The sequence below is a fragment of the Marinobacter denitrificans genome (assembly GCF_008795955.1).
GTDB lineage: Bacteria > Pseudomonadota > Gammaproteobacteria > Pseudomonadales > Oleiphilaceae > Marinobacter > Marinobacter denitrificans.
Window position 1 is genome coordinate 56,407 of the sequence record NZ_VMHN01000011.1, and the last position, 56,847, is coordinate 113,253.

Genomic DNA, 56,847 nt, shown 5'->3' on the forward strand with positions numbered 1-56,847 from the left:
GAAGGTTTCCATTACACGGTCGTAGTCCCAGCCGATCTGGCCGTCGCTGCCCGGGCGGGCGGCCATCTGCAGGTGCTCCTTCACGGTCAGGTTGTGGAACATCCCCCGGCCCTCGGGTACATAGGCTATGTCTCGGCGCATGCGCTTCCAGGTGGGTAACCTGCCGATGTCTTCGCCGTCAAAATACACGTGGCCGCTGCGAGGCGGAACGATGCCGAGAATGGACTTCAAGGTGGTGGTCTTGCCCATGCCGTTACGGCCCATCAGGCTCATGGACTGCCCCTTTTCGAGCCGGAACGACAGGTCGTGCAGGATGTGGCTGCGCCCGTACAGGGTGTTGATGTTTTTGAGTGCCAGCAGTGCCGTGCTCATGCCGCTTGCTCCTCGTCCACGCCCAGATAAGCTTCTTTCACTCGTGGATCGGCCCGTACCTCATCCACTGTGCCGGTAATCAGGTGGCTGCCGTTATCCAGTACCGTTAGTTGGTCCGAGAGCTCGAAAATGGCATCCATGTCGTGCTCCACCAGTACGATGCAGTAGGTTTTCTTTAGCTCCTTGAGCAACTTGATTATGCGCTGGGACTCCTCGTGACCCATGCCGGCCATGGGTTCGTCCAGCAACAGGATGCAGGGGTTGGTGGCCAGCACCATGGCGATTTCCAGCTGCCGCTGCTCGCCGTAGGAAATCTCGACCGCAAGGGTGTAGGTCCGGTCCTCGAGACCTACCTGCGCGAGGGCCTGTTCAGCAGCCTTCCGCACTAGCTTGTTGCTGTGGCGGGACGCGATCAGGTTGAAGTTGCCACCAAAACGGCGCTGGGCCGAGATCGCGCAGTTCTCCAGGCAGGTCACTTCCGGATAGATGTTGGTCTTCTGGAAGCTGCGGCCAATGCCGCGCCGGACAAACCTCCAGGGCTTAAGAGTGTCGATGCGCTGGCCCTTGTGGAAGATACAGCCGGAGGTGGGCTTAAGGGTGCCGCAGAGCATATTCAGCAAGGTGCTTTTACCAGCGCCGTTGGGGCCCACCACGCCGTGCAGCTGCCGGTCCCGGAACTGCATGCTGATGTCGTTGAGGGCCTTGATGCCGCCCCAGTGCTTGCTGAGGGCTTCCGTTTCCAGAACGATGTCGTTAGCCATGGTTATTTCTCCAGAAGCTTTTCCAGGTAGCCGGCAATACCTTTGCGCAGCAGGATGACCATCATGATGATGGCCGTGCCCATGAATAGCAGCCATTCCTTGGTCAGGTGCTCGAAAAAGTACTGCAGGCCCTCATAGGTGAAGGTGCCAAGGATGGCGCCGTAGATGGTGCCGAGACCGCCCAAGATGGACATGACCAGCGCCGTGCCGGACAGCTCCCAGGACAGGAAGGTCGGATTAACGAAGCTATACTGCAGGGCAAACAAGAAACCGGCATAGGCGCCCAGAGTGCTACCGATCACATAGCAGGTCAGGCGGAAAGCAAAGATATTGTAGCCCAGGGCCTCGGTACGATCCGGGTTCTGCTTGGTGGCCTCGACGATGCGGCCGAAGCGGGAGCGCAGCACCACCTTGAAGAACACCAGGGTGTTGAACAGGGAGAACAGCGCCAGATAGTAAAAGTGCTGCGGGTCATCCAGATTCAGGAAACTCAAGCCGAAGATACTCGTCTCAGGCGTCATGTAAATAAAGAGGCCATCGTCACCGCCATATTTGAGCGAATCAAAGAAATAGTAGAACGCCATCTGGGAGATCGCGAGAGTGATCATGATGAAGTAAATGCCGGTAGTACGGAGTACCACCACACCTATCACCAATGCGATCAGGGCCGAAATAATACATATATAGAAAGTGTAGACCCAGAAGTTTACGACTTCGTATTCCGGCGACAAAATGACGAAAAGGTACCCTCCGAGACCGTAAAAAAGCGCGTGTCCCAAGGTGATCAAGCCAACTCGCCCAACCAGAAAATCGAGGGACATAACAAAAATGGACATGATGATGATGGTCGATACTTTACCAACAAAAAAAGAATTGGCGTCCAAAAAAAGTGGCACAAATAGAGCCACCATAAAGAATATCGGAACGATGATACGCTCGGTTCGTTTCTCGAAAATCATGATCGGCTCCCACTTACTTGGCGAACAGGCCCTGAGGCTTAATTAACAACACCAGGATCATAAAAATATAGATAATCATATTTGCCATGCTGGGCATGAGTATCGAGAAGAAGGTGCTTATCAGTCCCACTAATAGGGCAGCAATAAAAGCTCCTTTAATTGAACCCATTCCGCCAATCACTACGACCACAAAACAGGTAATCAGAACGCTCTCGCCCATGCCAGGCACAATAGAGCTGACGGGTGAGGCGATGATGCCGGCGATAGCGGCGAGCATGACTCCAAATGCGAACACAATGGTGTAGAGACTTTTGATGTTAACGCCTAAAGCTTCTACCATCTCGCGATTTGATTCTCCGGCGCGGATCATCATGCCTAAGCGGGTACGCCCGATCACAAAGTAAAGGAGCCCGGCAATACCGACGCAGATTACTGCTACAAAAATGCGGTAAACAGGATAGGTGGAGTTATTCGTTAAGGGAATGCCACCGTCCAGGGCATCAGGCACCGAAACACCGTAAGGATCGTTACCGAACAGGATACTTTGCAGTGAATTGAAAACAAAAATCATCCCAATGGTGAGTAGTACTTGGTCAAGATGGTTGCGATTATAAAACCGTTGTATCAGAACGCGTTCAATCAGGATGCCGAGAGAAAGGACAATGGTAACCGAAAGCGCCGCCGAAACGGTGAAACTGCCGGTAACCGTGACGAAGTACCACATCAGGTAAGCGCCTACCATATACATTGAGCCATGGGCTAAATTAAGGATTCCCATGACGCCAAGTACCAGCGTCAGCCCCGAGGCAATCAGAAACAGTAACAAGCCATACTGGATGCCGTTAAGAACTTGCACAATAAAGAGTTCTGTTGTCATAAAATATCCCAATGACACTACACTACAATGAGGAATGAAGAGGCTAGGAAGTATGCCCCCCCTGGTCGCCTGCGAATCGCCCAGAGGAGGGAGAGAGCGTGAGAGGGAGCAAGATTATAATTTGCAGCCTCGGGCCGGATCCTCCAGAGCCTCAGCCGCGATGCCCGTCACTACATTGGCGCCATCTATCACTTCCCGCAGATAAATATTTTGTACGGGGTTATGAGCCCGCGAGAAGGTGAAAGCTCCACGGGGGCTGTCAATGGTCAGCTTTTCCATGACATCAATCACCGCCCGTTTGTCGCTTACATCTCCCTTAAGCTCATTGAGGGTAATGATAATAGCCTGACCGGCGTCATATCCTTGAACTGCGTAGATGTCTGGGTAATGGCCATACTCATTGTGGAAGGCTTCTCGGAATTCAAGGTTTTTTTGCACTTCCAACTGCTCGGCATAGTGCAGGGTTGTAATCACACCTTCGGCAGCTTCACCCTGAGCTTCCAGCGTGCCCTCGGTGAGAAACCCGGAACCTAACAGTGGAATATTGCCACGCAAACCCGAGGCGTCGTAGTCCTTAACAAACTTGGTGGCACCCCCGCCAGCGAAGAAAACGAACACAGCGTCTGGATCCTGGGCGGCGATGTCACTGATATGCGGCTGAAAATTGGTGGACGGGAACGGCAACAGTACCTTTTTCACGACATTACCGCCCCCAGCCTTAAAGGATTCCTCGAAAGCTTCGAGACTTTCCCGACCCATGCCGTAGTTCCAACTAATCAGGTAGACATCCCTGTAGCCCTTCTGCAGAGCGACTTTGCCCATGGGGTAAGAGGGCTGCCAGGAGGAGAAAGAAGTGCGGAAAATGTTAGGCGAACACAGCGGGCCGGTTGCCGCTGCAGCGCCGGCGTTCGGAATGATCATCACGGTATCCTTTTCACGCAGCACGTTGATCATCCCCATTGCTACACCCGAGTGAGCTGGCCCAACAACAAAATCTACCTTGTTCTGCTCCAGTAAGGAGGTTGCTAATTCGGGTGCTCGTGCAGGCTTAGCTTCCGTATCGAGTATGATCAAATCAATTTCATTTTGATGAGCATTGGTTTCATATTCTTTCAGCGCGAGCAATAATCCGTTAAGTCCAGACTGCCCCGGCCCGGCATATACGCCAGTCAATGGTTGCATTACTCCAATTTTTATGACTGACGATGCGAATGCAATACTAGAGGACAAGCTCAGAAAAAATCCCAAGGCTAATGCCGCGAAATAGGTTGCACACTTGCTCATTATTTTTAGCTCCAATTCTTGTTTTTCGGAGCTTTCATTTAAAAGCTTTTTTGTCAGATGTTGATATCCTTTTTATGCAGTTAGTATCCTCATATTGCAGTTCAACAAAATGAAACGGAAAAAACCCTCATGATCACACGGGATAAACGTCAGGCAACCACTGCTAGTGTCCCGTCCGGTTAATCCGTTTATTTATTCCTGAATCAGTGACTTCAATCGGCTAAAACTGGGCTTAAAGCCTGCAATAACAGAGCTTTAAGCGATATAATGGCACCTGACATCCATTCACCCAGTCAGTGCATTTGGCTCATGCGTACTTTCACTCTCCAGCAATCCCGAACCGAAGTCTATACACCCCATGGCGGACTGGCCTTGATAGGCCATTGTCTGAACCGGCACACGTCGCTGATCAAAACCGCTCGCACGGTCGTCAAGCGCCATGGCATTCCAAACATCGAGCTGATCCGCACCTACCTTGGCCTGATCACGCTGGGCAAGAGTGACTTCGAGGCGGTCGAGCCGGTACGCACGGATCCATTCTTCAAAACCGCCATGGGCATCAGGCAGTCGCCATCCTCCGGAGTCTGTCAACGTAGATGTCGCGTTTAAGTCATCAGCTCTTTAACAATTGACCGCCTTTTCCGGATTCAGGGTCACTGATTCCGGCAAGCTGAAGTTTCGGAGATCCCCAGACCAACGACGCGGGTTCTCGGCCTTGGCAGCCTCGATCACCTGTTTGCGCTGGGCTAGGATCTGGTCAGCCTCGCCATCATGGCGTTGCTGGGGTGTCACGTAATTCAGGGCACTGTGCCGGTGCTCGGTGTTGTACCAGCGCACGAACGCCAGCACCCAGTCCCGCGCCTCCTCGATCGTCCTGAAGCCGTTGACCGGGAACCCAGGGCGGAACTTCAGGGTTTTGAATAACGATTCCGAGTAGGCATTGTCGTTGCTCACCCGGGGGCGGCTTTTTGAGGGCGTAATGCCCAGATCGTACAGCTTTTCCAGGAAGGTCGCCGCTTTCATTGGGCTGCCGTTATCAGAGTGCAGCACCAGAGGCTTTTGCCTGGAAGCCAGGTGTTCACGCCAGTAGGCCTTCTCAATGAACTCGCTGGCCAGTTCACCGGTTTCACTGTCATAGACCTCGTGACCAACAATCTTGCGACTGTAAACGTCCAGCATCAGGTACAGATAGAACCAGGTGCCCCGTGCTGGGCCCGGTAACCAGGAAATATCCCAAGACCACAGCCGGTTGGCCTCAGAAGCCTTGTGTGTCGTGGCCTGGCGTTTGCGCTCAGGCGCTTTCTGGCGCCCTCTGGGATGGACCTGGTCGTAGTCTCGCAGAACTCGATAGAAAGTCGACTCCGAAGCCAGGTAACGGCCCTCATCCAGTTGATCGGCAACAATAAAGGCCGGTGGACAGCTTCGGTATTGGGGCTGATTGCACAGAGATACCACGGCCTGGCGCTCCTCATCCGAGAGTTTGTTGGCCGGTGTCGGCCTGGACACCATAGGTCTTTGGTCCGCCTTAACGGCCTTCTCGGCCGTCCAGCGCTGATAGGTACGCACACTCAGGTGTAGCAAGGCACAGGCCTTGACCAGCCGGGCTCCGCTGCTCTGGGCTTGTTGGACCAGAGCGACGGCCTGCTGGCGATCCGGGAGGCTGGTCATTCGTCCTCGTCTTTGGGGCCCCAGATCGCCTCGGCTTTTTTTGACAACGTCAGCAACGCCGCCGTTTCCGCCAAGGCTTTTTCCTTGCGACGCAACTCGGATTCGAGTTTTTTGACCCGTTTCTTCTCAGCCTTGGCGGCTTGCCGGTTGCGTTTGGCCTGCTCGTCAGACCGGGCATTGGCCCCCACACAGGCGGCTTTCCAGGCTTCAATCTGCTCTGGATAGAGACCATGCTTGCGGCAATATTCACTGAGCTCCGCCTCCGTCATCGGGGCGGTCTCAAGCACAATGCGAAATTTCTCCTCGCTACTCCACTTCTCGGGCGTGGCTGAGTTCGATGGCAAAACGGCACCTCGTTCTCTGGCGGCTTTGCGCCAATTGTACAAGGTTGCAGTACTGATGCCTTCCTGGCTGGCCAACTCGGCCACAGTCAGGAGTTGAGGTGGTGCCATCTTCTGGAGGATGGCTTCCTTACGTTCAGGTGAGTAATGGGGCATCGTTGTCCTCTGAAATTATCAGGCGACAACTACCTTGACGCATAGGGCCTCAGCCCGCCTGCGGCAACGGTTTGATGAAGATGCCCGAGCCCTGACGCCGCTTTTGGATGATGCCAGCGTTGAGTTTCTTCAGTCCATCGAAGCCCCGGTATCACCTCTGGCGATGGGTCACGTTGCCCTGGATATGGACGTCTTTCCCATGGACAACAGCCAGACCCGCAAAGAAGGCGTCAGCTACACCTACAAGGGCTACGATGGCTACGCACCGATAGCGGCCTACCTGGGACAGGAAGGCTGGTGCCTGGGCTGCGAACTGCGCCCTGGCAGCCAGCACGCCAATAACGGGTTTCTCGACACCCTCAACCGAGTTTTACCCCGGGCCCGGGCATTGACGGACAAGCCCATCCTGTTACGCCTGGACAGCGCACACGATGCCCGTGACAATCGCGACTTCCTGCGCGAGCAGAAGCAGGTCGACTTCCTGATCAAGTGGAATCCCCGCAGGCAGGATCCCCTGGCCTGGGCGGAGAAAGCCCAGGCTCAGAAAGCCTGGACGCTGGACCGCGACGGCAAGATGGAGGCGGTTTTATCGGAAAACCTGCCGGACGAACCCGGGTTGCGCCAGATCGTTAAAGTCACGGTGCGCACCAGCGATGCCGGTGGCCAGCTGTACCTGGAGCCGGAGGTCAGTCTTGAAGGCTGGATTACCTCTTTGCCAACTGAGGTGGCGGATGAACAACACATCATGGCGCTTTACAGCGATCACGCCACCAGCGAACAGTTTCACAGCGAGTTCAAGACCGACCTGGATCTGGAGCGCCTGCCGTCCGGCAAGTTCGACACCAACAATCTGGTTATGGCCTTCGCAACGATGGGTTACAACGTGTTGCGCTGGATGGGCCTGAGGCTGACCGCCCCGGATGCGCCGGTGCGCCACCCGGCCAAACGTCGTCGCCTGAGAACGGTGATGCAGGAGCTGATGACCATGGCCTGTCGCCTGATGCACAGTGGCCGGCAGTGGATCCTGCGCTTTGGTCGGCACTGTCCGGGCTTTGCCGTGTACCGCGACCTCTACGAAGGAATCGCCGCCTCCGGATAGGCCCGTTCGGCAGTGACCGCATCATCTTAAAGCCACCCGGGAACCATACCGGGGCAATACGCTATTGCCTGACGACCATGGTTTGATCAAAAAGCAGCCAGATCCTGGTCTCTGGTCGACTTCAGGCTGCGCGTTCCGGGCAGTCCCAACCCATTTTTAGACAATTGATGGCTTCCGTTAGCGCCGGTGACGATTTCCGGGGTATATTCGTCTGCAAAGTCACTGATTCAGGTTATTATCAATAATGCTCAGTTTTGCTCGTGCCACTGAAGTCATAATCGATTCTGCACTTTTGTGCCACCGGAACGGCTTCGCCAGTTTCTCGTTATGGGTCTTTATATACCGGCGAATCGCCGTCTTGAGTTCGCCCACACTGGTAAAGATCCCACGGTACAAAGCGCGGCGTTCCAGCTGACCAAACCAGCCTTCCACGGCATTCAGCCAGGAGGCGCTGGTTGGTGTGAAGTGGAGCTTGAACCGGGGATGTTTCTCCAGCCAGGCTTTCACCTCTGGTGTTTTATGAGTCGAGCTGTTGTCCAGAATCAGATGAAGATCCTGCTCTTTCGGTGTTTCTCGATCAATTTGTCGCAGAAAGTCGAGAAATTCTTTGGCGCGGTGGCGTTGTGTGATGCGCCCAATCACCTCGCCGTTTAGGATATTCAGGGCCGCGTATAAGCTGGTCGTACCGTGCCTCTTGTAATCGTGGGGCGGCGCTCGATCTGGCCCGGTTTCAGTTGGAGCTTAGGCTGCGTACGGTCCAGTGCCTGGATCTGCGTTTTCTCATCAACAGACAGTACCAGGGCGTTATCTGGCGGATTCAAGTACAGGCCAACGACATCGAAAACCTTTTCAGCAAAGTCCGGATCATTGCTTATTTTGAAGGTTTTCAGCCGGTGCGGTTTCAGGTCGGCGGCTTTCCAGATCTGGTACACTTGCCAGCGACTGACGCCGGCATATTCGGCCATTAGCCGCACGCTCCAGTGGTTGGATTCCTTGGGCAGCTTTTTTACCGTGTCATCGAGAATTGCTTTAACCTTCTTCTGGTCCAGCTTTCTGGGTTGCCCAGGTCTTGGAGCGTCCTGAAGGCCGCTCAGGCCCTGTTCGATGTAACGATTACGCCACTTGAATACCGTAGCCGTACTGGTTTCCAGTCGCTCAGCAACGTCTTTGGGTGATTCACCGGCATCCAGGGCCAAAACGATTCGTGCTCGCTGAACGAGATTCTGGCTCAGCGTGCTTGTTCGCAACCAGCTTTCCAGCTCCAGTTGATCGTTTACCGTAAGACTAAAGGGTGCTGGTTTCCGGGCCAAAACAGAGTCTCCAAACTCGTGAATAACAGCTCGAATTATACCACATATTCGCTTAGGAATTACCCGGACGGAACACTAGACATGATGTTTTGAATAAGTTGTTACCTCCGCAGAACCGAAGTGTTGTGTCGGTGGCGGCAGAGGAAGGCATATCCGATGTGACTCTGTATAGTTGGTTGAAACAGTGTCGACAACAAGGAATGCCCGTGCCAGGTAATCGTACCACCGGGGAAGATTGGTCCCCCGAAGCCAAACTGGCCGTTGTAGTAGAAACGGCCTCTATGTCTGAAGCCGAACTGAGTGCCTATTGCCGCGAGAAAGGCTTGTATCCAGAGCAAGTGCAGCGCTGGAAGGAAGCCTGCCTTCAGGGTGCCGGCATGCAGAATGAGCGTCAGAAAGCGGCTCAGAAGCAACAGCGTGAAGCCCGCAAAACCATTAAAAAGCTGCAGTCGGAAGTTCGCCGTAAAGACAGGGCGTTGGCCGAGACCACCTCGCTTCTGGTGCTGTCAAAAAAGCTCGAAGCCTTGTACGGCGAGAACCCGGACAGCAGCGAGGACGACTGACGCCGCTGGACGAACGTGCAAGGCTCCTGGAGCTATTTGATGAAGCCGTTGCCAGCGGTGCCGCCCGATACAAGGCCGCAGAGTTAGTGGACATCAGCGAGCGTACATTGAAGCGCTGGCGAGACCCTGGCGGCCAGGTTGCTGAAGATCAGCGCCCTGAGGCAGAGCGAGCCGAACAGCCCCACAAACTGACACAGGCCGAGGAGCTGGCCATTCTGAGCGCATGCAATCAACCTGAATACCGGAGTTCGCCACCGTCGCAGATCGTGCCTTCACTCGCTGACAAAGGCCTTTATCTGGCCTCGGAATCGTCGTTCTACAGAGTGTTGAAGAAGCACCAGCAACAGAACCACAGAGGGCGCATGAAACCGCCTCGCAAGGTGCCGGAGCCGACCAGCTTCACCGCGACAGGCCTGAACCAGGTGTGGAGCTGGGACAGTGTGCCGCAGAGGCACCAGAGAGTGGAAGCAAGGATGCAGACACTTTACTGAGCCATAAGCTCAGCAAGAGATGGTGGGGGGCCACCGGAGTCGGCTGTCGGAAGCAGGCTTCAAACCAGCCCAAGCTGCATGCATTAAGAGTGCTTGTGGTAAGCATTGGGTCAAAAGGCTGCACAGTGATGCAGTCAGGTGTGATATTGAGAGGCGAGCCAGAGCGAACCCATGGTGACGTGCCGAAAACCATACGTGACATCAAAACCGGGGGCGCGTCCCATCCCCGGGATGAGCTTGCGGGTGTATTCCGAATGCTGCGCAAGCGGTGTCCGGCATAAAGTGGGCGCGACTCAATAACAGGCTTTTGCTGGGAACTGCGGGAACCAGTCATCGTGATGTTCAAGGGAGAAGGCACAAGTGGCGATCACCACAAGGCCGAGAGTACCGAGGCACGATACTGGGACGGAGCTGTTCGTAGTAGTGACGAAGCCTCTGTAATGGAGGTGGAGCGAAGGGACAGCGTCAAGCAGTCTGAATCCCGGCCTCAACTGCGAAAGCAGGAGGAGGTTCGGTGTCAGGCAAAACCATTCAACATTGAGAAGTGGTTAATTGTTGAAGCCTATAATCGGGTCAAAGCCAACTCAGGGACTGCAGGTGTAGACCGGCAGTCCCTGGAAGATTTTGACCGTGGTCGCAGGAACAATCTGTATAAACTCTGGAACCGAATGTCCTCGGGTAGCTACATGCCGCCTCCGGTTCGTGCCGTCTCAATCCCAAAGAAATCAGGGGGTGAGCGGATACTGGGCATTCCGACCGTAACGGATAGAATTGCCCAAATGGTGGTCAAACTTCAGTTCGAACCTGAGGTAGAGCCGCACTTCCTTCCAGACTCTTATGGGTATCGACCGGGAAAATCGGCTATACAGGCAGTTGGAGTCACTCGAAAGCGGTGCTGGCGCTATCCATGGTTGCTGGAGTTTGATATCCGTGGTCTATTCGACAACATCCCGCATGAACTCCTGTTAAAGGCGATTGATCGGCACACCGCGAATCCATGGGTGAAGTTATACATCCGACGATGGCTAACCGCATCTTTGGTGCACGCGGACGGCCGAACGGTTGAGCGCGACAAGGGAACACCGCAGGGCGGAGTTAATACTCCGCTTACGATCTTGCATAATTGACTTCCCCGTTGTTGTATCGGTCGAGCCTTCACCCTTGTTGAACCCGGGATCGGGATCAACCCGAAAAACGATCACGACCTCTTCTTTATGAATTTCGATGCGTTTGACCAAGGCACGGATGATCTCACGCTTCGAAGTGAAATCAATCATAGTCAATCGGTCATTGACGGAGGCAGCGAATTCATCGAGGCGGCGGATCACCAAAAACAACTCGAATTGCCCCGCCTGATGACGCCTGGACTCTTCGATCTGACGCTCGATCTGCTGTAACCGGGTTTTTAACTGCCCGATCTATGGGTCGAAATCCGACTTCTCGATAACGCCCTCGGCGTAGCTGTCGATGAGCCTGGACTTGCCCTTCTCAAGATGGCGTTTCTGCTTCTCCAGGGCCGCCGTATCGGCGTTAACCTCTTCGTCCTGTTCGAGCATGTCCAGGCGGCGCTCATATTCTTGCTTCAATCGTCCGGGTTCCGACAACAGGTCGACAATCTGCTGCCATACCAGTTCATCGAGTCGATGCGTTCTCACTTGCTTGTTGTCGCATACCCGCTCGCCGCCAAAGCGGTAGGCATCCGTTCCGATGCAGCGATAATAAGCATAGTGTTGGCGGCCTTTGCCCGCCGCCTTGCTGACCGTCTTTCCGTAATAGGCGTAATGGCAATGACCGCAGACGGTCAACCCCTGGAGTAAATAGGCGGCGCTGCCGCGCATGTTTGCGGTTCTCGTCCAGTTGTTCCTGAACGGCAAGAAACAGCGCCTCGCTGACGATGGCTGGCACCGGGATTTCGATCCACTCGCTGCGTTCAGTGCGCACCGCCGAATAGCTTTTCTTGGGCGTATCGGCGCTGTGACGCGACGCACGGACGCGAGGCAAGGGTTCTCGCGCCTGCGTCTTGCCAAAGGCCGCACGGCCCATGTAAGCCGGGTTCTGCAACATCCCCCATACCACGCTGCGATCCCAGTGCGCCTTACCCGTGTGGGTTTCGATACCCGCCTGGTTAAGACGCCGCACCACCTCGCCAATGCTAAGACGCTCAACCCCGATCCAGTGGAAGATATTCCTTATCGTCGCCGCCTGCCCCAGATCAACGACGTACTGGGCCGGTGTCCCATCCTGCTTGCGGATGTAGCGGTAGCCATAGGGCGCGTTGGAGAGTACGTTGATACTGCCGCGCTTCGCCCCATGGAGCTTGCCACGACGATTGCGTTCCATAATCTTGGCTCGCTGGTACTCGGAGATCATGCCCTGCATCTGCAACAACAGCTCTTCCTCCGGGGACGTCCCGATGGCATGGTTGAGGAATACCACCTCGACTCCACACGCCGACAACTCTTCCATCAGCAGGACTTGGTGGGCATATTTGCGCGATAGGCGGTCCGGTGACAAGACGTAGAGACGGTCCATCAAACCCAGCGCCGCGCGGTCTCTCAGCCGTTCCAGTTGCGGTCGAATCAGGGTGGCGCCACTGGCCCCGGCATCGACAAAGAGCATCTCCACGGCAATCCGTTCGCCATCGGCGGTAACGCGCTCCTTCAGTGCGGCAATTTGACTCCCTATCGTGCCACTCTTCGCTTGTTGATCCGAGGAGACGCGGGCATAAACGGCCACCAGACGGGTATCGTTCATTGTCCACCTCCCTTCGCGGATGAACGCTTGCTACTGGCAGACTTGGATGACGACCGTGTAGGTGCTGGGCGCGACTCTATCGGCTTGAGTCGCTCATAGACCTTAACCAATTGCTCGGAGGCGAACCGGTTCGGCTCGAAGGCCAGGCGTACGCGCCTGCGGTGGCGTTCTGTCATGGCTGGGGCTCCACATCGATCGAGGTGGCGACATCGATGACGAGGGTAATCTCGACAGCCGGACATCCCGCAAACCCGGGCGCCAAACACCCCCGGGCGATGCGCAAGCCCCATTGTACCCGAGAGTTTGCTCTATTGTTGTTGGAGTTATCAGCCCTGTTCTGGCCAATCCCTTTTTGCATTACACCTTCGATCGATGGATCAGGGGTCGGCACTTTCCGGCTATAGAATGGTGTCGGTATGCTGACGATGGTCTGCTTCATTGCAGTACTCGGAGGCAGGCTCGATTCCTGCTGCACAGCCTGCGTGAACGGTTCAGGGAGTGCGGGCTTGAGCTGCACCCAGAGAAAACCCGGATTGTTTACTGCCAGGATCACCGTAGAATCGGAACCCATGCGCACACATCTTTTGATTCTCTCGGCTACACGTTCAAAAAGCGTGTGGTGAAGGGCTGATCCGGCGATCTCTTCATGGGATTTTGTCCGGGTATCAGTTGCCCTTCAATCAGGGAAATCATCCAGAAAGTGCGATCATGGCGAATAGGGAAGGGAAGCGAACCGATCTATCCATCATGGATATCGCTGACTTTATCAATCCATACCTGCACGGTTGGTGGAACTACTATGGGCAGTATTACCGGTCTTTGATGTACCGGGTATCGCGCTACGTAAATCAACGACTGGTCAGGTGGGCTATGCGAAAGTTCAAGCATCTTCGAGGACGGAAGGTCAAAACAATTGCCACACTTGAGCGATTAGTGAAAGCGCGACCGACTCTGTTCGCGCACTGGTCGCAAGGAATGTCGGGTGCGTTTGCTTGATGGGAGCGGTGTGAGCCGAGAGGTTCACGCACCGTTCTGCGAGAGGCTGAGGGTGAAATTCCCTTGGTCTACTCACCTTAGTTTCTGTCCGTCAGCGGTGCGTGGCCAGCATTGGTATCTGTACCTGATCATGGACATCTACAGTCGCAAGATCGTTGCCTGGGAAGTCCATGAGGCGGAGTCTGGCGAGCTGGCCCGGAAACTGGTTGAACGTGCCCTGTTACGAGAGGGTTGCTGGCATAATCCGCCGGTCCTGCACTCTGACAACGGAGCGCCGATGACCTCTTATATGCTCAAAGCCCGGCTGGCTGAGCTGGCCATGTTAATGTCTCACAGCCGACCGAGAGTCAGCAACGATAATCCTTACTCGGAATCGTTGTTCCGGACCGTCAAATACTGCCCGGAGTGGCCGTCAAAGGGCTTTGAATCGCTCACGGCGGTGCGTGAATGGATGCTGGCGTTCGAGTACGCTTACAACGAACAGCACCTGCACAGCGGCATCCGGTTCGTGACACCGGAGGACCGCCACCGTGGCGTTGACCACGAGCGCCTGGAGCATCGGAAACTGGTTTATGAAAGAGCAAAACGCCAGAATCCACGGCGCTGGTCTGGCAATACCCGGAACTGGGAAGTCACCGGGCCGGTCTCGCTCAACCCTGGCAAATTGCAGGAAGTTGAGCGCAATAAATTGGCCGCTTAACCACGGTCATTTGGACAACTGGGTTGAAAACCGCCGGATCCCTTCATTGCCACTTAGATTGCTCGATATTTAGTCAGTTTCTGAAGTCCAGACACACCTACCCCTTACCCCCATCGAGTCGGGCCGGGGGAGCCCGGGCATCTACCCCGGAACCAGGCGCACCAGGTCAGAGAGTTCGTCTTTGTAAGGATAGGCGTCACTCATCAGCACTCTCATGCGCCGAGTGTTGCCACGCTTTACAATACCGGCACCAGCGTCTCCGAACTGATCGGAATGCGGCTAGTTTGCCATCATTACCCTACGCAGGCTGTCACGCTCGAGTAGCCAGGACGCTATGAAGGCGAACACGAGACCCCAAAACGGAGCGCCAATATTCAGCATAGGTACACCGGCCACCGACACCACAAAGGCGACCAGAGCACCAAGTGAACACTCGCCACAAAAGGCGCCTTGGAAGGCGCCCTGCAGCGCCCGGATCATGGCAAGTCCGCCGATTAGCCCAACCAAGGCAAGCGGCAGCGCCAACGCGACGGCTGTTGCAACCGGTGCAAACAGGCCAAAAATAATCATTAGGATCGCGAAGACCATGCCGCCGACCCATTGCCGATGCTGCGCGCCGCTGGAGACGAGAATCGCGTTGGTCGGCCCGGTAAGACAGGCGGGCACCGAACCGACCACCGCGAACAGCATTGAACCCAGCCCGGATCCCACCGTAACAGCCTTCACGGGCGGTGGATGATCGACCTGCTGCAATACCGCAAAGCCCTGCGCGTTCTGAATACCCAGGACAGTGATCATGAGCGGGATGACCAACTCTACTAGGGCCTGCAGCGAGAACTCCGGCATGTACACAATAGGACGCGCCATCAGCGTCGGCACCACTCCCAATGGCGCGATGCCGCCCGTAGTCCATGCTACCGTGCCACCTGCGAGCAACGCGGCCAGCACTGGAGGCAGTCGCCTCCCTAGCGCTGGCAAGGCCGCGAAGAGCAGAAAGACCCCGAGGCTTACGGTGGAGAGCAGTGCATTACCGGTAAACGCGGTGACCACTTTGACTCCCAGCGGCAGGAAAACGCCGGCGACCATCCCCATGACGATGGACATGGGAATGCGGCGCATCAACCAGTTAATGAGCCCGCTCCAGCCAAGCAAGGTGATGAGTAAAGCAGTTACCCAATAGGCCCCAATGACTTCCGCAAAGCTCAGGTGGCCGAGGGCCGATGGCAGCAGCAGCGCGCCCGGGATCGTCCAAGCCATCCCAAGCGGCTGCCGGTATCGCCAGCAAAAGTACAGGGTCAGCACCCCACTGAGACCGTAGGCACCGAAGATCCAGGAGGCAAGATCCAAATCGCTCAGGCCGCCATCACGACCCACCGTGATCAGGATAGCCAAGGGCCCCGTCACTCCGAAAAGAAAGGCAGTGATGCCGTTGCTAAGCAAGTGACTATCGAGGCGCTTCGACATTTCTCTTCTCCATTAAGGCCGGATATTCATGAGGGGTGCTGAAAGCGAAGATAGAAAATGGTAATCTCCAAGGAAATCAAACGGTTCCAGCAGCCTGTCGGACTTGCATCTGACAGGCGTTATTTAAAGTTGTCTCGTTCGCTTGGCTTCCCAAGTTTGACTGTTAGTGGTCATCAGAGAGTCCAGGTTGGCCTCTATGGCACTTTGAGGTGCGCCCGATAAAGCCTTGGGCGGGTAAAAAGGCCCTCACTGCGCCTATTTTCAACACGTTCATCCGCTTCACATTCCACGCCAGCGTGGCTAACGTCCACTCGCCCGCCACCTTCTCCAGTCCCCCCATCGAGAACTGTCTCAAGCCCATCACCTGTTTGGTAATTCCGAACACGGGCTCCACCGTCTGTTTCCGCAGTGCATACAGTGCTCGGCCAGTTTGGGTTGTTAACTGGTATTTCATTTGTATCACCGGGTCGTCCGTGAAAGGCGACGGATCATCGGGTGCGGACCGATCAAACACGGATAAGTAGTGTCGATCGCGCGCCACCACCAGTGACGGCTGGGTGTTCTTCTCCCTGCACGCCTGGACATTGGCTTTGCTGAAGTACTCTGTATCGGCCAGCAGATTAGTAACGGTGCCGAGGTCCAATGCCACATCGTTCACGACAACGCCCTTCGGTACCAGACGGCGCAGACTGGATTGGGCTTTGGCGCCGCCCAACGCTTTGGTCTCGCACGACAGATACAGTACTGGCAATCTGTTCACCATTTCCCCCGGCAATCCACATTGACCCTAGGGCCTGACTTTACTGGCAGGTTCACCGGCTATTCCGAAGTGGTTTTTTGGCATTTCGGTGATGATGACCCGCACACGCTCAATCGGTGAATCGATGGTGCGGGACATGGCCTCCGACACCTCCCAGATAAGGTTCTCCTTCTGTTCATCGGTACGCCCTTCAAGAATGTACAGCTGTGCAATTGGCATGGTGTTTCCTCAAGTAAGATCAAACAGAAAATTCCTGACCCGTTCCGGGCTTGCGGATACAAAGGCGGGGTGAGCGGCCATGCGTCCAACCCATTGACGAATGGCAGGAAACTCTTCGGGAACCTCCACATCATTGGCTAACGCCAGAGCAAACCTAGGAAACAGGGCACACTCAGCCAGAGTTGGCTGGTTACCGGCCAGGAAGTACTCCTTGCTGAGTGCTGTTTCCAGGGCCGGCAGCCCTTCCATGAAACCGTGGACCCCCGCAAGAATTCTGTTGTGGTCCCACTCATTCTCAGGTTTATCGCGCTTCTCGAACACCACTTCCCGGATACTGCGCCCCAGAAAATTATCGCCGTATATCATCCAGCTTCGTGCCTCCGCCCGCTGGCGGGGGGCATCAGGTAACAGAGCCGGGCCCGTTTCTGCCAGATACTCCAGCATGGGACCGGAGTCCGTCAGCACCAGATCTTCGTCTATCAGCACCGGCACAGTGCGATTGGGAGACAGCCCCTGCCACAGGGCAAGCACATCCGGGTCCGACCGGTCCAGGCTGCCTGCAGGTCTTTCCTGCAGCGCCAGGGCAATCCGGACCCGCCAGCAAAACGGGCATTCAGGCTTGTCGATCAATTTTAACCTGCCCATCAGTGTGCCGCTCCCAGTTCCTGCAGGTGCTCCGCCACGAAGTCCAGTCTGTCCTGACCCCAGAAAATCTGATCGCCGATGACAAATGTGGGGACCCCCGGAGCGCCCTTTTCCTGTGCTTCCTGCCAGTTCCGGTCGAGCCGGGCATGGTTTTCAGGATCATCAATTGCCCTGGCAAAAGCTTCCCCGTCCAGTCCGACGCTTTCGGCAACCGAGAGCAGCACATCGGTATCGCCTATGTCCCGGCCCTCTGACCACTCCGCTTGCATCATTGTCACCAGGTAGGGCCTGAGCAAACCTTCCTTTTCCGCCAGCAGGGAGCCTGCACCCGCCCGAGTCGGGTCCGTGGTTTTTGGAGGCGGAGTCAGGGGCATACCGAACCGGCGCGCCCAGCGCGCCACATCCTGCCGGGCAATAGGCATTTTGACCTTTGCGCGATCCGGATCGGACCGACCATGCCAGCCCCCCAGTGGCCGCCAGACAATATTGACTTGATACTGGTCGAATACCTCGAACATGCGACTGCTGGCCAGGTAGCAGTATGGGCTGCGAAAGTTGAAATACAGTTACAGATCGATAGCCTTATTCATAAATTTCGTGCTCCGGCGGCAGTATTTGTTGAAGGTCTAGATGAACCTCCCGGACACGGTTCCCAGTCCCTGGTACCGTACGGTGATGTTGTCGCCGGGCTCCACGGTAATGGCGGCGGTAATGCCACCGGTCATGATGAAGGTGCCGGCCGGGATATGTTCGCCCCGTTCCGCCAGCAGGTTCGCCAGCATGGCCACACTGGAAGCGGGATGGCCCAGTACGGCGGCACCGGCACCCACGTCCACAACCTCGCCATTCTTCTCAACGACAACGCCCAGGGTCTTCAGGTCCACATCCGCAACGTCGGCCATCTGGCCACCGGTGATAAAGCGGGTCGACGAAGCGTTATCGGCAACCACGCTCACCAGGTCGAACTTGAAGTTCTCGTAGCGGGAGTCGATGATTTCCACGGCGGGGATCACGAAGTCCGTTGCCGCCAGCACCTGGCCGATATGGCAGCTCGGGCCTTTCAAGGGCGCCTTGGTAACAAAGGCAATTTCGGCCTCGATTTTCGGGTGAATCAGCTCCTTGGTATTGACCACGCCACCGTCGGGCACGCTGAAATAATCCGCGAGGAAACCGTAGATCGGCGTTTCCACACCCATTTGAGCCATCTTGGCCCAGGAGGTCAGGCCCATTTTCATGCCGACGATCTTGTTGCCCCGTTCTTCCTTGCGGCGGCGGATCTCCCACTGCACGTCGTAGGCGTCCTCGAAGGTCATGTCGGGATAATCATTAGTGACCTTGGTGATGTCGTGGGCTTGCAGTTCGGCGTTTTCCACGTGTTCGGCCAGGGCCAGCATCTGCTCACGACTTAGTGTCTTGCTCATGCGTTCTGCTCCTTTTGCGCGGCCAGCAGATCCAGCGCCACATCCACAATCATGTCCTCCTGGCCACCCACCATGCGGCGTTTGCCAAGCTCCACCAGAATGTCCACGGTCTTCAGGCCGTATTTCTGGGCCGCCACTTCGGAGTGGCGCAAAAAGCTGGAATAGACACCGGCATAGCCCAGGGCCAGGGTCTCACGGTCCACTCGCACCGGCCGATCCTGCAGCGGCCTGACAATGTCGTCAGCCGCGTCCATCAGCGCGTACACATCGGTACCGTGTTCCCAGCCCAACTTGTCGAAGGCGGCCACGCACACTTCCAGCGGGGCGTTTCCGGCACCGGCGCCCATGCCGGCCAGGGAGGCATCAATTCGGTCACAGCCTTCTTCAACAGCGACGATGGAGTTGGCCACACCCAAGGCGAGGTTGTGGTGGGCGTGCATTCCGGTCTGGGTTTCCGGCTTGAGCACGTCTTTCAGCGCCCGGAAGCGGTCGCGGATGTCGTTCATGTTCATGGCGCCGCCGGAGTCGACGACGTACAGACAGGTGGCGCCGTAGTCCTCCATCAGCTTGGCCTGTTCGGCGAGGCCCTGTGGGGTCTGCATGTGGCTCATCATCAGGAAGCCCACCGTGTCCATGCCCAGCTTTCTGGCATGCTCGATGTGCTGCTTTGAGGTGTCTGCCTCGGTGCAATGGGTGGCCACTCTTACGATTCTCGCGCCCGCGTTGTAGGCATTGTCCAGGTCGTGGACGGTGCCGATGCCGGGCAGCAGCAGGGTGGCGATTTTGGCGTGTTCGGTGACTTCGGCGACCGCTTCGATCCACTCCAGGTCGGTGTGGGCACCAAAGCCGTAGTTGAAGCTGGAACCCTGCAGGCCATCGCCGTGGGCCACTTCAATACTGTCGACCTTGGCCTTGTCCAGGGCCCGGGCAATGTCCTGCACGTTCTTGATGGAGTACTGGTGACGGATTGCGTGGCTGCCGTCCCGCAGGGTCACGTCGGAGATATAGAGTTTCTTGCCGGGATTGAATGTCATGGTTCGTTCCTCCTCAGTTGACCAGCGATTCGGCGATGCGCTCGGCAGTACCGAGGGCCGCGGAGGTCATGATGTCCAGGTTGCCGGCGTAGGCCGGCAGGTAATGGGCGGCGCCCTCCACTTCCAGGAAGATGGAGGTCTTCAGGCCGCTGAAGCGGCCCAGGCCCGGGACGTTCATGGGCTGGTCTTCCGGAATCACGTCAAACTGCACTTTCTGCTTGAGGCGATAACCGGGCACGTAGCTGTTGACGGCCTTGACCATTTCTTCCACCGAGGCTTCCACTTCCGCCTGGTCGGCGGCATCGGAGAGCACGTAAACCGTGTCCCGCATCAACAGCGGCGGCTCCGCCGGATTGAGGATAATGATGGCCTTGCCCTTGCCGGCGCCGCCCACCACTTCGATCGCCTTGGCGGTGGTTTCGGTGAACTCGTCAATGTTGGCGCGGGTGCCGGGGCCGGCAGACTTTGACGAAATCGAGGCCACGATCTCGGCGTAGTGGGCCTTGGCGACACGGGAGACCGCCGCCACCATGGGAATGGTGGCCTGGCCCCCGCAGGTGACCATGTTGACGTTGCCCTCCCCCAGGTGTTCCTCCAGGTTGACCACCGGCACGCAGTACGGGCCGATGGCCGCCGGGGTCAGGTCGACCACGCGGATGTCGGGTTTGTGTTCACGCAGCAGTTTGTCATTGTGAACGTGGGCGCCGGCGGATGTGGCATCAAACACGATGCCGATGTCGGCGAACTCGGGCATTTTCACCAGACCTTCCACACCTTCGGCGGTGGTGGCCACGCCCATGCGCTCGGCACGGGCCAGGCCGTCAGACTCCGGGTCGATACCCACCATGGCACCCATCTCGATGTTCTTGCCATTGCGCAGGATCTTGATCATCAGGTCGGTGCCGATGTTGCCCGAACCGATGATCGCGGCTTTGATTTTCTTGCTCATATTAGTGTCCTCTCTAATCCGGGTCAGGCGAAGCGCACGGAGGCACTGCCGATGCCCCCAATATCAACGCGCATGTAGTCACCGGCCTTGACCGGTTCCAGCGGAACCAGGGAGCCGGACAGGATGACTTCGCCGGCCTTCAGGGTGATGCCGAACTCGCCCAGGGTGTTCGCCAGCCAGGTTACGCAGTTCACCGGCGAGCCCAGTGCTGCTGCGCCGGCGCCCGCGCTCAGTACGCTGCCGTTCTTTTCCACCACCATGCCGCAGGTCACCAGGTCCACCTTGCGGGGAGAGACCGCCTGGTCACCCAGTACAAACAGGCCACAGGAGGCGTTGTCCGCCACGGTGTCCTGAATGGCGATCTTCCAGTCCTGGATGCGGGAATCGACGATCTCGAAACATGGCATCACACATTCGGTGGCGGCCAGTACATCAGCGTTGGTGACGCCCGGTCCTGTCAGGTCTTTTTTCAGGATGAAGGCAATCTCGCCCTCGGCACGGGGCGCGATCAGCCGGTCACTGATGGGCATGACTTCGCCACTGTTGAACACCATGTCGTCGGTCAGGTACCCGAAATCCGGCTGGTGAACGTTGAGCATGTTCTGAACCGCCTTGCTGGTGACGCCGATCTTCTTGCCGATGATCGAGGCGCCATCCGCCAGCCGGCGTTCCAGCATGCGCAGAGAAATGTGGTAGGCGTCGTTAATGGTGATGTCGTCGCCGCGGCTGGTCAGCGGGGAAACCGCTTCCCGGCTGAGCATGGCCTGATAGAGCTCGTCACCCAGCGCCTGTATACGTGTCTGTTCCATTACTTTTCTCCTGCGGTCGCTTGATCGGCCTCGGTCAGGAAATCGTTCACCAGCCGGGCAAACCGACTGGCATGTTCGATCTGGGTCCAGTGGCCACAACGGCCGAACACATGCAATTGGGCTCTATCGATCAGTTCCGCCAGTTGCAGTGAGGCGTCCAGCGGTATCACTTCATCTTCGCGGCCATGGAGAATCAGGGTTTCGTGCGGCAGCGCCCGGATGTCCTTCTCCTCGCTGGCCAGGTTGTCGACCCAGCGCTGACGCGGTGCCGGGAACATGGCCGCAAAGGATTCCTGGAAACCGGGGCGGATGCTGGCCTGATAACGCATTTCCGCCAGTTCATCGGTGAGCAGGTTTTTATTGAACGCGAACACATCCATCAGGCGGCGCATGTTTTCAAGGGAAGGCTCGTAGCCCCAGACTTCATCCAGTCCCTCGGTGATCGGGAAACGGACGCCAGCCGAGCCCATCAGCACCAGACGACGAATGCGCTCCGGATGCTCGATGGCCAGCGCCAGAGCCAGGCCGCCACCGAAGGAGTTGCCTACCAGATCCACTTTCTCCAGATCCAGTGCGTCCATCACGCCGATGGCGTGGGCCACCCAGCGTTCGCGGTTGTAGGCGTTGTCTTCCGGGCGCTGGGTATAACCGAAGCCAAGCATGTCCGGCGCCACCACACGGCGGTTCTTCGCCAGCTCCGGAATCACCAGGCGCCAGTTGGCCCAGGCGGTGACACCGGGGCCGGAGCCGTGGATCATCATGACCGGGACATCACTCTTAGCATTGTCGGCACCATGGTCATGCACGTTGGTGCGGTAGCCGGCAGCGGTTATCTCGCGCCCGATTTCGGGGCTGTTCTGAGGTGCAGTCATGGTCGGCTCACAATTTCACGCAGATGTTTTTCATTTCGGTGTAGAACTCCAGGGAGTGCACACCACCCTCGCGGCCAATACCGGATTGCTTGCTGCCACCAAACGGTGTGCGTAGATCACGCAGGAACCAGCTGTTGACCCAGATAATGCCGGCTTCAACCTGGCCCGCTACCCGATGGGCACGGGTAATGTTCTCGCTCCATATGGCCGAGGCCAGGCCGTAAGGAAGACTGTTGGCCAGCTCAATGGCTTCCTCTTCGGTGTCGAATGGGCACAGGTGGACACAGGGGCCGAAGATTTCATCGGTAATCACCGCCGAATCTTCCGGCAAACCGGTCCAGATGGTGGGTTCCACCCAGGCCCCGCCAGCAAGATCTTCCGGCATTTCCGGAACACCACCACCGGTAACCACAGTGGCACCGTCATCAACGGCTTTCTGGTAATAGGACAGGACTTTCTCGCGGTGTTTGAGACTGACCAGCGGACCCAGATTCGCTTCGGCATCATCCGGCGGACCGATCTTCAGGCCTTCCGCGGCTTCCTTCAGCCGTCCCACAAACTCGTCGAAGATGGAACGCTCAACGTAAACCCGCTCGGTCCCCAGGCATACCTGACCGCAGTTGGCAAAGGCCGAACGCATGGTGCCTTCGATGGCCTTGTCCATATCGCAATCGGCAAACACCAGGCCGGCGTTCTTGCCGCCCAGTTCCAGGGAGATGTCCCTGATGCCCTTGGCGGCCGCTTTCATGATGACCTCGCCGGTACCGGTTTCGCCGGTAAAGGTGAAACCGTCCACCAACGGATGTTCGGTCAGAAAGGCGCCTGCGGAATTAGCACCAAAGCCATGCACGACGTTGTAAACGCCGTCGGGCACGCCGGCCTCTTTCATGACTTCGCCCAACAGCGCCGTGGTCGTCGGGGTTTCCTCCGAAGGCTTGACCACCACGGTATTGCCACACGCCAGGGCGGGCCCTACTTTCCAAGTCATCAGCAGCAACGGCAGGTTCCAGGGGCTGATTACACCAATCACGCCTTTGGGGCGACGTACCGCATAGTTCAGCGCACCGGTGCCATCCGGAGTCGGCATTTCAAAGGACTCCGTGGGCACGTTCTTGATCATGTCCGCGAACACCTTGAAGTTGGCCGCGCCCCGGGGAATGTCGATATGGCTCGCCATGGATTTTGGCTTGCCGGTATCGAGGCACTCCGCTTCCAGGAACTCGTCAAACCGGGCGTTGATGCCGTCGGCTACCCTGTGCAGGATGCTGGTGCGTTCCTCCAGCGTCATCCTGCCCCAGGGGCCGCGCAGGGCTGCTTTTGCGGCCTTCACTGCGGCATCCACCTCGTCCCGGCCGGCTTCGTGAACCTTGCTGATCACCTTGCCGTTGGCCGGGTTGACGTTGTCGAACAGCTTGCCGCTGGCTGAGCCAACGTACTGTCCGTTGATATAGTGCTTGATGTCTTTCATTGCAACTTCGTCCTGTTTCATCCCTTCGGAATCACGTCAGAACGGTCATAAAGCGTTCGTTCAATGTCCGATCATGGTAAAAAATCGCTTTACCGAGCTCCTCCGTCTTCCAGGTGACCGGTTTATGATCCGGGTAGAAATAATCACCACCGCAGAACACCTCGTTACGGTTGCCAGATGGATCAAAGAAATAGATGGTTTTGCCATGGGTCAGACCGTGACGGGTCGGCCCGATATCGATGGACGTATCGGTCATGGTGATCAGGTCCGCCGCCCTAAGAACGTCTTCCCAGGTTTCCAGGTGGAAAGAGGCGTGATGGAACTTACCTTTTTCTTCGTGGTGGATGAAGGCGATATCATGCTCTTTCATCGACACGGTCAGGAACTGCGCCACCCGAGTGCCTTCCGGGTCCAATACTTGCTCGGCCAGGTCAAAGCCGAGAACACTAACAAAAATGTCGTACGTCGCAGCCAACTCCGGACCGTAAAATAGGCAATGGTCGAAGCGCACAGCCTTCATTCCCTGCAGACCACGAGGCCAAGCCTCCGGATTAACGCTGGAAAGGCCCCATTTACCCGTATAGAGCTTATCGGCATAGAGTTCGAAGGCGTGGCCAGAAGGCACTGTGAAGCGAACACGACGACCGCAATCCTTCAACTCCTCTGCGGGCACCTGCTCAACTTCAACGCCGTAATCCACCAGGTCTTTTTCAAGCTGGACCAGGACCTCTTCGTCAAGCACCTTGAAACCCATAAAGTCACAACCGGGCTCGTCTGCCTCGCGCAGCACCACCGAGAATTTATCCACTTCGGTCCACGCCTTCAGGTACACACGGCCCTGGTCGTCACGGTCGGTTTCGATCAGACCCATCAGATCTGTGTAGTGTTTGACGGCTTCATCCATATCGAGAACACGGATCTGGACATGGCCGGGACGCATAACACCTTTTTTCATGACAGTTACCTCAACGATTTGTTGTTTGCTTCGCAAGTGCCGCCTCAGGCAGAGGCACACACTCTATGACCAGATCGGTCAGCGGGTAGATCCGGCAGGCCAGAACTTCACCTTTTTCAACGGCTTCGGGCGGGGCATGCCGCTTACTCATCTTGCCGCACTCGAAATGTCCTTCCAGAACCCGGATCTTACAAAATCCGCAGCCTCCACCACGGCAGCCCACGGGCACACACTTCAGCCCCCTCTGCTCCATGGCCTTGAGTACACTCTGGCCCTCCTGGCAGATAAAGTCGTCGCCCGTTGTGCGGTTGAAAACTTGGAACCCGGCCATGCCTCCTCTCCCAGTCAGATTTTCTTGAAGAACCCAAAGTCGCGTTTCAAGCGCGCAGTCAGTCCGCTCACAGCGATTTCTCCATCGTTAGTCGAAAGCTGCCTTACTTAACTCCAGGAGAACACGCACTACTACCCACTGGGGGGGGGCGTAATCCGTGCGAACCTCTTAATTGGAGCAAAAAGGGTCATCCCTGATACCCACCACCCACTGGCAGCACCGTACCTGTGATATAGGAAGCCTCGTCAGACGCCAAGAAAAGTATGGCATTGGCCTGCTCTTCTGGTACGCTGTAACGCTTCATGAAGCTCATTTCAGTAGCCTCATCAACGATAGCCTGATACCATCCTTTCTCCATTTGGTTCATGCCTTCGCTATTACGCGGAATTCTCCGCTCGCCAACATTAGTACCACCAGGTGCTACTGCATTGACACGGATCCCATATTTGGCATTTTCAAATGCCAGACACACGGTCAAAGCGTTTACGCCCCCTTTTGCGGCTGCATAGGGCACACGGTTAGTACTTCGGGTTGCAAGGGATGACACATTCACGATCACTCCACTTTGCTGTTTTTGCATCTGTGCCAGAACTGCATGGGAACACCAAAGGGTCGGAAACAAGGAGCGCCGAATCTCAGCTTCGATTTGCACTTCCTCATAAACTTCATAGGGCTGAACCCAGATCGTACCGCCAACGTTATTGACCAAAATGTCGATGCGGCCAAAATAACTTACCGTAGAATCGACTGCTTTGCAGGCACCTGCGTACTGTTCTAGGTCGACGACGCTGACCCGGACGTTTGCAGCACCGGCAGCCAATGCCTCCTCGGCCACCTCTTTGACGATCTCGGAGCGATCCACCAACATCAGGTTGGCTTTTTCGGTCGCCATTTGAAGAGCAACAGCACGACCAATACCCTGAGCAGCACCCGTCACAATAACGACGCGGTTTTCAAAACGTTCGACTCTCATTTAATAACTCTCCTCATTTACTTGCCGTAAACTTTTCATAATGGAAGCTAGCTGGCCGAATGCTTTTTTCGTGCATATAGTTGTTGACCGCTTCAACCATCGCCGGGGGACCACAGAGATAGATGTCCACATCGCCATCTTGCAGGTGGTCGGGCTCTATGTAATTTGTGACGTAGCCCTTATGGGGCCAGTTACTGTTTTCTGACAATACGCAGGCACTGAACGTAAAGTTTTCGATAGCGTTGGCGAAGGACTCCAGCTTATCCAGGCCAACCAAGTCAGCATCGTGAGAGACACCGTAAATCAGGTGGATGGGGTGTTCACTATAGCCTTGTTGGATCTTTTCGAGCATCGCTAGGAAAGGTGCCAGGCCGGTGCCGCCAGCTAGCATCAATACCGGGCGATGGATTTCACGCAGGTAGAAGCTGCCGAACGGACCGCGCAGAGTAATGCTCTCACCGACTCTGGCCTTTTCTGCCATATAGGTGCTCATCAAGCCTTCAGGTACTATACGAATCAGAAAGGACACCGACCCATCGGCCTGGCTCACCATGGAACTGAAGGAGTAGGCACGCCATTGGTCAGTCCCTGGCACCAGAACGTTAGCGTACTGCCCCGTCAGAAAATGCATAGCACGTACTTGATCACTGGCAACGGTGAATGACAAAGTCGATTCTGACAAGCGATTGATGTTGACCAACCTAGCTTGTATGTCAGTTTGCTGGCTGCGTATACAGACCTCAGAAGAAGCCGGTACCGTCACAACGCAATCCGACTCCGGAATCATCTGGCAGGTTAAAACGTACCCGCGTCTGGCCTCCTGTTCAGAGAGTGCATCCTCGATGTAACCGTCCATCTCATAAATGCCGGATTCACAGTGGCACATACAGGTTCCACAAGCTCCATCACGACAGTCGAGCGGAATATTGATTCCAAATCGGTACGCAGCGTCCGCCACCGTCTCCATTGGCAAGGTTGTAATAAATCGAGTGACGCCGTCCTCAAAATTTAACGCTACCTTGTACATTATATATTGCCTTTACATCAAATGATTAACCGTAATAGACGACCGCGATAAGCTCAGACCATAAGTTTTTAAATAAATTAAACATGATAGATATCAACTACATGATGTATATAGTCATTTTTTAATACGACTTTCTTTCTCGAGATTAAAAAATCCCCACCGTCATCTATGATTAAATCAACGAAAGTAACACCAAAATATGTATCCACTATATTATATCTAAAACTTTTTGTGATCCAGTTAAACCGAACATTACATACGTGGTTAGAACAGTCTACTACCTCAATATTGCTTATCGAATGAAGCGTCCTCGGAGCAGGCTCACTGCTTGCTCCCGATCGCTCGGTTTGGATACGAAAGACTCGATCTTCAAGGCCGTCACGATTTTCATAATACATCAGTGAAATTTCGTTCCTTGGGTTACTTGTAAGATCCCCATCATCATCCCAAGATGGCATCCAAAACTCGACATTTTTATCATAATGACCGAGCCAGCGCTCAAAATCTTGATCATCCAAGCAGCGAGCTTCAGAATACAAAAACTTGCAAATATTTTCATAATCAAAATTCATATCAGCTCTCCAAAGAGGTTCATTTTTTGTAAATAATTCGTCCTTCTTCATCAGGTATATTTTTTAAAGTATTAGCCCAATGCTTGTGTTGAACCACGAACAATCCTTCATCCTCACTTTTCGCACCACTTAGTAGAGGAAATAAACCAATATCTTTCGCTGCTTCATCCTGCCCCTCAATCCAATGCTTAGCCCCGCGGCTAAGATCATTCCAAGGTACTTCTGAAGCTAGAAAGCCCGCCTGGCATGAGCGAAATTGTTCTAAATCATCCGGCGTTGCCATACCAGAAGCATTAAAGAAGTCTTCATATTGTCGAATACGTCGATTACGTGAATTATCGCTTTCATTCTTAGGCGCAAAGCAATATATCGTTACTTCAGTTTTAGTCGGAGAGATTGGACGGAAGTGACGGATCTGAGTGCTCGTTTGATCCATCAAAAAAACATTTGGGTATATTCCCAAGTTCCTTATATTTGAAATCATCCAATCGGCCCTGTTTTCACCGTACTTTCTGGATAAATCTTCTCGCTTTTCAGCCAATGGTCTATCTTCAGGATTTGGTACTTGCATCCATAATAGAATATGCCCATTCTCGAAAGCATAAAACCCTCCTTTTTGCTTATTCCAAGTGCTAAGGTCCAAACTTTTTGCATTGTCAGTAGATAGACCCTGTTTCCTTCTTGCAACTGCGGCAACATAATTCCAGTGTACAGCTGAAACATGGTATCCATCTGCACCATTTTCTGCCTGCATCTTCCAGTTGCCATCAAACGTATAGGTAGAAGCGCCTCGTAGAACCTCAATACCATCTTCCGATTGGTTGACGATCATATCGATTATTTTCGTAGATTCACCCAAATAATCACCTAACTCTTGCACATCAGGATTCAGGCTCCCAAAAAGGAATCCACGATAAGAATCGAACCTTGCAACTTTTTTGAGATTCAGATCTCCTTCACAGTTGAATGAATCTGGATACCCCGAACCTTTTTCGTCCTTTACTTTCACCAGTTTCCCCGAATTATTAAAACTCCAGCCATGGAAGGGGCATGTCATGACCGATTTATTGCCTTTCTTTGTCCGACAGAGCATCGCTCCTCTGTGGGTACAGACATTGAGGAAGGCATTAAGGTTGCCGGTTTTATCTCGTGTTATAATAACCGGCTGTCGCCCGATATAGGTCGTAAAGAAATCATTATTATCTGGAATTTGGCTTTCGTGTGCAAGATATACCCAATTCCCTTCAAAAATATATTTCATTTCTAGTTCGAAAATTTCTTCATCAGTAAAGGCATCCCTCCTTAACTTATAGATACCTTTTTCCTGATCCGTAACAAGCATTGATTCGATTTTTTCTTTTATACGATGTGACATATAAGACCTCACCACTTCTCAATTGATAGAGAATACGCCATCTTTTATTTGACAACGTGCCAGGCTGCCAAGTCGATGTAAATATAAAAGGTCCCTTGCCTGCCAAGGTAAGGGACAAATACTCTACATCGAGACCAACAACAATGGCTCACTTAGATAGTCTCCGAATTAGTCTGGGATCGAAATCCGCAGGCTGCAATTATTATCCCGTTACTGCACCTGAAACAATCATCAGCAGCCTGCGTGAGATCTTGGGCCCGGGTCCATTTCCCCCTCTGTCAAGGTAGTTGGAACCCCACCCGATGTTAGACTCTCTCAATGAAGTGGGGCGAGACAGAGGTTTTCATGAAGTATTCACCGGAACGCCGAGAAGCCATTCTTCGCAAGTTACTGCCACCGAATAATCGGCCTGTTGCCGAGGTGGCGGAAGAAGAAGGCATTTCAGACGCTACCTTGTACAACTGGCGCAGCGAAGCCCGGAAGAATGGTCAGCTATTGCCAGATCGCGGCTCAGACCCGGAAGGCTGGAGTTCCCGCGATAAGTTCAACGCCGTGCTTGAGACCGCCGCGCTGAGTGAGTCCGAGCTGGGCGAATACTGCCGCAAACGTGGAATCTATCCTGAGCAGATCCGCCGTTGGCGTCAGAGCTGTGAAACCGCTAACGACCGCGATGAAAAGGTCGAAAAACGCTCCCGTGAGGCGGTCAAGCACGAGAAAAAGCGCACTCGCCAACTGGAACGTGAGCTGAAGCGCAAGGAAGCTGCACTGGCAGAAACCGCAGCCCTGCTGACCCTGCGAAAAAAGGCCCAGGCGATCTGGGGGGACGAGGACGACTGACCAGTGCCCTGGATCGCCAGTATGCCGTGCAGCTGGTCGATGAAGCGCGTACCGATGGTGCGCGTCTGAAAAGCGCCTGTGCCGAACTGGGTATTGGCACCAACACTTACCGCCGCTGGAAAGCCGGCGGTGAGGACGGCCGGCCCAGTGCGCCCAAACACACACCGACTCATGCACTCACCGCCATGGAGAAAGCGATGATCCTGGCCGTTTGCCACCAGTCCGATTATGCCAGCCTGCCGCCGTCTCAGGTCGTGCCGCTGCTGATGGACGACTATGGGTGGTACATCGCCTCGGAATCCTCGTTCTACCGCGTTCTGAGCGAGCACAACGAGAACCACCGCCGGGGTGCCCGACACTCCGGGCGAGTGGGCCCACCACGCCGTCATGAGGCCAGCCGACCGAACCAGGTCTGGTGCTGGGACGTGACCTACTTGAAGTCGACGGTCCGGGGCCGGTTCTTTTATCTGTACTTCATACTCGATGTCTACAGCCGCAAGATCGTCGGTGCCGAAGTATTCGACGCGGAAAACGCCGTCAACAGCGAAACCGTGTTGCGCAAAGCACTGTTACGCGAGGGCTGCGTGAACAACCCGCCGGTGGTGCATTCTGACAACGGCAGTCCCATGAAAGGCGGCACGCTACCGGCCACGTTCGAGAAGCTGGGTGTCACGCCCTCTTACAGTCGACCGCGTGTGTCCAATGACAACGCCTATATCGAGTCACTGTTCGGCACCACCAAGCAGCGCCCGGAATACCCGCCTGAGGGCTTTGAGAGCCTAGGACTGGCCCGTGACTGGGTGAGCACGTTCATCCGCTGGTACAACAACGAGCATCGTCACAGCGCGATCCGTTATGTGACGCCGGCCGATCGCCACGCCGGAAAGGAGGCAGACATCCTGGCGAGTCGAAAAATGACTTTGCTCAGAGCCAAGGAAAAGAATCCTGGACGTTGGTCCACTGGTATCCGCAACTGCGAACCGGTAGGAGCCGTGTGGCTAAACCCGCTACCCGAGGAGCAAACTGTTAAAGAGCAATGCGTGGCTCATTAGAGCCAAAATGAATCAGGTGCCAACTACCTTGACAGACGACGATTTTGAACCTGACCTGAATCAATGGGATGGACTCCTCCTCACCTCACCGGCATCTACGTGCCAAAATGGTGAGTGATTAGTCAACCATCATGAAGATGAGGAGAAGTGTAAACATCCCTGTTTTAGTTGCACCGCTCATTAGAGTTTCCTGCACGCTGGTGCTTCGCAAGGTATTCCCAGGTGACAAGTCCTCTATTGGATCTTGGGCGCGCGAATGTTCGCTTTGTTTAAAGTGCGGACTACATTCCGGGGCCGGCTGCAACCTGCCAACGTAGAATGCCCAACCGCAACCCGTCTGTGCGACAGAGCGGTCATATCACAATGATGTGGCGGGTCTGGCTAACATTTTGGTATTACCAGGTTGCCAGTCATCATTATAAGGTCACAGGGCCGTGACCTTTTAAACCCCATCTCATGCCGAAGCACTTGATAGCCTCTGGTTTTGCTTACCAACAGGACCATGCTTCCATGTTCTCCACGAAACGTGCTTATCTGATTCTCTTGCTAGAAGGTCTCGCCAGCAGCGGTGTTCAAATGGTCACGATACGACAGACCGTCGCGTTCGTAGGCAGCTCGGTACTGTGCACGTCGATCATCATCAGTTGTTTCCTGGGTGCGTTGGCCCTTGGCTACTTCTTTGGCGGCAAGACCGCGACTGAAAAGTTTTCCCGGGCACTGCTTTTCAACCTGGTTGGCGCCATCGCTTTGTTTGGTATTGGCCTCTCCTACCCCTTTGTCAGCATGTTTTTCCTGTCCATTGCCGATATCAGCTATGGGCTGCCGATTCTGGGAAATCCCCTGGTCCACCTTCTCGCGTTCTGTTTGTTGGTCATGTCGCCATTGGTATTTTTGCTGGGGCAGACGGTCCCGCTGCTGTTGAACACGGCAGACCACGAGACTCGCAAAAGTGAAGCCGCAGGAAGCGCGACTGCGATCAGCACCGTGGGCAACGTTGTTGGGTGTCTTCTCACTTCACTGGTGCTGATGTATTTCTTGGGCGTCGGCTATTCCATTCTGGTGAACTGCCTGATACTCAGCTTCTGTGTCTTGCTTGTGTTTCGTCCGGAAAAAACCGTCCTGAAGCCAATGCTGCTGAGCATCACAAGTCTGTCACTCGCGGTGGCGTTCGTCGCCAACGTCCGGATGCCAAACCAGCTTTTTGCCGCTACTACCCCATACAGCGACATCCGGGTCGAAGCCACAGACGGTGGTAAAAAGCTGGTGATCAACCGCAGCTCAGCTTCATTCATCGATGCTGAGACACGCCAGGGCTGGCCATACATTGAGATGATGAAATCGGCGATATTTGCAGACGACGTAGCTGGAAAAGACATCCTCGTGCTGGGCGCCGGCGGATTCACTCTGTCTGCCGAAGACACTAAAGGCGCAAACTTCACCTACCTGGACATCGATCCCATGCTGAAATCCGTGGCAGAGGGCGACTTTCTGGGCGAGCCCATCAAAGGAGACTTCATTACCCAGGATGCAAGAGCATTCCTGCTCACCAATGAAAAGCGATGGGATGTCATTGTGGTTGATCTCTATACCAATGCGGCCACTATTCCCATGCACACAGCCACCTTTGAATTTTTCAGCTTGGTGTCCGAGCGCCTGACCGGTAACGGTAAAGCCGTTCTGAATATTGCTGCCAATCCGCGGCTTACGGATCGGTATTCCCAGACGATGGACAATACAGTCCGGCAGGCTTTCTCACGGTGTGTCACTGACATCACCAGCTATGACGACTCCCTGCAGAACCTGGTGTATTTGTGCGGAAAGCGGTCGTCCGGCGTGGACAGAGTTGCCCGTGCTTATTTTGATGATACAACAAGGGTAACCGTCGACGGATACCTGTCGGCACTTCATGGATCGGCGAGATAAGCGATGCGCCACGATAAATCAAAGAGAAAATCCGAGTGGATTTCAGCCTCAGACGTAGGCCGGAGCGAGTTTTGCCCGAATTCAGTCGCACTGAAATACGCCGGCGCCAAACCTTCGCGAAGGGCCGTAGCCGCTCAGGATCGGGGCAATCTGAAGCACGAGCAGTTCAATCGCCAGATCAGCACAGACAAACGCTGTTACGTGGCCTCTTACCTTTACGGAATGGAGGATCAGCGCACGGAAACTCTCCGCCAGTTTCGTGACAACACACTGGATTACATGCCCGGCGGCCGGATCCTGATTGCAGTCTATTACCGGCTGTCTCCGATGGTCATCGAAATCAGCAAAAGGTCTTCCTGGATTGACCTGCTGCTGAGGCGGATCGTGGACAGGCTTGTTCTGTGGGTTGAACTGCGAGGAAAAAGCCATGATTCATGAGCTGCTCATTTTTATCGCGGTAGTGGCTGTACTGGTCATCGTTTGGCGACGGCGCCGTAACAGCCTCGTTGACGAGCTGGGCATTGAGGGCGACTTGATATGGATCGACGACGGCCGCCACACCAAACCCTTCTTCAATGGAGCCTTCAAGGTCTTTGGGAAGCCGGATGCGCTGTATCGGACTCGCACCGGTGTTCTTTCTGTTGAGTACAAGAGCCGAAACGGTCCAGTGTTTGAGAGCGATGTCACCCAAGCCTTTTGCGCGGCCCTGGCTGCCCGGGGAGATGGGTACAGGGTGAATCAGGTTCTGATCAAGACCTCCGCCATTCAGGAAGTGTTTAAGCTTCCTTCTTCCGACAAGGCGTTGTTCGATCGGATTCAGCCCGCCGTCGTCCATGCCCGACAAGCAAAGTTCGGTCATGCGGTACCGAGCCGGCCCGAGCTTAAGAAATGTCGCAGCTGTGGCTTCCGCGGGGACTGCGACGATTCGGCAGCCTGAACCCGAGAAAAAGAGGTGCAGCTCTCAAAATCGCTGAGGAAATTCGTTCAACATCAGGTTAATTGATAGCAGATACCTTTAGTCAGGGTGATCCCGCCAATAACCGTCGCGACTTTGCCCTCAACGTTAATCTTAACTCCAACTATCAATAGCGAGAAGTTGATAGCTTCAGGGAAGCAGTGGTTCTGAATTTCAAGGGAAGGACTGATGAAACGATTACTCACCTCAAGCTTGCTTGCCTGCTGTTTGATTGCGCCAATAGCCCAGGCCAGTAATTGCCAGGTTCATTTCACGATCGTGGATGGCAATGTCCAGAGGGCACTAACCATTGGATCAACACTCCCTCAGTGACAAGCCCGCGAGCAGATGTGCGAACGGCTAAATTCGTTCGGTGGTGCGATCAACGTTGCGGGCGGATTCTCCACGGGAGCGGGCACAGTCTCGTACTTCGTCCATTTGACCGTCGGCGAACGAGTGACTGGTTTCAGCATTCCCGACCATGGCATCAATTTCGTCATGTCAGGACGTTTTCCCGACGCGAAAACGGAATCCGAACTCATAGGCATCGCAATCCCAGCGTTCAGAGGTACAACAAAAAAGCTGCTACAAAACTGGTACGAATCGGGAGGGTTTGAAAAGGCTGTTGAAGCGTTTTTGAATAGCCGAAACATACTCAATCGACGCTGAAACAATGGAAAATAAGAGGCCATCAACTCCGTTGAGCTACAAGCTCATGACAATACCAATTGTCGTTTTCGCCGGGCCTCAAGTTCTGACCAGCTGGTATTCAATCTCATCGCAATGGCATTGAATTCACCAACTGTCCTCACGTCCCTCAATTTGATTTGGAGTCCGCACCTGTCAGATGGGTAGTCACGATCCTCATTGATCGTGGCAACGCCCAGTGCAATTTCAATCGCCCAGGCGAGCTCGGACTTGTCGGAACAGGTGCTGATCAACAGAGGTGACATCAATTGAGCTGCAGCGAACCGGTGAACGTTGTGCACTTGTTCGGTTGTTCGTCCAGGCATGCCACATAGAGCACGTCGGCACTCTTGGGAATCACGTTCAGAAACGCGGAGGTGTCGACGGTCAGATCGTTGATGCCGTTGGTGCGGCCTACGGGAATGCTCGAGCAGGAAATCACATTTTGATTGCCTGGCGCGTAATCACAATCGAATGAGGCAAACTGCCCGCAGGCGTAGTCCGAGTCCGATGGCCACATGCAGGAAATGCTGAAGAGCTCGAGGTCATCTTCTTGTTGGAAAACACCGTCTTCACTCAGGTAGACCGACGCCGTATACGGAAAGGATTCATTGAATTCCGGGACGGACTGATCATCGTAGTACACCTCCATCTTCCAGGTAATGCTGATCGTGTCGTTCGGTGAAAAATGATCCTCAGGATCACCGGTGCCAGCAGCAATATTGAATACGGTTGGCTTTAACGGGGCCTCAGAGAATTCGAAGACCAACTCCCTCTCTTCAACATCCGGTGCCGGCGCCGAGGGACCAGAGCTTGATGAAGAACCCCCTCCCCCGCAAGCAACTAGGGTCGAGCAGGCCAGAATCAGATAGAGCGATTGTTTTGTTTTCATGGTGATATCCGAGTCAAAAACCAGATCTTAGGCCTGGCTCATGCCGCGGATGAGATTCAAAAGTCAGTGACCTATGACCGTTTAGAATGCGGGGACAAAAAAAGGCCTTCCCGCAAGCGGAAAGGCCAACCCTCACTCTCTCTCACCCAGGAGCCACGCTCGCTAGTCATTTCAAGATCTCATGGAAATCTTCGCGGCCAACCCCCGGGAAAGAAGAATTTTCAGGTTTATTTCCGACCCAGAATATCTTTACCAGGTTTTCGTCGAAGCATTGGCTGTTTGCGATCCATCACGCCCAGTACTGAGGATGAGTCTCCGAGACAGATGCCCACCATATACACCCCGGGCCCCAGGCGCTGATAAGGTTCAAGCAAGTGGCGGCGCCAAGACTCAATATCTAGAAGTACAGGACGGACCGAAGGTAGCTGCTGAACCACTTCACGATCGGCAATACCGATCCAATTACCTATCTCAATGCCATCAGCCGTGCAAAACCCAATCGGTTCGCAGCTCGCGAAGGCCCCGAGTTCTTTGTAAACACAATTGTGACGGCGTCTGAATTCCATGAAATATCTACTGTTTGAATATGGCTCTGTTGGCTACCGCTGTTGTTACGCTCGAATAATACTGTATATACTACTGTATAAACAGTCCTTCGGTGGAGCGCAACATGAAAAAAGCTGACCTGAACGCCCTCGAAAAGGCTTTGTCCCACCTCCCGGTTGATCTCAAACAACACCTTGCCAATCAGCTTCTTGGGCAAATCAACGCTCAGGCTCACACCTTGCTGGAAACGGCCAGATCTCACCTATGTCCGCATTGCGGTCATGAGCACGTCGTCAAATTGCGTAAACCGCTGAAGGTTGCCACCCATTCCACGTGAAGCCTGCCACCCGGACCGGAGCAAGGCTGCCACCCATCGGAGCGTAGCGACGCGGGGTTTCTCTTCTTACTCCGAAGCCGCAGTGTCCGTCAACTTTGCCTGCTGTTTTCGCATGGATTCGCCCCGCAGATTGATCTTGTAGGCGTTGTGAACGAGCCGGTCCAGAATGGCGTCTGCCAGAGTGGCGTCACCGATTACGCCATGCCATTCCTCGATGGGTAATTGGCTAGTGGCGATGGTGGAGCGCCGGCCATGTCGATCTTCCAGCACCTCCAGCAAGTCCCGCCGGTTCTCCGCGCTCAGTTTCATCAGCCCCCAGTCATCCAGGATCAACACGTCGACCTTGGCCAGATTCGTCAGGAGTTTTGAGTATTGGCCGTCGCCCTTGGCAATGGTCAGCTCGCGCAACAGTCGGGTCAGGCGGACGTACTGGGCGGTGTAACCCTCCCGGCAGGCTTTGTGCGCCAGAGCACAGGCCAGCCAGGTTTTGCCGACCCCGGTGGGGCCGGTGATGAGCACGTTCAGGTGCTCTTTCACCCATTGGCAACCGGCCAGTGATTGCACCAGCCCTTTATCCAGGCCCCGTGAGTTCCGGTAATCGATGTCTTCGAGGATGGCCGTGTGTCGCAGCCTGGCACGGCGCAACCGGCTGGTCATGCGCTGGTTGTCTCGCTCGGTCATTTCCCGGTCCACGAGCAGCCCGAGGCGTTCCTCGAAGCTCAGGTCGGTGATGTCGGGAGTGACCGACTGATCCGCCAGGGCGGCGGCCATGCCGGTCAGTTTGAGGGCGTGGAGCTTGTCCAGTGTGGGATGTTTCAGCATGTCAGAGATCCTTCAGTGGTAGTAGGCGGGGCCACGGATGTTGTCGTGGGTGTCGGGCAAGGCCAGTTCCTGTTGCTCTTCCAGGGGCTGCTGATCCAGACGGTGTTTGAGGATGGATTCAATGCTCTTGTAGCGGCAGCTGCCCAGCATCAGGGCACGCTGGCAGGCGGCTTCCAGGCGTGCCTCGCTGTAGCTCTGCCCCAGCCGTAGTATGCCCAGGCAGGAGCGGTACGCCTGCTGTGGGTGTTTTCGGGCACCCAGTGCGGTGCGGATAAGCTTCTCCGTCGCCGGTCCGGTCTTGGCCGCCCAGGCGATCAGCCGTTCCGGCGACCACTCGCCGGCGTGGCGATGAGACTCCGGCATGTGCGCCGCAATGGTGGTGTGTCGCCCCTTTTGGTCGGAACGCCGGTGGCTGGCGACCCGGTTGCCCCGGTAAAAGCACTCGATGGTGTTGTGGGTGATCCGGACCTCCACCTCTTTCTTGATCAGGGTGTAGGGCACCGAGTAGTAATGCCCGTCGATGGCGACGTGGTAGTCGATGTGGACTCGGGCTTTTTTCCACTCGGCATAGGTGTATGGCTCTACCGGCAATGGCTGTAGAACAGGTTTGTCCAGCTGTTCGAAGTGGTCGCGCCGGCAGCCGGGTAACTTGCGGAAGGGGCGGGTGTTCAGCCTCTCCAGCAGCTCACGGATGGTGGCGTTGAGTTGCCCCAGTGAGAAGTGTTGGCGATGGCGCAACGCTGCCAGGATCCAGCGCTCGACGATCAACACACCCCCTTCCACCTTGGCCTTGTCGCGGGGCTTACGGGCGCGCGTGGGGACGATGGCGATCCCATAATGGGAGGCCATATCCTGATAGGTTGGGTTGAGGTCCGGCTCGTACCGGTGAGCCTTGGTAACACCCGATTTTAAATTGTCGGGGACCACTAATTCCGGAACGCCATTCAGATACTGGAAGGCCCGGGTGTGAGAGCCGATCCAGTCCGGCAATGTCTGGCTCCAGGTGGCCTCGGCGTAGGTGTAATTGGATGCCCCCATCACCGCCACAAAGACCTGCGCCTCGTGGATCTCTCCGGTGGTGCGGTCAATGACGGGCACGGTCTGGCCAGCATAGTCCACGAACAGCTTCTCACCGGCCCGATGGTCCTGGCGCATCACCAGGTCCAGCTTGCCCCGCCAGGCCCGGTAGTGCTCGCAGAACCAGCTGTACTGATAACCGTCCGGGTTGGCTTGCCGGTACTCCTGCCAGAGCAGGAACAGGGTGACATGCTTGCCCGTGAGTTCGTCGCGGATGTGTTGCCAGTCGGGTATACCTCTGGCCTGCGCAGGTAGATCCGGTGGCGGCGGGAACAGCAACTGCTCCAGATGGGCCTCATCCAGATCCGCTGGCAACGGCCAGCTCAGACCGGCCTCAACCGTGCGGCGCAGGTATTCGCTCACGGTGGGGCGGCTAACGCCACAGGCTGCCGCAATCTGGCGGTTGCTCAGCCCTCGCTCCCACTTGAGGCGAAGAACTTCTTTGATCTTACGCATGGATAACCTCTTCGCTGGCATCTGGCCTTCTCCGGATGAAAAGGATCAGAGTACCGTTAAGTTATCCCGCGCCGGACGATTTTGATGGAGCTTCAGGCAGCCTGCCGGGGTGGCAGCTTTGCCGTGGAATCAGTGGCAGCTTTCGCGTGGAATGGGTGGCAGGCTTCGTCTGGAATCAGTGGCAACCTTGGTCTGGAATACGCAGTCAAATGGGGTCATTCTGGTGAATTACAGCGATATCGGTGCCAGAGCCTCACCTGTCACAAGACCTTTAATGCCGTTACAGGAACATCACTGGCCAGGTTGCATCACCGCAACAAGTGGTTTGATTACCTGAGATGCATGCGAGACGGCCTGACTCTGCGGGTATCGGCATTTCGAGTAGGCATTGATTTAAAGACAGCTTTCCGGTGGCGCCACCGTTTTCTGAATGCCAGTGCAAACGCCAACGCGAATGCCCTTTCCGGCATTGTCGAAGTAGATGAAACCTTCTTTGCCGAGTCCTGCAAAGGCAAGCGCAACATCACGCATCGCAGTTCCAGGAAGCGTGGCGGGCAAAGTAACAGGAAGCATAAAGCCGATAAAATCCCGGTACTTATCGCACGGGACCGCAACGGTAACATCAGTGATCTGGTGGATCCTGAACTAAACAAATCGACGGTTCATGCTTTTCTGAGGCCGATTATCAATCGTGACTCGATCCTGTGTTCAGATGGCCACAGCTGGTACAAGACCTTTTCCAGCGAACACGGAATTGCCCACCACCGACTGGTCACACTCGATAATCAACGGGTGATCGGCAAGGAATACCACATACAGAACGTCAACGGTTATATGAGTCGACTGAAGGGCTGGATGGCGCGGTTTCATGGGGTTGGAACGGCATATCTGCCGAGCTATCTGGCATGGCGACGGCTATTCGAGCGAGCTCAACCTTCCGAAGAGGCCTGGCTACGGATTGCGATAGGCGCAAACCAACAGCCAATGCCAACATAGCCTTGAATATACAGCATTATTGCAGATGGACTGCCTTCCAGGCTAACCAGAAAAAGATCAACATTTTGTTGCGGACGTGTTTAGAGTCAGGGATGACCCATTACCGGACAACTGAGGAGGTCAACAGGATGAATGCAACAACCAAGCAAGGTGAACTACTCGGCCGGCTCTTCGGAGTCCACATCCGAGACAACAACGGAGAAGTTCTCTATTCCTTTACGGACATTCGCAATGGTGAAGTTTTCGGGCGAATACCTGCGGATGAGACCCCGTGCGGAAAGCGCGACCTCTGGGTAAGCGCAGGAACTCTGGAAGACGGAACGGCGACAAGCGATGAAGGAGAGATGCTTTTCAGGCTGGTCTGATTCGCTGACCAGAAAAGGGATCGGTGGTGGGATTTCATGTCCACCGTCGACCCAAAATCGACGTTCAAAAAAGGTATTGCGTATGGCTATGAAATGGCTTCATAAAATAGCTATATTATTGTTATAAATAGTGTTTTCAGGGGTTGGCCGTGGCCATTTTCGTGAGATTTTAAGAGTGAACAGCAACGAAATTCACTCAGAGGAATCACAAAATGGAAACTCAAATCTCTCTCAAGAATCTGACCCTGTCACCGCTCAACGTCCGGAAAGTTAAAACATCAGTGGAAGAAGATGCGCAGCTCCGCGCTCTGATAGAGTCGCAGGGTGTTCTGCAGAATCTCATTGTCATTCCGTCACCCGATGCCGAGGGACGGTATGAGGTTATTGCCGGTGGACGCCGACTCAGCGCCTTAAACCACCTTCTTGCCGAAGGAAAGATCGATGCCGAATTTCCAGTCCGGTGCGTCGTGAAGACGGAATCTGAAGCCATCGAAGCCAGTCTGGCCGAGAACTATCGCTCGGATATGCATCCCGCTGATCGCTTTGTTGCCTACAAGGCCATGCTGGATGCAGGACGATCCATCGAGGACATCGCGAAACGATTCGGTAAGCCTGTCACCGAAGTTAAGAAACTCCTGAAACTTGGGGCTGTCTCCCCGGTGATTCTGGACGCCTTCCGATCACAAGAGATGAACTTTGACATGGTCATGGCCTTTACCGTCACGGACGATCAGAAGGCTCAGGATTCCGTCTTCGCAGAGGTAAAAGAGCAGTATCACCCTTCTCCCCGATTCGTGCGTCAAAAGCTGCTCAACACCGATGTTACGACTGAGGACACCACCTTTAAATTTGTCGGGCAAGAGGCTTACGAGGCCGCCGGTGGCACGTTGTCCGAAGACTTGTTCGCGGACAGCCAATACGTCAACGACGTCGACCTCCTGAATCGTCTGGCCGATGAAAAGCTCGAAAAGCTACAAGAGTCTTTCAAGGCTGAGGGCTGGGGCTTCGTGGAGGCAACTCTGGATGGTGGGTACAGCCACCCACTTCGGTTTGCTCCGTGTATCGAAGGTGAAACCATCACCGCACCAGACTCTGTTGTTCAGCAGTATGAGGCGAAGGAACGGGAGCTTGAAGGCCTGATGGAGGCGGCCTCGGATCACGAGGACGAAGAAACCAACGAACGGTTCCGTCAACTGAATGAAGAACTGAGTGACCTGAAGGACACCATCGACGCTTCTCGTGAATTCTCCAACGAACAGAAACAGTCAACGGGCGTTCTGCTTTCCGTAGACTTCCGGACAGGCGAACTGGTGACAAAGGTTGGCATCGTTTTGCCAAAAAAGGAGTCCGAAAAGGCGCAAAACGGAGATGGCACTATAGCCGAGACACCTCAACCTACCGAGAGCAACGCGCTTAAAGTCGATCTTGAGTCATACCGGCTCCAGGCACTTGAAGCCGCGATCATGCAAAAAGCAGAAATCTGTCTGGACATGACCATTTTCACAATGGCCAAGACAGTGCTTGCGGGTTCAACGTGGTACCGGAGACCCCTTGGAATCGATCTGGATGTGAACACCTTCTCTGCCACCAAAGACATTGAGGAAACCTCCGCTGCTGCTGAAATTCGGAAGCATCGTGATGCCTTAGAACTGAACTGGCTGGCCCAAGAAGGAGACTTGGAACAGTTCAAAACATTCCAAAAACTATCCAGAGCGAGCAAATTGAACATCCTCGCCCATTGCAGTGCTCAAACGCTCCGCTGCGCGACCAATGAAGTTGAGCAATACGTTGCTGAACAGATCAAGTTCGACCTGAGTAAGCACTGGCAACCGACGAAGGCGAATTACTTCAACAGGATCAGGAAAGGCAAGCTCATCGAAATCCTGAAAGACCTGAAAGGCGATGAGTTCGCTTTGTCTCAGGCTGACGCCAAGAAAGGCGATCTGGCGACGATTCTGGATGAACTGGATGAAACGAAAGGTTGGCTCCCCGATTCACTCACCAAAGCAGCATAGGGGCGCAATCAGAGTGAAAAAAGGGAGCCGGAATCAGGCTCCCTTTTTGTTTCGGGCTTGCCAGTGAAGCATAGTCGTGTATACCTAAGGACTACAGCGGAAAAAAGTCATGACTTGCATAACCATAAACTGGCTTTGCAACCGAATGGATCGGCGACTTTTCCACAAATTCTGTGGATAACCTTATTGATAAAGTGCGCTGTCGGTCGTCCAGCGCAGACCTTACTTGGACCTGTCACAATCGATCATTTTTTGAGCGGGATTCAGCGTCATGGACAAGACAATCGTTCACAACGGAATAGCACGAAAGTGTAGCCTTGGCGCGGGCGTCGCGCTGCTGTTTCTGGTCAGCCTATCTGCCGGTGATGGTGTTTCATTCAAAGAGACTTGGGGATGGATTTGCGGTGGCATACTGTGCGGATTTGCTGCGATTCACCCAATTTCAAAGGTCTACGAGCGGTCTGCCCAGAAGTACGGCGAATACTGGTGGTTCAAAGTTATGGTGTGGCTGGTCAGCATGGCTTTTGCCCTCGTTCTGGCTATAATCTCGATTATCTGGCGAATACTGCGCGGTGACGGGTCGGAGCCATATGACGATCACAGAGCGCCTGGCTCTGTATTCAAAGAGCCGCTGCACCCCACCGATGCTGTTTACGACCAGTCTCACGATGTTTACTACGGCAACGAGCCTCCTAGATAGCCTCTTAGCATAGATCGCCGTAACGTAGCCGCCTAAAAGAAACAGGGCGGCCAGTCGGCCGCCCTATAACTCTGGCTCTATTCTTATTTCCTGCCTCGGCTTCCGCCGCCTTGGTTACCGCCTCTGCCTGGTAAAAGACCTCTGGTGTTCCGCATAGTCCCAGCCATGCCGCCAGCAAAGGCCGAGCTTCCGGCAGCCATACCGCCGCCTACACCGCCACCACCCATGCCTCGAAGCATTGAACTTCCGGCCATGGCCATGATGGACAGCCAGATCATTGGCAGAATAAAGATGGAGCTCATGCTGACAATCCGGATCAGAAGGCTATTGGTCATCTCATCAAACCAGCCTGCGTTGGTCGCATAGATCTGTAGGATCCGGTTGTCGAACCAGTAAGCTGCCGCCCAGATGGCATTGATAAATTCCAGGCTGAACCAGGTAACCGCCAATGCGAAAAAGGAGCTGAAGCCATAGCTTCCAAAAATCATTACGAAAGGAGCCGCGATGACCACGATCATCTGGAACATAACCAACAACATGGGCCCGGCCACTTTGAACATCTGCTGTATAGCGTTGGCCTGCAGAAATTCGTTGGCTGACGTCAGAACGTTGCCCAGCTGAGTCGCGTTATCCCACATCTGGGACCAGAAGCCTTTATTCGCGTCAAAGTTATTGCTCATGTCCAGCTGAGTAGCTGCTGACAGATCACTGTGGTTATTTTCAAGAATCAGCTTCAGGATCATGTCTTCTTTGACCTGGTCCGGCTCGGTCTGTTTGCTGAAAACGCCAGCACCCCAAGTCTTCCAGTCATCAACAATGTCCCCGACTTCATCGTCAGGAATGTCGTCAAGAATCCTCTCTCGCAACCCATCGCCGCCATTGTTGAACCATCCCGCAGCATTTCTCTCGCCAAGCCAGACTTCTTCGCAATATGGATAGACACCGGTTTGATGGGCTGCGTCAGAATCTCGCCATGTAGGTTGTCGGGAGAATCCCTTGTTCTCATAGTTCGCAACGTATAGCTCTTTATCCCGGTAATAGGCATCGGCGTAGCCCAACAGAATGCGACTGCCCACCCAATCGATGTCTTCCCAGGGTTCAACGTTGGTCAAAACCATGGGATTGCCTGTCACCGGATCGACCGGCGGGTTGGCCTTGTACTTGTTCACGGCCGGCTTATAGCAGGCTTCGTAGAAGTTCTGGATGTCCTTACGTAGGGTTTCATCCTGGATGGTGATATTGGATATCCTCATCAACATGAACTCGTAGTTGTTCACGCAGGTCATGGATTTGATGGAAGTGTGCGTAATGGCCGTTGAAACGGTTTCGACCAGCGTCCAGGCAACCGGTTTGTGAACCTGCCACGTCTGGAGATCACTCATAGCAGAATCAAAGCCCGTTTGGGTATTGTCTCCGGTCCCTGACGCAGTGCTGGAGGGTGTATTGGTGTTCGAGGCCGTCCCACAATCCTGAACCGTTACCTCGTAGCGAACGCCAGAAAGCGTCGTGGACATGCTTTTATAGGGGATGACGCACAACATGAGCACCAGGATCATTCCGAGCAGCGTTGTTTCCATGCTCTTGATCGTCTCACTGGCATTGCCGGCGGAATAGTTTTCCTTAAATGTACTCACGACAGCAACAATGAAGGGAATCAGAGCCACCCCGGTTCCGACGAGGACATCCCAGATGGCCTCGTACATATTCCAGCCAAACATCATTGTGTAAATTTCGAGGTAGGTATTGGCGACCATTCCGGCTATCTCCCTATGCCGAACTGTTGGATAAGTACGATCTCGACAAACGCCAGCAACAGAGCAATTTTCCACCACTGCGATCGCATGAACTTAAAGTCCGCGGCATGCTTTTTTTCCAGCGCAAGCCACTTCTCGTTCGACGTTTCGCCGCGATCCGGCAAACGGGTGGCGTAGCGAGAAATCGCTGGCCAAGCGGCCACTATGGCGACAAAAAAGGCGACTCTGTACCAGGTCAATTCGGCTATTAAGTCGAGGGATTTGACCTCCTCTGCCGAAGTATCCGTCAAAGCCGCGACAACCATGCCGATGATCATCAGGGCAGCGACGCCGCCCATAGAAACCATCAGGAACTTCCGGGTTTTTTGCATCACTGAACTCCAAAACTGTTCAGGCCGGACGGTTTGTTGCCTGACGGTAGGTTTGTGTTTTGGTAGATCCGCTCTTCGGTGCCTAGCAAATGGCCAATTGTTCTCTCTGCTACCGCCTCGCGGGTCTCAATTTCCTGATCGAGTTGGGCCAACTCAACGTTCAGGTGATCAATCGCGTTATCAATAATGGCGATCGCGGTATCCATGTTGGCAACGTTCGGCTCTTTAACGCCCGAACGGAGCATTTGAGTTAGGAAGCGACCCTGCTCAACAAGACGTGTATACGCAATTTCGCTCGACAATTTGCGCAGCATCTCTTCCTGAACGGTTGGATTACGCTTTCGGATGGCTTTGATGACAAGATCGGTCACACGGACCCCAGGAGGAGCGGAAACCCGATTCAGGTTTTGCCAACTGAGAGCCGTAGTTCCGTCCACCAAGTCTTCGAGGTCATCGTAAAGATCCTGTTCCATGTCACGATGACGGTAGGCTAGACCTTTGCCAGGGCGGGAAGTGATTTTTTTACAGTTATCGCAGGTTCGGATTTCAGAATCGCCGACCACGGATACTGCCCAATCGGCGGCCTGAATCGGACCGTTCCAGTATTCCCAAAGCGCGTTGCCCTGCCCGTCTGCAACGGACACAGACGCCGAGTCACAGCTGTCGTTGCGATCAAACAGGACGTTGTAGCCCACCATCACAACGTCTCTTAAGGCACGGATTGGCGGCTGTCCGGCTCCACCTTTTTTGCTGTTGCAGACCCATTCTGAGCCCGCATCGCCGTGGTTAGAGCCATCCACGTTCTCTTTTGCTGCCACAGCATCACCACCAGTAGCCCCAATATTCCAGGACCAGTCCGCCACCTTGGCGTTCATCTTGAACTTTTCCCATGGGTAATCGGTGGAATCGCCCATCATCAGATTCGCCATTTCCTGACAGGACGATTCGGCGAATTCAAAGTCCATCTTGCCCTGCAGAATGCCCTGCTGAAGAAGGTCATAGAGTCCAGGATCGGCTTTTTGAATGGCCAACGCCGGCAGGGAGGCAACCGCAGCTGTCGCGCTGTTAATGACGTTGTCCATCATGTTTTTGAAACCGTCCGTGAGTCCGTTCAACTGGTTTTTCACCGTCATTTTTGGATCGAACTCACCACATGCCATGTTCAAATCCCAGCCTGCACCAAAACTCAAAATCGGTATCGAGTGAATTTTGGTCGGCGGACCAGAAATAAGCCCTCCCCCAATCTGATAGTCCATCAGTGTGTTCAGCCGGGGCGACGTTGTTTCCATCGCATTCGCGCTAGCCGCCAACGATCCCGCAAGCACCACGCCAATCCATTGATTACGATTTTTCATTGCCTTAAATCCTTATAAATCTTTTGATGACGGTCGGTTTGGAACGTCTTCAGCCAGAGTGCCAAATCAAAGACGACCCCCGTCGTTGACAGCACTTGTATGCTCGCCAGAAATTCCAGACATAAGAATCGTCGTCGGAACGCTTACTCATTGAGGGTGTGGCGCCATAGGGAAACTTTTGGCATGAGCTTTCATCCTGCGGATACAACATCTGGAAGACACCGGTATCTTTATCGTTCTGATTCAGTGGGCCGGGCGGCCAATATCCGTCTTCACTGGGCTGACCGATGGTGAAATAAAGGTGAGGCTCGTTCGGGCGGGTCACGAAGTGCATGGCGCGAAAAGCGGTAAGAACACCCGATTTAAGACCGTCCGCCTGGGTCAGAAACCCGCTTCTGGGAAATACACCTCCATAACTGTTGTGGCCAGATCCGAGTCTATCCATGCCGACCGCCCATGAAATCGGGTAGAAAAATTCCGGCAGGTGCCAGCGCCAGGCGATGGAGTCCAGGTTTGAGATGAAATAGGGATAGAACGGGAAGGTACGTCCTGCACAGACCATTCCAAATAGGCCCTGGGCCAGCGTGTTATAAGCCACCAGCGCAGGATTCCCGTATGAGTCCACCAATTTGAAATCGAGGTTTACATGGTCATAACGGGTGGCTTCATTGGAGCGGCCACCTTCTACCTTGTCGACGTTGTGGTTCGTGACCCATCCAATCATGGTTGTCACCCATGAGGAATCGTTCTCAGCCATTGAGATCTGGTTTATGTCCTGGGATTCGGTCCATGGCTCCCCGGCAGCGCGGTCATAAGACTGCACCACCAGGTCCGGTACAAAGTTTTTGACCTTGATGGACGTGTCTACCCAGCAGACAAAGGCGGCACAGGTCATCCAGATGCAAGCACCACGGATTTCCCAGTCCATACAGCTCAGAGCGGCGGACATGGTCTGATCGACGATTTCGAAGGTATCGATGACGCCATCGTAGGTGTCGTTCAGCTCGCCATGACAGGCGATACATTCCACCTGGCCATCACGTTCTTCCAGGCGGTTCTGGGTGTCCGTAATGGTCGCGTCCCTGACTGCGTCCAAATCGCCCGGGTCGTAGTTCGTCCACTCGCTCGGGTAGGCAAAAGCGTTCCCGGCACTGCCAATCAACACCAGAAACACCAGAGAAATGAACGTCCGCATGTCAGTGGTTCTCCCGGCTATAGACGGCCAGTGCCGCCTTTAATGAGCGCTCGCCGTAAACCACTTGGCGGTCGTTGAAAACGATGGCCGGAAGCTTTTCGATGCCAAAGCGCATCGCAGCTTCAATGGCCTGGGCCCCTGCTTGTATTTCCTGATTGATCGCTGGCCAGTGGGCGCTGTTAAGCACCTGGCTGAAAGCGTCTCTATATGCTTTCTCGACCTTGGTGGGTTGGATCTTCTTCGGGACCAAGGCACGCATCCGTTGATTGAGCTGCTTGGTTGCGCGATTTTTGGAGTCCATGTCGTATACCTCAATTTGCACCCGGTCAGACAAGCGCTCGTCCTGCAGGACAAACTGATCATTGGTTTCAAATATCCGGATGGTCTGTATGGAGTCAGCCGCGAGCGTTGAGGCACTGGCAAGCACCGTAACGACAAAACCCAAGGATTGAAGCAGATGACGATTCATCAGTTGTCCTCCTCCGCAACGGTCGCACGAAGGGTTTCCATGACTTCTTTGGCAACAACCTGCTGGCCCTGCTCGCTCTGGAGTTTCTCAAGGCGCTCGAGAGTGACCCGGGCTTGAGACATGGGATTATTCGCCGCCGGTACCGGATCGGCCGGTTTCGGAGCGATGCCACGGTAAAAGTCGATCATCTTGCCGACATACTCCGCAGCTTCCACTTCCGTGATGCCGAACTTGCGCATGTATTTGGCACGCTCGGTTTTTTCATCTTTTTCCGTGCCCGCCAAGGACAGGTAAAGCGAGGGCGGGACGTTCCGAAACAGGGCTTCCATGTTTTCGGACAGAACAACGCCCTCGGTGTACTTCTTGGGCTCTTTCCGAGCAGAAAGCATGAGCTGCTTCTGCTCAATACTGAGGTTTTTGAAACGCGCAATTTCCTCGATTTCGTCCTGAGGCATAACCAGGGCAATCCACCACTCGATCATGTTGAGCATCTTGCGGGCGGAGTTGGGGAAGTCCCCCATGTTCTGAGTCGCTACCCACCACCAGGCACCAAGCTTTCGCCACATCTTCACGACTTTGACCACGAACGGCGCCAGCAATGGATTTGTGGTGATAATGTGCCCTTCGTCTGTCAGCATCACGATCGGACGCTCGTCGTGCTGATGCTTCTCGGCAAGGTTGTTGATCCGCATCATTATTGAGGTATAGGCGATCGCCAGCTGAGCGTTGTAACCCTCCCGGGCGAACGTCGCTAGGTCTACGATAGTCACATCGGTATCCGGCCAGCCATCTCCATCTGTATTGAAGACCTCGCCCTCGAACCCATCACAGAACATCCGTAGGGATTCTCCCATTTCGAAAGCACGGGACTGACGGTGTTCCGGGTAGGCCGGATCTTTCGTGATCATCCGGAATCCTTCCGAGACATCCGAAGTCATGGTGCGGCGGCCTTCTGACCTGGCGAGCTTCGCGCCATTGAGAATCGCATCCCGGATCATCCGCCGGTCTGCACGGGTTAGCTTTTTCGCCTCCTCCTCTTCACCGCCGGTGATCATCAGTGTGGCGACAATTTCCATCTCACCCATAATGTCCCGCTGCTCGTCACCCTCGTCGTCCGAGCCCGAGTCCTCATCCATCATCATGTCGGCCAGAACGTCCATGGCCGCACGGGCGCGAACATCCTTGCGCTCTGCTTCGGTCAGTTCGTCATAGGACTTGGTGATGTCACCGATGCGGATTTTCTCGGGGATGTGTGCGATCAAGTCGTCTTCGCCAACCAATGCAGAATCAGAGACGATTCGCGAGCCAAGCAGATCTTCCTCATCTTTGGACAGCATCTGATCGGCGTCTACGAAAGGCGGCAGCGATACCCCTGCCCCAGGCTTGAGCTGAATCTTATTTACAGACAGGCCCTGAGAGGCGAAATAATCAGCCAGCAGACCAAAGCTGTTACCGGCCTCAACAATGAACAGCCGCGGGCGCTGGAGTGCCATGATCTGGGCTGACATGTTGGTGATGTGTGCCGACTTGCCGGCACCGGTCGGGCCAAGAATGAGGCCATGCGCGTTCTTCTTGCGGTCATTCCCGTTGAACGGGTCGTAGGACACCGGCTCGCCACCGCGATTAAAGGCGGTCTGCCCCGGATTTCCGGTACCGCGATGCCGCCCGAAAAGGGAGGTAAGGTTTGCTAGGTGTTGGGCCCAAACAGGACGGGTCGCCTTGAAATTGGCGTCCATGCTGGGCTCGTAAACCATGGGCAGGTTGTAAATGTACGCATCGAGGCCGAGGGATTCGTCTTCTTCCCGAACCGGCGCGAGCTGATTCGTCAGCAGAATCGTACTGGCCGCGTTGGTTTTTTTGCGCAGGTCTTTCAGGTTTTCGCCACGCAGGTAAACACACATCATCGAGCGATAGATCTTGTGCTTGTTACCCATAAGAGACTTGGCAACTTCGCAGTCTTCGCGCGTCATCGTTGCGTCGACGGACTCACCCTTGGATTTGTCCTGAATCCGGTTGATATGGTTCTGAACTTCGTCCTGAGGCGTGACGATAATGGTCGTTGCGATCATAGTGCCTGGCGGCATCTTATCCATCATGCAGGAAGCTTTGCCGGTTGATAGGCCGTCCGGAGTGGTCGCACTTACTTCGCCGGCGATCTGGCCGATCTTGGGCGTCCGACGAATCTTGTGCACTCGCAAACAACGGTGTGGGAGGCCATCAAACCACCAGGTTTGTGACGGGGCATCAGACTTTGGCAAAGCAAAGAACAGGCTTTCAGCGAAATCATCACCGGCCGGCAAACTTTCCTCGTCTGGGTAGGACGCCAGTTCAACGAACTTCTGGCGATCTCCGTCGGTAAGCTCCGGACGCGGATTGAACCACTTCAACAGCCATTCATAGACTTCCTTTCCGCCATTACGAACCAGGCCAATTCCAGCATCTCGGAAAGCAGCATCCAGCTTTTCGATAGTGTCATTGAGCTCTTCTTCCGGCGTCATGCCCGCGTAGGATTTCCACTTCTCGGGCAGTCTCCGGTAGACAGCGAGTTTGATCCGGCGCTGGCCACCACTCCAGGGCGCATCGAGAACTTCTTTATCCTCGAACAGTCCGCCTTCCTTACAGATTCCGCGCAGATGGATTTCCATCGTTCTCAGCCATTCCTGAGTGAACGATGAATCCCGGCAGTAGTGCTTCGGGTAGAGACGCAATTTCTGGATGTAATCTTCCAGGTTGTCGTCATCATAGGTGTACTGCTGGATGATCCAGGGCCCTGCCGTCATTTCCTCGAAGCAGTCCTGAAGGGCGTCCTGAATCATATCCCGCCGATTCTGCAACCAGTTGTAGGAACGACCTTCTGTGGCAATCGGGATGATGTCGAAAACAGCACCTACGCTTTTCCCGTCATCCAACAGCATCGTTTGAGACTCGCTTTGGAATTCATACCAAGGCAGTTTCTCAACGAACGATGAGGGGCGGCGGTAAATGCGCTTTACCGCAGTTTTCGTGAGTGGTTTGCGCTGCCCTTCCCCGTCATTACTGGCAGTCTGGATTCCGACGTTCGGTTTCACCGGTTTCTTCGGTGCCGGCACCAGAATGTCTTTAATTGCCTTGGCTAAGTCCACGGATTACGCCTCCTGTCCTTGCGCTATCTCGGGTGCAGGGCTATCAGCCGTGGCTGGGAAGGCGGCCTTATCACCTTTCCGATCCCACACCCGTCCCTGAATCAAATATGCGGTTTTCGTTCTGCTTGTCTGCGGAAGACCTACTTTCACTGTGTTTGGGTTTACGGCTCTCACCCTTCAGTCTCCGAATCGGTTCCCAAGATCAGAAAGCTCTCCGGGAAGCGCATAATGGTCCTTTTCCCACATTCTGAATTCGGTCAAATAACCCGGAATTGGAACTTCGTCCTGGGTCGCCAGATGCGGACCAACGAACATGTACATTTTCGGGTTCGGCAGCATTCTGAACTTGCTCTGCAACTGGGTTTTCTCGGTGCGAACGTAGTCACTAAGCTCCACATCGCCCTCGATCATTGGGCGGCGAATTAGCGACCGGGTATCAATGAGCTTGCCATCCCCAATTCCGCTCATGTGCTGGCCATAAACGGTTGCCATGTCCCTGTCGGGCTGCGGAATGAAGTTGTCCTTGTTGGCGCAACCTGCCAACGAGAGGCTAATCAAGCTGGTAATCAGAACGGCGCGAGAGGTCTGCATAGTGATTTACCTTTCTTCCTTCAGGGTCATAGTCGATAGCGATTTGCTCAGTCACATGCACAACAATCTCAGTGCCTGGCTCTACATAAATCGCGTCAAAAGAATTGCTCTGGCGCTCGTCCAGCCAGTCCGTGACTTCATCCAGACCGCTGGCAATGGCATCGTTTCGGGCGACAACAGTCGGATCCCCTGTCAAGGCCTGGGTCGAACCGCCAAAGGCATTGGTTTGTGTGGCAAATTCGGCGTCAGCTTTCGCCTTTGAGTAGGAACTGGCCGCTGTGAGCCCGATTCGCTGCGCGAGGTAACTGGGTGCGTTTGTGATGCGCTTACCGGTTACACAGGGGATGCCATACTTATCAGAGAACCAGGCGATAGGCTCAGCGCCGGAGGCGCCGGGTTCAGGAAAGGTCACCAGAGTTCCGTCCTGGAATGTGAACGTCATGCTCTCGATCTGGCCGCTGACGCAGGATAGAGTCCAGTCGCCTTTGGCAATGCCGGACATTTTGATGCCGTTCAGGCCGGGGATTTTGATTCCGTTCGAGGACAGGTTTTCTGGTCCCACCATGATCTTAAAGGGGTATGGATCAACTACCTGCCCACCCACCGGAATCCGGCCCAGCATCGCAGTCATGGAAATTGAGCCGAGCAGAGTCGCGTTGTCCGGAATCGTGTAAGCCTTGATTGACCGCTCTTCCTTACTCTTTTCGGTTGCGTTCCGCGCGATCCCTGCGGCCGGCGCCGGCAATTCATCTGGGTTCAGCGAGAAATCGGGCAGAGAAATCTTCGACGGATCCGTAGGATCGACTGTTGCCTCTAGCGGGTTCGTCCACACCACCTGGTCATAATCCACCGGGGATCCGGTTTGATCGTATCCCAGGCCCGTCGGGATGCCCGCTGAATTGATGTCATAGCCATTGGCAGAGGTCTGGCTGCTTTCCTCCTGGCCTTGCAACTCTTCAAGACGCTTCTCCAGGCGAGCAACAAGGCCGCGGGTTAGATCCTGTGTGTGCTCAAGCTCACGCTGCTTTGCTTCGGCGTCACGTTCAGCATTCTGAAACCGATTCTCGATGCGCCCTTTGAGGTTGCCTTCCATCTTGAGCAACTTAGAGATTTCCTGCTTCAGGCGCTCATTTTCTTTCTGTAGCTTGACCGAATCTTCGCGGACAGCGCGCGTCTCTTTCGTCAGTGTTCTCATGGTTTCAACCGGCGTATCGACGTCCACCCCGAATTCATCTTTCAGGTAATCGTCAGCCAGCGGATCTACTGCAAGCCCGTTGTCGACAATGGCTGGGCCCGATTCAATGGCGGATAGACCCTCCAGTTCAGAAGCTGAAGCAACCGCACCGGCCTGAGCCTCGTCGGATTTACCACCTTTCATGATCACCACGAACAGGACGGCAACAACGACAACCGCAAGACCTTTGACCACAATGTTTGCATTCATGTCGTGTCCTCAGTTCTTGGCGTTGATGATGGACTGAGTTTCCTGACGCAAATCCTGGTAATGCGTCCACGGATACAGGGTTTCCTTCAGCGGCCGCTCTGAAATCAGGTAGAGGATGGTGCTGTCTCCCGGAGTACCATTTGGCTCCAGCGAGTGATGCTGGAAGGTGGCATGGGAGAACGGGAGATTCAGATCCAGGTAATCGAGTCCAATGGCACGGTCGGAAATATTGCGGACGTACATCGCCGCGAGGTAATAGCCGCCACCGCTGTAACCAAGGACCGGCTTGGAAACCGTGGCGTAACGCGCGTCACCTTTGAAAATGCGAACCGCTCCTTTCACGCCAAGCGTGATCTCGGAGATCCCGGCGCGATCCCGGTGAAGTCGAGTCGGACCATAAAGGCGCTGCGCGGCATGGCGTGTCAGATCGATCGGAGTGACTCGCTTCACTGGCTCTGGCATCGCGGCTACGGCTTCCGCCTCCGGAACCTCGTTGTCCGTTTCCAGAACAATGCGAATTTCCTCAAGCTCTTCCGCGTTTTCGGGCGCTTCGGTCGAAATCAGGTCAAGCAGAATGACCTGACCGTCGGCCATGCGACGGACCTGGACCCGCTGCTTGTCGAATTCCTCATACGGTTTGAAGTGAACAGCACCTTGGGCCGACTGGACGCGGAACAGCTGCTTCATCTGCTGCCCTTTTGTCACTCCAACCTGGACATGTGAACCGAACTGGATCGACCGTTCCTGGCCTTTATGCAGCTCGATCGTGACCGGCAGGTTTTGGTAATGAATGATCTCTGTTGCCGTGACCGACCCGGCCATGAAAAAAAAGATTAGGGATTTCAGGATGTACTTACGCATGTCACTCACCCAATTCTGGAGATGTAGTGTTGGTGTTTTGGACGTCGTCGTTCTCGACAATGGCGCCCTCAAGACGACGCGGTTTTTTGTAGAAACCGTCCAAGGCAAGGCCCCAAAGATTGCATTCGGGGTCAACATCCCAGCGAACCAAGCGGATTGGGTAACGGACAAAGATGTCTTTCACGATTTCTGACCGGAAGGTTTCCTTAACGTTGACGTCGTAGAAGGCCACCCAACTGTCTTTGGATTCGGTGTACACACGCTTGGGCGTGTATGGGCGATCAGGCATTTCCTGCAGTGCCCGGGTGCGGGTCAATTCATGATCGAGCCGACGTTGCTCATAATCGCGCTCGAGTTCACCTTTAAACCGGGGGGTGATGTAGCAGCTCAGTCGTTCAATCTGCTGCTTGTAATCGTCTTTGCCATCGACAGGCCAGTTATTCATCTGCTGCCAGATGTAATAGCCGAATGCGTAGACGTTGAACGGATGCCGCTCGTTGATGCCACGAGTGGAGCCAGAGCGCAGGTCAGGCGGAATATCAATCTTGATCCGCTCCGGGGCTTCTTTCCATCCGAGGATGCTGTAAATCAGGGCGATCGCGAGAATCCCGACAAAAATTCGTAGTGTCAGAATGTGAGCATCCCGTCCGTCGAGAGCCTTTTTTAAACGCGCCACTCTCAGTCCTCCGTTTTGGTTTTAACTTTCACTACCGTTCTCTCGCGGCGTATGTCCCAGGCCTGAGAGGTCTCGATGTAGTCGAAATTGATAAAGCTGAATTTTTGCTGTGCGATCTTTTTGAGATAGACGATGTGCAAACCATCTGGCCGGCGGCGCTTCAGCCCTGTGAGGTATCTGCCAACCAGCAAAAGCGAGACGATGGCCATACCAACACCGATACCGACTCCGAAAAGTCCCCATCCGAATGGCAAGAGAAGAAGAACGGAAACGGGGATCCAGAAGACCAGGCCTGCGATTATCAGCACGACCACTTCCGTGTCCGTCAGGCCCCGGAAAACGACCGGCTCTTCAATGAGCCGGTCTGGGATGAAGTCGATTTCTCGACCCTTCATACCGATCTTTTCCATTAGAAAATCACGGTAGCCGCTTGCGTCAGGAGGTAGACCACGAAGACAAGCAACAAAACGCCCATGCCACCGTGCATACCCATGTCGCCCCAGGTCTTCTTGCCTTCGCCAATCTCGTTGTAGGTCGCAATCATGTTCTTGGCGACAGCCAGAAACGCGATGGTGCCGAGGATCAGACCGAGGACGATGGCGATATCAAAGGCGTAACCTTTAAGCAGACCGATATAGTCGCCCTGGGCCGGTGCGTTGGTCGGGTTAGCGGTGGCTGGCAGAGCTGCCTGAACCTGAGTGCCGAATGACAGGAACGCCATTGCCGCAGCTGCTTTCATTGCCGTGTACTTCTGCATTGCTTGTTTCATTCTGGATTTCTCCTAGTTTTTGGGATGGTGCTTTTTGGGTACTGCTAGGGTTACTGCGCTGGTCAGTTGATGATTAGGAAGAGCATCACGAGGAGAACGAAGACCGCCCGCGCCCAAATGAAGATCATTTGTCCGGACTTAATCTCCTCGTTCGCCCAGTTTTCGTAGGCCTGCATGCAGGTCCAGGCGATGAACGTAATCACTGCGACAACGGCAATCATTTGGGCCAAGGTCAGAAGGTTCGCTGCTGTCATCCAGCAAGAGGCGGCACCATTGCAACCAGAGCCATCCTGAAACCATTGATGCTGATCAGGACTCATTGCTTGTGCTCGGTGTAGTTGACGCTGAGAGCGTCGATGGTTGACGGAACCACTGGCTCCATGGGTACTGTCAGGTGATGCGTAATGCCGTGCTGGATCTTTCGCAGGTCACTCAACAGAATCTCGTAGTCAAACTGCGTCCGGTCAGAAGCATTGCTTCGGGCGCGAGCGTTCAGAACCAGCGCCTCCAGAGCCGCCAACTCGGACTGGATGTTTGAGAGCGCTTCACGCTCCGCCCAGATGTCCGCAGCTGCATTTGTGCTGGTCGCAATCAGGCTGGAAAAAAGAATCGTTTTGAAAACTCTCATCGTGATCTCTTATCTGGTGAGTTCTGATGAGAGCGATTTAATCAGGCACACTTGTAAAAAGGCTGATCAAAAGGTCACAGGTTGGTGACCTTTTAAAAGGGGAGGAAACGTGTGTGGACGTTGATCGGAATTGCGCCCATAGATGGGCTAATTGTGCGTATTAAGTGGATCGTCAAAGGTAAGAAACGCTCGATATGAGCCGGACTTGCGAGCACCCAGCCGGAGTTTCGAGAAAAACCCCTCGTAATGAGGGGCGGGGCTTGCTGAGGTTCAAACAATACTCAGAGGTACTTTTTGAATTTCGAGCTCATCACCATTAAACACAGTCCAAACAGGACAGCGAATGGTGTGATCATATAGTTCGGATGGATGGAACTGGGAATCGCCAGGTATAAAATCCACGCGAGGGCAAGAGTCGGAATCGCAAACTTTTTCGCCCAGTGATAGACATAGCCAGACTCATTTCCACCGCGCCACCGCCTTAAGTCACGCTGCATCAGTCCGTCACAGACGCCAACGACCCCGAATAGCACGAAAGCCGGCATAGAGAGCATTAGCACCGCAATCCGGACGAAGAACATGATCAGGATATATATGGCCGCCATCAGGTACTCATAATATTCGGCGATCACGCCCTTCATCATCAGAATAATCTGACCGTCGTTGGCGTCGGGTGTTCTCACCGACTGCAAACTGTCCAGCAGGCCAGAATCGACAAATAGAAAGCTGACCACTTTGGTAATGGTC

53 protein-coding genes and 10 pseudogenes (2 of these 63 cut by a window edge) are annotated in these 56,847 nt (G+C 54.7%); 18 read left to right on the top strand and 45 right to left on the bottom strand.

What is annotated here, in order from left to right:
• From FO268_RS20360 to FO268_RS20380, 5 genes are all read right to left on the bottom strand, one after another.
• A protein-coding gene (locus tag FO268_RS20360) for an ABC transporter ATP-binding protein (protein WP_150995078.1) crosses the window boundary here: on the bottom strand, window positions 1-372 show its 5' portion. 342 nt of this gene lie to the left of the window's left edge; 372 of the gene's 714 nt are visible here — the first part of the coding sequence; the start codon lies at window positions 370-372; its stop codon lies off the left edge, out of view.
• Entirely contained in the window at window positions 369-1,133 is a 765-nt protein-coding gene (locus tag FO268_RS20365; RefSeq protein ID WP_150995079.1) for an ABC transporter ATP-binding protein, read from the bottom strand. Before FO268_RS20365 ends, FO268_RS20360 begins: the two co-directional genes overlap by 4 nt.
• 2 nt (window positions 1,134-1,135) lie before the next feature.
• Window positions 1,136-2,092 carry a branched-chain amino acid ABC transporter permease gene (locus tag FO268_RS20370; RefSeq protein ID WP_150995080.1) on the bottom strand — a complete coding sequence of 319 codons (957 nt, stop codon included), beginning with the start codon at window positions 2,090-2,092 and terminating at the stop codon, window positions 1,136-1,138.
• A gap of 13 nt (window positions 2,093-2,105) precedes the next feature.
• Window positions 2,106-2,969, bottom strand: a complete 864-nt coding sequence (locus FO268_RS20375; RefSeq protein ID WP_150995081.1) for a branched-chain amino acid ABC transporter permease — start codon at window positions 2,967-2,969, stop codon at window positions 2,106-2,108.
• A gap of 114 nt (window positions 2,970-3,083) precedes the next feature.
• Window positions 3,084-4,253, bottom strand: coding sequence for an ABC transporter substrate-binding protein (locus FO268_RS20380; RefSeq protein WP_150995082.1), 1,170 nt, complete (start codon window positions 4,251-4,253; stop codon window positions 3,084-3,086).
• Window positions 4,254-4,562: 309 nt separating this feature from the next.
• On the opposite strand from FO268_RS20380, the pseudogene FO268_RS20385 reads away from it, so the two are divergent.
• Window positions 4,563-4,850, top strand: a pseudogene (locus tag FO268_RS20385) (IS1380 family transposase); the annotation flags it as partial.
• Window positions 4,851-4,874: 24 nt separating this feature from the next.
• On the opposite strand, the gene FO268_RS20390 reads toward FO268_RS20385, so the two are convergent.
• Window positions 4,875-6,418, bottom strand: a protein-coding gene (locus FO268_RS20390; protein ID WP_150995083.1) for an IS3 family transposase whose coding sequence is annotated in 2 segments (ribosomal slippage) — window positions 4,875-5,947 and window positions 5,947-6,418 — 1,545 coding nt in all. Because the reading frame shifts where the segments join, the coding sequence is not laid out codon by codon here.
• A 46-nt stretch (window positions 6,419-6,464) separates the two neighbouring features.
• Between FO268_RS20390 and FO268_RS20395 the strand changes: the two are divergent.
• Window positions 6,465-7,517 (top strand): annotated as a pseudogene (locus tag FO268_RS20395) (IS1380 family transposase); the annotation flags it as partial.
• Between the two features lie 219 nt (window positions 7,518-7,736).
• Here the strand turns inward: FO268_RS20395 and FO268_RS20400 are convergent.
• A pseudogene (locus FO268_RS20400) lies at window positions 7,737-8,827 on the bottom strand (IS630 family transposase).
• Between the two features lie 206 nt (window positions 8,828-9,033).
• On the opposite strand from FO268_RS20400, the gene FO268_RS20405 reads away from it, so the two are divergent.
• The 4 genes and pseudogenes from FO268_RS20405 (at window position 9,034) to FO268_RS23090 (ending at window position 11,278) form a co-directional block, all read left to right on the top strand.
• The gene (locus tag FO268_RS20405; protein ID WP_191967012.1) at window positions 9,034-9,390 is read left to right on the top strand and encodes a transposase; all 357 of its coding nucleotides are present in this window, start codon (window positions 9,034-9,036) and stop codon (window positions 9,388-9,390) included.
• Between the two features lie 152 nt (window positions 9,391-9,542).
• Window positions 9,543-9,827 (top strand): annotated as a pseudogene (locus FO268_RS20410) (IS3 family transposase); the annotation flags it as partial.
• A gap of 392 nt (window positions 9,828-10,219) precedes the next feature.
• Entirely contained in the window at window positions 10,220-11,008 is a 789-nt protein-coding gene (locus FO268_RS20415; protein WP_225316945.1) for a reverse transcriptase domain-containing protein, read from the top strand.
• A gap of 87 nt (window positions 11,009-11,095) precedes the next feature.
• The gene (locus tag FO268_RS23090; protein WP_202336710.1) at window positions 11,096-11,278 is read left to right on the top strand and encodes a hypothetical protein; all 183 of its coding nucleotides are present in this window, start codon (window positions 11,096-11,098) and stop codon (window positions 11,276-11,278) included.
• Between the two features lie 21 nt (window positions 11,279-11,299).
• Here FO268_RS23090 and FO268_RS23235 read toward each other — a convergent pair whose 3' ends face one another.
• The 3 genes and pseudogenes from FO268_RS23235 to FO268_RS23100 form a co-directional block, all read right to left on the bottom strand.
• The gene (locus FO268_RS23235; RefSeq protein ID WP_202336726.1) at window positions 11,300-11,536 is read right to left on the bottom strand and encodes a hypothetical protein; all 237 of its coding nucleotides are present in this window, start codon (window positions 11,534-11,536) and stop codon (window positions 11,300-11,302) included.
• 18 nt (window positions 11,537-11,554) lie between these two features.
• A pseudogene (locus FO268_RS23240) lies at window positions 11,555-11,719 on the bottom strand (recombinase zinc beta ribbon domain-containing protein); the annotation flags it as partial.
• Between the two features lie 67 nt (window positions 11,720-11,786).
• Window positions 11,787-12,635: pseudogene (locus FO268_RS23100) on the bottom strand (recombinase family protein); the annotation flags it as partial.
• Between the two features lie 352 nt (window positions 12,636-12,987).
• Between FO268_RS23100 and FO268_RS23370 the strand changes: the two are divergent.
• From FO268_RS23370 to FO268_RS20430, 3 genes are all read left to right on the top strand, one after another.
• The gene (locus FO268_RS23370) at window positions 12,988-13,266 is read left to right on the top strand and encodes a reverse transcriptase domain-containing protein (protein ID WP_404802937.1); all 279 of its coding nucleotides are present in this window, start codon (window positions 12,988-12,990) and stop codon (window positions 13,264-13,266) included.
• A 77-nt stretch (window positions 13,267-13,343) separates the two neighbouring features.
• Entirely contained in the window at window positions 13,344-13,631 is a 288-nt protein-coding gene (locus FO268_RS23375; RefSeq protein WP_225316936.1) for a group II intron maturase-specific domain-containing protein, read from the top strand.
• 52 nt (window positions 13,632-13,683) lie between these two features.
• Window positions 13,684-14,331: a DDE-type integrase/transposase/recombinase gene (locus FO268_RS20430; protein WP_191967013.1), complete on the top strand. Its 648-nt coding sequence runs from the start codon at window positions 13,684-13,686 to the stop codon at window positions 14,329-14,331.
• Window positions 14,332-14,610: 279 nt separating this feature from the next.
• Here FO268_RS20430 and FO268_RS20435 read toward each other — a convergent pair whose 3' ends face one another.
• The 17 genes and pseudogenes from FO268_RS20435 to FO268_RS20515 all read right to left on the bottom strand — a co-directional run bounded on the left by FO268_RS20435 (window position 14,611) and on the right by FO268_RS20515 (window position 29,205).
• The gene (locus FO268_RS20435; protein ID WP_150995087.1) at window positions 14,611-15,795 is read right to left on the bottom strand and encodes a benzoate/H(+) symporter BenE family transporter; all 1,185 of its coding nucleotides are present in this window, start codon (window positions 15,793-15,795) and stop codon (window positions 14,611-14,613) included.
• 262 nt (window positions 15,796-16,057) lie between these two features.
• Window positions 16,058-16,558, bottom strand: a pseudogene (locus FO268_RS23120) (transposase); the annotation flags it as partial.
• Between the two features lie 24 nt (window positions 16,559-16,582).
• On the bottom strand, window positions 16,583-16,774 hold the full coding sequence (locus FO268_RS20445; protein ID WP_150995089.1) for a 2-hydroxymuconate tautomerase: 192 nt from the start codon (window positions 16,772-16,774) through the stop codon (window positions 16,583-16,585).
• Between the two features lie 9 nt (window positions 16,775-16,783).
• A complete protein-coding gene (locus tag FO268_RS20450; RefSeq protein ID WP_150995090.1) occupies window positions 16,784-17,419 on the bottom strand; it encodes a glutathione S-transferase family protein in 636 nt (211 codons plus the stop codon).
• Window positions 17,419-17,985 carry a 2-hydroxychromene-2-carboxylate isomerase gene (locus tag FO268_RS20455; protein ID WP_225316947.1) on the bottom strand — a complete coding sequence of 189 codons (567 nt, stop codon included), beginning with the start codon at window positions 17,983-17,985 and terminating at the stop codon, window positions 17,419-17,421. Before FO268_RS20455 ends, FO268_RS20450 begins: the two co-directional genes overlap by 1 nt.
• A gap of 60 nt (window positions 17,986-18,045) precedes the next feature.
• Window positions 18,046-18,840, bottom strand: coding sequence for a 2-oxo-3-hexenedioate decarboxylase (gene dmpH / locus FO268_RS20460; protein WP_150995091.1), 795 nt, complete (start codon window positions 18,838-18,840; stop codon window positions 18,046-18,048).
• Window positions 18,837-19,874 (bottom strand): 4-hydroxy-2-oxovalerate aldolase, encoded by a 1,038-nt coding sequence (gene dmpG, locus FO268_RS20465; RefSeq protein ID WP_150995092.1) that lies wholly within the window; start codon window positions 19,872-19,874, stop codon window positions 18,837-18,839. The genes dmpH and dmpG overlap by 4 nt, the downstream gene beginning before the upstream one ends.
• Before the next feature lie 13 nt (window positions 19,875-19,887).
• Entirely contained in the window at window positions 19,888-20,823 is a 936-nt protein-coding gene (locus FO268_RS20470) for an acetaldehyde dehydrogenase (acetylating) (protein WP_150995093.1), read from the bottom strand.
• A 23-nt stretch (window positions 20,824-20,846) separates the two neighbouring features.
• On the bottom strand, window positions 20,847-21,632 hold the full coding sequence (gene dmpE / locus FO268_RS20475; protein WP_150995094.1) for a 2-oxopent-4-enoate hydratase: 786 nt from the start codon (window positions 21,630-21,632) through the stop codon (window positions 20,847-20,849).
• Window positions 21,632-22,504 (bottom strand): alpha/beta fold hydrolase, encoded by an 873-nt coding sequence (locus FO268_RS20480; protein ID WP_150995095.1) that lies wholly within the window; start codon window positions 22,502-22,504, stop codon window positions 21,632-21,634. The genes dmpE and FO268_RS20480 overlap by 1 nt, the downstream gene beginning before the upstream one ends.
• A 7-nt stretch (window positions 22,505-22,511) precedes the next feature.
• Window positions 22,512-23,972 carry a 2-hydroxymuconic semialdehyde dehydrogenase gene (locus FO268_RS20485; protein ID WP_150995096.1) on the bottom strand — a complete coding sequence of 487 codons (1,461 nt, stop codon included), beginning with the start codon at window positions 23,970-23,972 and terminating at the stop codon, window positions 22,512-22,514.
• A gap of 31 nt (window positions 23,973-24,003) precedes the next feature.
• Window positions 24,004-24,927 (bottom strand): catechol 2,3-dioxygenase, encoded by a 924-nt coding sequence (locus FO268_RS20490; RefSeq protein ID WP_150995097.1) that lies wholly within the window; start codon window positions 24,925-24,927, stop codon window positions 24,004-24,006.
• A 10-nt stretch (window positions 24,928-24,937) separates the two neighbouring features.
• The gene (locus FO268_RS20495) at window positions 24,938-25,258 is read right to left on the bottom strand and encodes a 2Fe-2S iron-sulfur cluster binding domain-containing protein (protein WP_150995098.1); all 321 of its coding nucleotides are present in this window, start codon (window positions 25,256-25,258) and stop codon (window positions 24,938-24,940) included.
• Between the two features lie 187 nt (window positions 25,259-25,445).
• Window positions 25,446-26,231, bottom strand: a complete 786-nt coding sequence (locus tag FO268_RS20500) for a 1,6-dihydroxycyclohexa-2,4-diene-1-carboxylate dehydrogenase (RefSeq protein WP_150995099.1) — start codon at window positions 26,229-26,231, stop codon at window positions 25,446-25,448.
• A 13-nt stretch (window positions 26,232-26,244) separates the two neighbouring features.
• Window positions 26,245-27,261, bottom strand: a complete 1,017-nt coding sequence (gene benC, locus FO268_RS20505; RefSeq protein WP_150995100.1) for a benzoate 1,2-dioxygenase electron transfer component BenC — start codon at window positions 27,259-27,261, stop codon at window positions 26,245-26,247.
• A 74-nt stretch (window positions 27,262-27,335) separates the two neighbouring features.
• Window positions 27,336-27,830 carry an aromatic-ring-hydroxylating dioxygenase subunit beta gene (locus FO268_RS20510; protein WP_150995101.1) on the bottom strand — a complete coding sequence of 165 codons (495 nt, stop codon included), beginning with the start codon at window positions 27,828-27,830 and terminating at the stop codon, window positions 27,336-27,338.
• A 19-nt stretch (window positions 27,831-27,849) separates the two neighbouring features.
• Window positions 27,850-29,205 carry a Rieske 2Fe-2S domain-containing protein gene (locus FO268_RS20515; RefSeq protein ID WP_150995102.1) on the bottom strand — a complete coding sequence of 452 codons (1,356 nt, stop codon included), beginning with the start codon at window positions 29,203-29,205 and terminating at the stop codon, window positions 27,850-27,852.
• Between the two features lie 345 nt (window positions 29,206-29,550).
• Here FO268_RS20515 and FO268_RS20520 point away from each other — a divergent pair.
• The 4 genes and pseudogenes from FO268_RS20520 (at window position 29,551) to FO268_RS20535 (ending at window position 33,954) form a co-directional block, all read left to right on the top strand.
• Window positions 29,551-31,094, top strand: a pseudogene (locus FO268_RS20520) (IS3 family transposase).
• A 576-nt stretch (window positions 31,095-31,670) separates the two neighbouring features.
• Window positions 31,671-33,017 (top strand): fused MFS/spermidine synthase, encoded by a 1,347-nt coding sequence (locus tag FO268_RS20525; RefSeq protein WP_225316938.1) that lies wholly within the window; start codon window positions 31,671-31,673, stop codon window positions 33,015-33,017.
• A 3-nt stretch (window positions 33,018-33,020) separates the two neighbouring features.
• Window positions 33,021-33,455, top strand: coding sequence for a CFI-box-CTERM domain-containing protein (locus tag FO268_RS20530; protein ID WP_150995104.1), 435 nt, complete (start codon window positions 33,021-33,023; stop codon window positions 33,453-33,455).
• Window positions 33,445-33,954 carry a PD-(D/E)XK nuclease family protein gene (locus tag FO268_RS20535; protein ID WP_150995105.1) on the top strand — a complete coding sequence of 170 codons (510 nt, stop codon included), beginning with the start codon at window positions 33,445-33,447 and terminating at the stop codon, window positions 33,952-33,954. The genes FO268_RS20530 and FO268_RS20535 overlap by 11 nt, the downstream gene beginning before the upstream one ends.
• A 970-nt stretch (window positions 33,955-34,924) precedes the next feature.
• Here FO268_RS20535 and FO268_RS20540 read toward each other — a convergent pair.
• Window positions 34,925-35,551: a hypothetical protein gene (locus FO268_RS20540; RefSeq protein ID WP_150995106.1), complete on the bottom strand. Its 627-nt coding sequence runs from the start codon at window positions 35,549-35,551 to the stop codon at window positions 34,925-34,927.
• A gap of 670 nt (window positions 35,552-36,221) precedes the next feature.
• Between FO268_RS20540 and FO268_RS20550 the strand changes: the two are divergent.
• A pseudogene (locus FO268_RS20550) lies at window positions 36,222-36,395 on the top strand (IS1595 family transposase); the annotation flags it as partial.
• Between the two features lie 105 nt (window positions 36,396-36,500).
• On the opposite strand, the gene istB reads toward FO268_RS20550, so the two are convergent.
• Both istB and istA read right to left on the bottom strand, forming a co-directional pair.
• Window positions 36,501-37,256, bottom strand: coding sequence for an IS21-like element ISSpu5 family helper ATPase IstB (gene istB, locus FO268_RS20555; RefSeq protein ID WP_150995108.1), 756 nt, complete (start codon window positions 37,254-37,256; stop codon window positions 36,501-36,503).
• Window positions 37,257-37,268: 12 nt separating this feature from the next.
• Window positions 37,269-38,810 carry an IS21 family transposase gene (gene istA / locus FO268_RS20560; RefSeq protein ID WP_150995109.1) on the bottom strand — a complete coding sequence of 514 codons (1,542 nt, stop codon included), beginning with the start codon at window positions 38,808-38,810 and terminating at the stop codon, window positions 37,269-37,271.
• A gap of 174 nt (window positions 38,811-38,984) precedes the next feature.
• Between istA and FO268_RS20570 the strand changes: the two are divergent.
• The 4 genes and pseudogenes from FO268_RS20570 to FO268_RS20585 all read left to right on the top strand — a co-directional run.
• A pseudogene (locus FO268_RS20570) lies at window positions 38,985-39,785 on the top strand (IS1595 family transposase); the annotation flags it as partial.
• A 128-nt stretch (window positions 39,786-39,913) separates the two neighbouring features.
• Entirely contained in the window at window positions 39,914-40,150 is a 237-nt protein-coding gene (locus FO268_RS20575) for a hypothetical protein (RefSeq protein ID WP_150995110.1), read from the top strand.
• 212 nt (window positions 40,151-40,362) lie between these two features.
• On the top strand, window positions 40,363-42,165 hold the full coding sequence (locus tag FO268_RS20580; protein WP_150995111.1) for a ParB/RepB/Spo0J family partition protein: 1,803 nt from the start codon (window positions 40,363-40,365) through the stop codon (window positions 42,163-42,165).
• 271 nt (window positions 42,166-42,436) lie between these two features.
• A complete protein-coding gene (locus FO268_RS20585) occupies window positions 42,437-42,865 on the top strand; it encodes a hypothetical protein (RefSeq protein ID WP_150995112.1) in 429 nt (142 codons plus the stop codon).
• A gap of 83 nt (window positions 42,866-42,948) precedes the next feature.
• Here the strand turns inward: FO268_RS20585 and FO268_RS20590 are convergent, their stop codons facing one another.
• The 15 genes from FO268_RS20590 to FO268_RS20660 form a co-directional block, all read right to left on the bottom strand.
• The gene (locus tag FO268_RS20590) at window positions 42,949-44,619 is read right to left on the bottom strand and encodes a conjugal transfer protein TraG N-terminal domain-containing protein (RefSeq protein WP_150995113.1); all 1,671 of its coding nucleotides are present in this window, start codon (window positions 44,617-44,619) and stop codon (window positions 42,949-42,951) included.
• Window positions 44,620-44,624: 5 nt separating this feature from the next.
• On the bottom strand, window positions 44,625-44,990 hold the full coding sequence (locus tag FO268_RS20595) for a hypothetical protein (RefSeq protein ID WP_150995114.1): 366 nt from the start codon (window positions 44,988-44,990) through the stop codon (window positions 44,625-44,627).
• Window positions 44,990-46,345: an integrating conjugative element protein gene (locus FO268_RS20600; protein WP_150995115.1), complete on the bottom strand. Its 1,356-nt coding sequence runs from the start codon at window positions 46,343-46,345 to the stop codon at window positions 44,990-44,992. The genes FO268_RS20595 and FO268_RS20600 overlap by 1 nt, the downstream gene beginning before the upstream one ends.
• A gap of 49 nt (window positions 46,346-46,394) precedes the next feature.
• Complete coding sequence (locus FO268_RS20605; RefSeq protein ID WP_041335884.1) at window positions 46,395-47,540, bottom strand: TIGR03756 family integrating conjugative element protein; 1,146 nt, start codon at window positions 47,538-47,540, stop codon at window positions 46,395-46,397.
• A gap of 1 nt (window position 47,541) precedes the next feature.
• On the bottom strand, window positions 47,542-48,009 hold the full coding sequence (locus tag FO268_RS20610) for a DUF1525 domain-containing protein (RefSeq protein WP_150995116.1): 468 nt from the start codon (window positions 48,007-48,009) through the stop codon (window positions 47,542-47,544).
• A complete protein-coding gene (locus FO268_RS20615; RefSeq protein ID WP_150995117.1) occupies window positions 48,009-51,131 on the bottom strand; it encodes a conjugative transfer ATPase in 3,123 nt (1,040 codons plus the stop codon). The genes FO268_RS20610 and FO268_RS20615 overlap by 1 nt, the downstream gene beginning before the upstream one ends.
• Before the next feature lie 177 nt (window positions 51,132-51,308).
• Window positions 51,309-51,722 carry a TIGR03751 family conjugal transfer lipoprotein gene (locus FO268_RS20620; protein ID WP_126813335.1) on the bottom strand — a complete coding sequence of 138 codons (414 nt, stop codon included), beginning with the start codon at window positions 51,720-51,722 and terminating at the stop codon, window positions 51,309-51,311.
• On the bottom strand, window positions 51,682-53,151 hold the full coding sequence (locus tag FO268_RS20625) for a TIGR03752 family integrating conjugative element protein (RefSeq protein WP_263645076.1): 1,470 nt from the start codon (window positions 53,149-53,151) through the stop codon (window positions 51,682-51,684). The genes FO268_RS20620 and FO268_RS20625 overlap by 41 nt, the downstream gene beginning before the upstream one ends.
• A gap of 24 nt (window positions 53,152-53,175) precedes the next feature.
• Window positions 53,176-54,027 (bottom strand): TIGR03749 family integrating conjugative element protein, encoded by an 852-nt coding sequence (locus FO268_RS20630; RefSeq protein WP_150995119.1) that lies wholly within the window; start codon window positions 54,025-54,027, stop codon window positions 53,176-53,178.
• Window position 54,028: 1 nt separating this feature from the next.
• Window positions 54,029-54,703: a PFL_4703 family integrating conjugative element protein gene (locus FO268_RS20635; RefSeq protein ID WP_041335894.1), complete on the bottom strand. Its 675-nt coding sequence runs from the start codon at window positions 54,701-54,703 to the stop codon at window positions 54,029-54,031.
• Window positions 54,704-54,705: 2 nt separating this feature from the next.
• Window positions 54,706-55,113 carry a TIGR03750 family conjugal transfer protein gene (locus FO268_RS20640; RefSeq protein ID WP_126813331.1) on the bottom strand — a complete coding sequence of 136 codons (408 nt, stop codon included), beginning with the start codon at window positions 55,111-55,113 and terminating at the stop codon, window positions 54,706-54,708.
• Window positions 55,113-55,472, bottom strand: coding sequence for a TIGR03745 family integrating conjugative element membrane protein (locus tag FO268_RS20645; RefSeq protein WP_041335896.1), 360 nt, complete (start codon window positions 55,470-55,472; stop codon window positions 55,113-55,115). Before FO268_RS20645 ends, FO268_RS20640 begins: the two co-directional genes overlap by 1 nt.
• Before the next feature lie 62 nt (window positions 55,473-55,534).
• Window positions 55,535-55,792, bottom strand: a complete 258-nt coding sequence (locus FO268_RS20650; protein ID WP_075195089.1) for a DUF3262 family protein — start codon at window positions 55,790-55,792, stop codon at window positions 55,535-55,537.
• The gene (locus tag FO268_RS20655) at window positions 55,789-56,100 is read right to left on the bottom strand and encodes an integrative conjugative element protein, RAQPRD family (protein ID WP_041335900.1); all 312 of its coding nucleotides are present in this window, start codon (window positions 56,098-56,100) and stop codon (window positions 55,789-55,791) included. The genes FO268_RS20650 and FO268_RS20655 overlap by 4 nt, the downstream gene beginning before the upstream one ends.
• 281 nt (window positions 56,101-56,381) lie before the next feature.
• Window positions 56,382-56,847, bottom strand: partial view of a TIGR03747 family integrating conjugative element membrane protein gene (locus FO268_RS20660; protein WP_041335904.1) — the 3' portion only. Its footprint extends 263 nt past the window's final position; 466 of the gene's 729 nt are visible here — the last part of the coding sequence; the start codon falls outside the window, past its right edge; it ends in the stop codon at window positions 56,382-56,384.

Excerpts from the sequence above, each read along its gene's own strand:
- FO268_RS20365 (WP_150995079.1), bottom strand. The coding sequence starts at position 1,133 with ATGGCTAACGACATCGTTCTGGAAACGGAAGCCCTCAGCAAGCACTGG.
- FO268_RS20370 (WP_150995080.1), bottom strand. The coding sequence starts at position 2,092 with ATGATTTTCGAGAAACGAACCGAGCGTATCATCGTTCCGATATTCTTT.
- FO268_RS20375 (WP_150995081.1), bottom strand. The coding sequence starts at position 2,969 with ATGACAACAGAACTCTTTATTGTGCAAGTTCTTAACGGCATCCAGTAT.
- FO268_RS20380 (WP_150995082.1), bottom strand. The coding sequence starts at position 4,253 with ATGAGCAAGTGTGCAACCTATTTCGCGGCATTAGCCTTGGGATTTTTT.
- FO268_RS20415 (WP_225316945.1), top strand. The coding sequence starts at position 10,220 with ATGTTCAAGGGAGAAGGCACAAGTGGCGATCACCACAAGGCCGAGAGT.
- FO268_RS23090 (WP_202336710.1), top strand. The coding sequence starts at position 11,096 with ATGAATTTCGATGCGTTTGACCAAGGCACGGATGATCTCACGCTTCGA.
- FO268_RS23375 (WP_225316936.1), top strand. The coding sequence starts at position 13,344 with ATGGCGAATAGGGAAGGGAAGCGAACCGATCTATCCATCATGGATATC.
- FO268_RS20435 (WP_150995087.1), bottom strand. The coding sequence starts at position 15,795 with ATGTCGAAGCGCCTCGATAGTCACTTGCTTAGCAACGGCATCACTGCC.
- FO268_RS20445 (WP_150995089.1), bottom strand. The coding sequence starts at position 16,774 with ATGCCAATTGCACAGCTGTACATTCTTGAAGGGCGTACCGATGAACAG.
- FO268_RS20450 (WP_150995090.1), bottom strand. The coding sequence starts at position 17,419 with ATGGGCAGGTTAAAATTGATCGACAAGCCTGAATGCCCGTTTTGCTGG.
- dmpH (WP_150995091.1), bottom strand. The coding sequence starts at position 18,840 with ATGAGCAAGACACTAAGTCGTGAGCAGATGCTGGCCCTGGCCGAACAC.
- dmpG (WP_150995092.1), bottom strand. The coding sequence starts at position 19,874 with ATGACATTCAATCCCGGCAAGAAACTCTATATCTCCGACGTGACCCTG.
- FO268_RS20470 (WP_150995093.1), bottom strand. The coding sequence starts at position 20,823 with ATGAGCAAGAAAATCAAAGCCGCGATCATCGGTTCGGGCAACATCGGC.
- dmpE (WP_150995094.1), bottom strand. The coding sequence starts at position 21,632 with ATGGAACAGACACGTATACAGGCGCTGGGTGACGAGCTCTATCAGGCC.
- FO268_RS20480 (WP_150995095.1), bottom strand. The coding sequence starts at position 22,504 with ATGACTGCACCTCAGAACAGCCCCGAAATCGGGCGCGAGATAACCGCT.
- FO268_RS20485 (WP_150995096.1), bottom strand. The coding sequence starts at position 23,972 with ATGAAAGACATCAAGCACTATATCAACGGACAGTACGTTGGCTCAGCC.
- FO268_RS20490 (WP_150995097.1), bottom strand. The coding sequence starts at position 24,927 with ATGAAAAAAGGTGTTATGCGTCCCGGCCATGTCCAGATCCGTGTTCTC.
- FO268_RS20495 (WP_150995098.1), bottom strand. The coding sequence starts at position 25,258 with ATGGCCGGGTTCCAAGTTTTCAACCGCACAACGGGCGACGACTTTATC.
- FO268_RS20500 (WP_150995099.1), bottom strand. The coding sequence starts at position 26,231 with ATGAGAGTCGAACGTTTTGAAAACCGCGTCGTTATTGTGACGGGTGCT.
- FO268_RS20510 (WP_150995101.1), bottom strand. The coding sequence starts at position 27,830 with ATGAATTTTGATTATGAAAATATTTGCAAGTTTTTGTATTCTGAAGCT.
- FO268_RS20515 (WP_150995102.1), bottom strand. The coding sequence starts at position 29,205 with ATGTCACATCGTATAAAAGAAAAAATCGAATCAATGCTTGTTACGGAT.
- FO268_RS20525 (WP_225316938.1), top strand. The coding sequence starts at position 31,671 with ATGGTCACGATACGACAGACCGTCGCGTTCGTAGGCAGCTCGGTACTG.
- FO268_RS20530 (WP_150995104.1), top strand. The coding sequence starts at position 33,021 with ATGCGCCACGATAAATCAAAGAGAAAATCCGAGTGGATTTCAGCCTCA.
- FO268_RS20535 (WP_150995105.1), top strand. The coding sequence starts at position 33,445 with ATGATTCATGAGCTGCTCATTTTTATCGCGGTAGTGGCTGTACTGGTC.
- FO268_RS20540 (WP_150995106.1), bottom strand. The coding sequence starts at position 35,551 with ATGAAAACAAAACAATCGCTCTATCTGATTCTGGCCTGCTCGACCCTA.
- istB (WP_150995108.1), bottom strand. The coding sequence starts at position 37,256 with ATGCTGAAACATCCCACACTGGACAAGCTCCACGCCCTCAAACTGACC.
- istA (WP_150995109.1), bottom strand. The coding sequence starts at position 38,810 with ATGCCAGCGAAGAGGTTATCCATGCGTAAGATCAAAGAAGTTCTTCGC.
- FO268_RS20575 (WP_150995110.1), top strand. The coding sequence starts at position 39,914 with ATGAATGCAACAACCAAGCAAGGTGAACTACTCGGCCGGCTCTTCGGA.
- FO268_RS20580 (WP_150995111.1), top strand. The coding sequence starts at position 40,363 with ATGGAAACTCAAATCTCTCTCAAGAATCTGACCCTGTCACCGCTCAAC.
- FO268_RS20585 (WP_150995112.1), top strand. The coding sequence starts at position 42,437 with ATGGACAAGACAATCGTTCACAACGGAATAGCACGAAAGTGTAGCCTT.
- FO268_RS20590 (WP_150995113.1), bottom strand. The coding sequence starts at position 44,619 with ATGGTCGCCAATACCTACCTCGAAATTTACACAATGATGTTTGGCTGG.
- FO268_RS20595 (WP_150995114.1), bottom strand. The coding sequence starts at position 44,990 with ATGCAAAAAACCCGGAAGTTCCTGATGGTTTCTATGGGCGGCGTCGCT.
- FO268_RS20600 (WP_150995115.1), bottom strand. The coding sequence starts at position 46,345 with ATGAAAAATCGTAATCAATGGATTGGCGTGGTGCTTGCGGGATCGTTG.
- FO268_RS20605 (WP_041335884.1), bottom strand. The coding sequence starts at position 47,540 with ATGCGGACGTTCATTTCTCTGGTGTTTCTGGTGTTGATTGGCAGTGCC.
- FO268_RS20610 (WP_150995116.1), bottom strand. The coding sequence starts at position 48,009 with ATGAATCGTCATCTGCTTCAATCCTTGGGTTTTGTCGTTACGGTGCTT.
- FO268_RS20620 (WP_126813335.1), bottom strand. The coding sequence starts at position 51,722 with ATGCAGACCTCTCGCGCCGTTCTGATTACCAGCTTGATTAGCCTCTCG.
- FO268_RS20630 (WP_150995119.1), bottom strand. The coding sequence starts at position 54,027 with ATGCGTAAGTACATCCTGAAATCCCTAATCTTTTTTTTCATGGCCGGG.
- FO268_RS20640 (WP_126813331.1), bottom strand. The coding sequence starts at position 55,113 with ATGGAAAAGATCGGTATGAAGGGTCGAGAAATCGACTTCATCCCAGAC.
- FO268_RS20645 (WP_041335896.1), bottom strand. The coding sequence starts at position 55,472 with ATGAAACAAGCAATGCAGAAGTACACGGCAATGAAAGCAGCTGCGGCA.
- FO268_RS20650 (WP_075195089.1), bottom strand. The coding sequence starts at position 55,792 with ATGAGTCCTGATCAGCATCAATGGTTTCAGGATGGCTCTGGTTGCAAT.
- FO268_RS20655 (WP_041335900.1), bottom strand. The coding sequence starts at position 56,100 with ATGAGAGTTTTCAAAACGATTCTTTTTTCCAGCCTGATTGCGACCAGC.